Source organism: Croceibacterium aestuarii, from assembly GCF_030657335.1.
GTDB classification, from domain to species: domain Bacteria; phylum Pseudomonadota; class Alphaproteobacteria; order Sphingomonadales; family Sphingomonadaceae; genus Croceibacterium_B; species Croceibacterium_B aestuarii.
The window spans coordinates 2001091-2057261 of record NZ_CP131039.1; the positions used below are offsets into that span (position 1 = coordinate 2001091).

The following is a 56171-nucleotide window of genomic DNA, read 5'->3' on the forward strand; positions in this document are numbered from 1 at the left end:
AGCTGCGGATGATCCGCGCCTGCCCGGTCAGGTTCTCGGTCAGGATCGGGTTGCGCTTGTGCGGCATCGCGCTCGAGCCCTTCTGACCCGGGCTGAAGTACTCCTCGGCCTCGAGCACTTCGGTGCGTTGCAGGTGACGCACTTCGACCGCGAGGCGCTCCATCGAGCTGGCGATGACCGCCAGCGTCGCGAAGAACATCGCGTGGCGGTCGCGGGGGATGACCTGGGTCGAGACCGGTTCGACCGCGAGGCCGAGGCGCTCGGCGACGTGCTCTTCCACCGCCGGATCGATGTTGGCGAAGGTGCCGACCGCGCCGCTGATCGCGCAGGTGGCGATTTCCGCGCGGACGTTGACGAGGCGGGCGCGGGCGCGGCTGAACTCGGCATAGGCCTCGGCCATCTTGAGCCCGAAGGTGACCGGCTCGGCGTGGATGCCGTGGCTGCGGCCGATGGTCGGGGTGTACTTGTGCTCCATCGCCCGGCGCTTGAGCGCGGCAAGGAGGGCGTCGAGGTCCTCGAGCAGGATGTCGGCCGAGCGGGCGAGCTGCACCGCGAGCGTCGTGTCGAGCACGTCCGAGCTGGTCATCCCCTGGTGCATGAAGCGCGCCTCGGGCCCGACCTGTTGCGCGACCCAGTCGAGGAAGGCGATGACGTCGTGCTTGGTCACCGCCTCGATCGCGTCGATCGCTTCGACGTCGATCTTCGGATCGGTCTTCCACCAGTCCCACAGCGCCTTGGCGGCGCTCTTCGGGACGACGCCGAGATCGCCGAGCTTGTCGGTCGCATGGGCCTCGATCTCGAACCAGATGCGATAGCGCGCTTCCGGCTCCCAGATCGCGGTCATGGCAGGGCGAGAATAGCGGGGGACCATCGAGAACTCCGGTGCGGACGGGATGCCGCAGCCGCTAGAAGCCGCGCGCCGCGATGGCAAGCGCAGGCGCCGCCACAAATGCGTTTGCATTGCCGTAAGCAGCATGTTTTTGTACCGCCGGAAGTGCGGGTGGGACCGCAGCAGGGGGCGCATCGAATATGTTCAAATATCTGTTTTTGCTGTCAGCCGCGGCTCTGGCTGCGCCGGCGATTGCGGGGGAGGAGCCGCTCTATCGGCCCGCCCCGGAATGGGTCTCGGTGAAGCCGTTGCCGGCCGTGGCCGAAAGCCCGACGATCATCCTCTATGACGATCAGCGACGGCTCGCCGACGGAACCGTCACCAGCTACATCGACCGGGCGCTGCGGGTCGACAACCCGCAGATGCTCAATGCGCTGGGGACCATCCAGGCTCCGTGGCTGCCCGATAAGGGCGACCTGATCATCCATGGCGTTTCGATCGTCCGCGGCGATCAGACCATCGACGTGCTGGCGCAGGGCGCCAAGTTCGACGTGCTGCGCCGCGAACAGCAACTCGAGCAGCGCACCCTTACCGGTGCGATGACCGCGACGCTGACAGTACCCGGGCTGCGCGTCGGCGATGTCTTGCGCGTCGCCTACAGCACGACGATTTCCGACCAGACGCTGGGCAAGGAAATGCAGTCGGTCGCCCCGTTGCCCGCGGTTCCGTTCGAGGCCAAGGCGGCCAGCGTGCAGCTGTCGTGGCCTGCCGGATCCGACGTCCACTGGTCCGCCACGCGCAGCATCGAGCTGCCCGAGCCGGTCGCCGACGGCGGGTTCGAATCGATCACCGTCACCCTGCCGCTCGCCAAGCCGGAGGACATGCCGGAAGACGCGCCGACCCGCTACAAGCTGCCGGTCCTGCTCCAAGCCAGCAGCTTTGCCGACTGGGGCGAAGTCTCGCGCGTCATGGCGCCGCTCTATTCGACTGCAGGCACCATAGCGCCCGAAGGGCCCTTGGCCGCCGAAGTCGCGAAAATCGTGGCGGCGAACGCGGAAACCTTGCCGCGAATGGCCGCCGCGTTGCGGCTGGTGCAGGACGAAGTGGCCTATCTCGCTGTCGGCATGGAGGGCGGCAACTACATCCCGCAGAGCCCGGCGGACACCTGGCAAAAGCGCTATGGCGACTGCAAGGCCAAGACCCTCCTGCTGCTCGCGCTGTTGCACGAGATGGGCATCGAGGCCGAGCCCGCGCTGGTCAGTTCGGTCGCGGGAGACGCAGTGCCGGACATGCAGCCGATGCCCGGGGCGTTCGATCACATCATCGTCCACGCGAATGCCGGCGGCGAGGAATACTGGCTCGACGGAACCGATTCGGGCGCAACGCTGGCGACGCTGAAGGCGGTACCGCCATTCAGGAACGCCTTGCCCGTCCGCCCGAAGGGCGCCGAACTCGTCGCGATGACGCCGCGCGCGGCCGCTCAATTCGACCGCATCGCCAGGATCGAATACGATAGCCGCGCCGGGCTCGATCTGCCGATGCTGTTCAATGCAGAGTGGACCATCGCCGGCTCGCTTGCCGGCAACGTGCGCGCGCTGATCGATCAGGCGGGCAAGGACCAGATGGACGATCTCGTCTCCGGGTTCGTGATCTCGGTTCTCGGCCCGGCGCAAGTCGTCGAGGGCTCTATGACCTTCGATGCAGCGGGCAACCGCGCGATCGTCCGGGCGAACGGACTCATGACATCGCCGTGGCGGTGGGATCGCGGCCAGGGCAAGCGGCCGCTGAACCTCGTCACCACCGGTTTCGAGTTCAAGCCCGACCGCTCGCGCAAGGCCTGGAGCGAGCTTCCGGTCCAGCTCGATGGACCCATGGCGGAAAAGGACGAGGTCACGATTCTGCTGCCCGAAACCGACGGCAAGTTCGAACTCGAGGGGAAGGCGGCACTGGACGAGGACATTGCCGGGACACACCTCGAACGCAGCGCGAAGATCGAGGGCGATCGCGTTGTCGTGACCGATTTCGCCACCTCGCAGGGCGGCGAGCTGTCGGCCGACCAGGCGATGGCCGAGCGCTCGCGCGCCAGCCGTCTCGGCTCGCTTGCCCTGACGCTCGAAGCACCGCGCGCGACGGCGCGGCGCTTCGCTTTTGCCGGGGCCGAGGACCGTTCGCGGCTTGCAGCGATCGAAGCGGCTTATTCGCGGCTCATCGAAAAGGATCCGGACGACGCCGACAACTATCGCAACCGCGCCCGCTTCCGCAGCGGCACCTACGACCGCAGCGGCGCGCTGGCCGACCTCGACAAGGTGATTGAACTCGAGCCGGACAGTCAGGCCTACTGGGCGCGCGCGGGGCTGCTGGCCGATCTGGGCCGTCTCGACGATGCCTTGGCGGACGCCCGCGCGGCCTCCGATCTCGACCCGTCGGTCGGGACGGGCATCTACGAGGCACAGATCCTCGCCGAGCTCGACCGGGTCGACGAGGCCGTTGCCATCGTCGAGAATCTCGACGGCGATGCGAACGAGCGGCAAGCCATCGTGATGGAACTGAGCAATCTCTACGCCCAGGCCGGCCGCAAGGATGAAGGCTACGCCCGGATCGAAGAGCTTCTGGCCGAACGTCCCGGCGATCCAGCCATGCTCAACGCGCGGTGCTGGTACAAGGCGAGCTGGAACTACCAGACGGACGACCTGGCCCAGATCTGCACCCGCGCGGTGGAGCAGTCGAGCTGGTCGCCGCCGGTGCTCGACAGCCGGGCGATGGCCTATTTCCGGCTCGCCCGCTTCCAGGAAGCCCTTGACGACATCGACGCAGCCCTGCTGTCGAGCCCCGAACTGAGCCCGTCGCTGTTCATGCGGGGCGTGGTGCGGCGGGCCATGGGCGACGCGAAGGGAGCGGAGGACGTCGCGGCAGCCCTGGCGCGAGAACCCTCTCTGGAGCGCAAGTATGCCCGCTACGGTATCAGCGCCCGCTAGACCTCGTCGGAAACGCCAGTCGGGCGGGGTTGTCACGGAAGTGCTCGAAATCGGGGCTATCGGCGAAAAGATAGCAATCGGAAGGTCGGAAACTTGAAATCCCTACGCACACTTGGCGCCGCAGTGCTCGCGTCTCTGGGGCTGATCGCTGCTGCTCCGGCCCTTGCCGAAGAGGAAGGAGCGCCGAAGCTGATCGTCGCCGTCGTCGTCGACCAGTTTTCCGCCGACCAGTTTGCGCAATACCGCCAGCACTACACCGGAGGGCTGCGCCGACTGAGCGAGGGCGTGGTCTTTCCATCGGGCTATCATGGCCAGGCTGCGACCGAAACGTGCCCCGGGCACGGCGCCATCATGACCGGCGCGAATCCGGCGCGCAGCGGGATCATCGCCAATAGCTGGATCGACCAGCGGATCGGCCGCGCGGACAAGGTCGTCTATTGCGCGGAAGACGAGACCGCTGCGGGCAGCGATCATCAGCACTATGTCGAATCCGCCCGGCACCTGCTCGTGCCGACGCTGGGCGAGCGCATCCGGGCGGTGGAGCCGGCGTCGCGCAACGTCGCCGTCTCGGGGAAGGACCGTGCAGCGCTGATGTTGGGCGGCAAGACGGCCGACGCGGTGTACTTCTGGAAGCGGGGCCGGTTTACCACGACACCGGAGCGGACATCCGCCCAGGCCGTGGCGGAGGTCAATTCCCGGCTGGCGCCCGAATTTGCCGCGCCTGCCCAAGCTATGGCGGTACCGGAGTGGTGCCGGCATCTCGAGCGCGAAATCCCGGTGACCGGGACCTTGTCGGTCGGTACCGGCCATTTCGCGCGGGCGGGCGGCGCCGATGGCGCATTCCGGACCAGTCCGGCGCTCGACCGATGGACGATCGAGGTTGCCGAGAAGCTCGTCGAGGCGATGCGGCTGGGCCAGGACGAGGCGACCGACGTGCTGAACGTCAGCCTTTCGGCCAACGACTACGTCGGCCATGCTTTCGGCAACCAGGGAGTCGAAATGTGCATCCAGCAGGCTGCGCTCGACCGGTCGCTGGGCGGGCTGTTCGATTTCCTCGACGCCAAGGGCATCGATTATGCCGTCGTGCTTACCGCCGACCATGGCGGGCACGACATTCCCGAGCGCATCGACATGCAGGGCGACCCGGCGGCGGGCCGGATCGATCCGCAGCTCAATGCCCGCGATGTCGGCGCCGCGATCGCCGCCGAGCTCGGTCTCGATCCGGCACTGCCGGCGCCGCTCCTCGGCGGGCCCGCCGGCGACTACCACGTCAATCGCGGGCTGCCTGCCGAGGTGCAGGCCAGGGTCAAGGCGGCGGCGATCAAACGGCTCGGCGCATTTCCGCAGGTTGCCGCGGTGTTCGACGCCGACGAGCTGGCCGCCCATCCGGTGCCGTCCGGGCCGGTCGACGAATGGTCGCTCGAGGACCGCGCCCGCGCTTCGTTCTATGCCCCTCGCTCGGGCGACATCGTCGTTCTGCTGAAGCAGGCGGTGACCCCGATCGCGCGGCCGGTGCCGGGCGCGGTCGCGACGCACGGTTCGCCGTGGGACTACGACCGGCGGGTGCCGATCCTGTTCTGGCGCAAGGGCCTGGCCGGGTTCGAGCAGCCGCTTCCGGTCCGCGTGGTCGACATCGCGCCCACGCTCGCGGCGCTGGCCGGCGTGGCGATACCCGAAGGGGAAGTCGACGGCCGCTGCCTCGACCTGGACGCCGGGCCCGCTTCAACCTGCTCGCCCTAGATCAGGCCCTTCGCCTTCAGGCTGACGTGGCCTTCGCTGCCGATGATCACATGGTCGTGGACGGTGATGCCGAGCAACTGGCCTACCTCGGCGATACGGCGGGTGATCTGGATGTCGGCGCGGCTCGGTTCGGGGTTGCCGCTCGGGTGGTTGTGCACCAGGATCATGGCGCTGGCGCCGACCTCGAGCCCCTTCTTGACGACTTCGCGCGGGTGTATCGCCGCTTCGTCGATCGTGCCTTCCTGCGCCATGTGGTCGAGGATCAGGCGGTTGCGCGCGTCGAGGTAGAGGACGCGGACGCGCTCCAGCGTGAGGTGCGCCATGTCGATGGTCAGGTAGTCGAGCAGCGCCTGCCAGCTGCCGAGCACGGTCTTCTCGCGGACCTTCGAACGCGCCATTCGCCGCGCGGCGAGCGCCACGGCCTTGAGCGCGGCGGCGCTTGCCGCGCCGACACCGTCGACGTCTTCAAGCTGGCGGTGGTCGGCTTCGAGGACGCCGGCGAGCGAACCGAACCGTGCCAGCAGGGCCTTGGCCGCGGGCTTGGTGTCGCCGCGCGGGATGGCGGCATAGAGCAGGTATTCGAGCACTTCGTAATCGGCCAGCGCCTCGGACCCGCCGTCGAGCAGCCGCTGGCGCAGGCGGGCGCGGTGCCCCGTTCCCGCCTGCTCGGCCTTAGTGCCTGATTCGGGCTGATTTCGCGACACACCCACCCTTTCCCCGGTGCGAATGTTGCATTGCCTTTGCCACGCGCCTCGCGCAAGTGTGCGGCAATGGCCGAGGACGCTGCGACGACCCCCGAACCGGGAGAGCCGGGACCGCGACGTTCGTTCTGGCGGCGCTGGATCATTTTCCCGTTCTTACTCGTGTTCGCGCTGGCCGCGGCAGCCTTCTGGATCCAGCGCAAGGACATTGCCGACAACCTGATCGGCGCGACGCTTGCGGATAAGGGCGTCGAGGCGCGCTACGAGATCGAGAGCATTGGCGGCCGCCGGCAGGTTTTGAAGAATATCGTCATCGGCGACCCGGACCGCCCCGACCTGACGATCGAGCGCGCCGAAGTCACCATGCGCTATCGCCTCGGCCTGCCCGATGTGGCCAGCGTAACTCTCGTCAAGCCGCGTCTCTACGGCACCTATTACGGCAGAAAGCTGAGCTTCGGAGCGCTCGATCCGCTTGTATTCACCGGTTCGACCGCGCCGTTCGAATTTCCCAACATGACGCTCGAACTCGTCGACGCCCGGGCCCTGCTGGAGAGCGAATACGGCCCTGTCGGCATCAAGGCCGAAGGACGGGGGCATTTGCGCGGCGGCTTTGCCGGAAAGCTGGCGCTGACCGCACCCGAACTGGCGGTGGGGGGGTGCGAGGCGAGCGGGACGACGCTGTTCGGGCGGATCGGGATCGACGCCGAACGGCCGCAGTTCGAGGGACCTGTGCGCTTGGCCGGGCTCGCCTGCGCGGACGGCGGCATCGACCTCGCCGGCACGGTCATCGACGCCAAGCTGCAACTGGACCGGGACATGGCCGGCGTCGAAGCCGATCTGCGCGCAAAGACGCGCGGCGCCAAGCTGGCTGCGGCAACGCTCGGTGCGCTGTCCCTCGATGGCAAGGCCACCTTCCGGGATTCCGAGCTCACCGCCAGTTACGACCTCGGCGGAGAAGATGCCCGCCATCCGCAGGTCGATATCGGCTCGCTCAGCGCCAGCGGGACCGTGCGGGCCGGGGACGGGTTCGACTGGCTGCGCCTCGACGGCGACTTCACCGGGCGGGGCGTCAACCCCGGTCCGGCGCTGGACGAAACGCTCGGCAGCCTGGCGGACAGCACCGAGGGCACTTTCGCCGCGGCGTTGCTGCGCAAGGTGCGCGGGGCGATCCTGCGCGAGGCCCAGGGCAGCACTCTGGCAGGACATGCCGAGCTGCGGCGCACCGGCGATGTGCTGGCGGTGGTAGTCCCGCAGGCGCAAGTCGTCGGTGGCAGCGGCCAGAAGCTGCTGGCCGTCTCGCGCTTGAAATACGGCGAATCGGGCAAGGGCGCCCCGCGCGTTGCCGGCAATTTCGCGAGCGGGGGACGCGACCTGCCGCGGATCGAAGGGCGCATCGAACAGCGCGGCGGTACCGGTTTTGCCGCTCGCATGACGATGGCCGAATATTCCTCCGCGGGCGGGAAGCTGGCGATCCCCGGCCTCTCGCTGGTGTCGAACGGGGGCCGATTGGGCTTTTCGGGCCGCGCGGTGGTGAGCGGCGAACTGCCCGGCGGCATCGCCCGCGATCTCGAGCTGCCGCTGAACGGCAATTGGTCGCCGGCGGGGGGTCTGGCCTTGTGGCGCAATTGTACCGACTTGCGCTTCGCGGCGCTGCGGTTCGCCAACCTCGAGCTGGACCGGCGGGCCTTGACGCTCTGCCCGGCGCGCGGTCAGCCGATCGTTCGCTATGACCGCGGCGGGCTCAAGATCGCAGCCGGCGCACCGTCGCTCGATGTTACGGGGCGACTCGGACAGACGCCTATCGCGATCGCCAGCGGTCCGGTCGGCATCGCCTATCCCGGCACGATTGCCGCCCGAACCTTGCGGGTCACGCTCGGCCCGCGGGACACCGCCTCGACGTTCGCGATCAGCGACCTGTCGGCGGTCGTCGGCAAGGGAATTTCAGGCACCTTCGACGGCGCCGACGTCAGGCTCTATGCCGTCCCTCTCGATCTGCTCGGGTCCAGCGGCAACTGGTCCTATTCGGAGGGCGTGCTATCCATCGCCGACGGGGAATTCCGACTTGTCGACCGCCAGCCGCAAGCGCGTTTCGAGCCGCTCGAGGCCCGAGGCGCGACGCTGTCTCTTGAGGACAACGTGATCCTCGCCGATGCCGCGCTGCGCGAACCGGCCTCCGATCGCCTCGTCACCGCTGTCGCCATCCACCACGACCTCGGCACCGGGCGCGGTTTTGCCGATTTGTCCGTACCCGGAATCGCCTTCGACAGCAGGCTTCAGCCCGAGGCGCTGAGCAAGCTTGCGCTGGGCGTGGTCGCCAACGTCGATGGAACCGTCACCGGTTCGGGCCGGATCGACTGGAACGAGCAAGGCGTGACCAGTACCGGCAGTTTCTCGAGCGATTCGCTCGATTTCGCCGCCGCGTTCGGTCAGGTGACGGGGGCATCGGGCACGCTGAACTTCACCGACCTTCTCGGGCTGACGACGGCACCCGACCAGCGCTTCAGCATCAAGACGATCAACCCCGGCATCGAGGTCTACGACGGCGAGATCGGCATCGAGATCAGGAACGGCGAGGTCCTCTCGGTCACCGGCGGAACCTGGCCGTTCATGGGCGGCACGCTGACGCTGCGCCCGATCAAGCTCAACATCGGCGCGTCCGAAGAGCGGACCTACGTCCTCGACATCAAGGGACTCGAAGCCTCGCAATTCGTCCAGCGCATGGCGCTGAGCAACATCAGCGCCACGGGTACATTCGACGGCAGCCTGCCGCTGGTGTTCGACACCGAAGGCAACGGGCGCATCGTCGGCGGCGAACTGGCGTCGCGCGGACCGGGCAACGTCTCCTACGTCGGAGCGCTGACGTACGAAGACATGGGGGCGATCGCCAATTTTGCCTTCGACGCGCTCAAGTCGCTCGATTACGATCATATGACGATAGGAATGAACGGGCCGCTGACTGGCGAGATCGTCACCCAGGTGCGCTTCGACGGCGTCCACCAGGGCGAGGGTGCGAAGAAGAATTTCCTTACCCGCAAGATCGCCAAACTGCCGATCCGCTTCGTGGTCAACGTCCGAGCCTCGTTCTACCAGCTGATCTCGAACCTGCGATCGCTCTACGATCCCTCGGCCGTTAAGGATCCGCGCGATGCCAGCGTCGGCCTGCTCGACAAGGACGGCAATGTCATCAAGCGCGGTTCCGCGCCGCCGCCTACACCGCCGGCCCCCTCCGGCGAAAAGCTCACCAATGAACCGCCCATTCAGCGCCGCGAAAGCGAGGAAATGCCATGACAGCTGCGAAATTGACCAACGGTGCCGGCCCGGCGCATAAGCCCGCGATGCAGTGGGGCTTGCGGGCCAATGCGGCAGCGATCGGCGTGCTGGGTTCGGTCCTGACGAGCGGCTGTGTTACGGTCAATGCACCGAGCGAGCCGATCGTCATCGAACTGAACATCAACATCAAGCAGGAAGTAATTTACCGCCTGGCGGAAGATGCCGGGAACACGATCGACGAAAACGCGGACATCTTTTGATGGAGAATGGCATGAACACCGGTTTCAAACGCGCTACGCTGGCCTTTTCGGCTGTCGCCCTGGCCCTGACTGGTCTGGCTACGCCCGCCTTCGCCCAGCGCGACCCGGCGTACGAAGCCGCGCGCGCGGCGGGCAAGGTGGGCGAAAAAATGGACGGCTACCTGGCGATTGTCGGAAGCGGCGATGCAGCGCTGCGCAAGCTGGTCGACGACATCAATATCAAGCGCCGCGCGGTCTATGCCGACAAGGCCAAGGCCGCTTCGGCAACGCTCGAGGAATATGCCTTTACCGCCGGCTGTCTCGCGATCGCGCGCACGTCGCCCGGGGAAAAGTACCAGGCGCCCGACGGGTCCTGGCAAACCCGCGGCAACGGCCCGCCGGTGCGCGACCCCCGCTGTCCGTAGGACGCCGCCCTAAAGTCCCTGCACGCGCCGTCTGCTGGCAACGCGCCGGCAGGCGGCGCTGTCGTTTTGCACTGCGGCACGTGCGGTTGACTCGGCCTGCCAGCCCCCCTAATGGCGGCGCGTCGTCGGCCGGGGACCTCTCTGGCCGCGAATTTCATTGCAACCCCTGCGCGAGGCACCAGCTTCATCGTGGCCAACGATCCCGACAACGCACCCATCGGCGAAGATCCGCAGATCGATTCGCTTGAAGATCGCATTGCCGCCGCGCGCACCGCGGAAGACGCACGCGTGGCGAAGGAGCATGGCACCGCCGGCACCGGCCAGAACATCGGCATGCAGGTGATCTCGACCATGGTGGGGTATCCGCTCGGCGGAATCCTCATCGGCTTGGTGCTCGACAATGTTCTCGGCACCCTGCCGTGGCTTACCATCGTGCTCATGTTCCTCGCATTCGCCGGCGCGTGCATTCACGTCGTGCGGATGAACAAGAATAGCCAATAGGCGCAGACGGACAGGGAAGACGAAGCAGTGGCAGGCCCCGCCAAGATCGATCCGATGCACCAGTTCCAGATCCAGTCGCTCGGCGGCGGGAACCTGGAAGCGTCGCCATTCGTGTTCACCAATTCCGCGCTGTGGATGCTCATCGTCCTCGGCGTGATCGTGGTCTTCATGTGGGGCGGAACCAAGCGCCAGCTGGTCCCCGGCCGCTGGCAGGCGGCGGTCGAGATGCTGACGGGCTTTCTCGACAACGTGACCCGGCAGTCGATCGGGTCCGAAGGGCGCAAGTACTTGCCGTGGGTGTTCACCGCCTTCGTCTTCATCCTCGCCGCGAATTGGATCGGCGCCATGCCCTTCGGCATTGTCCCCGGCGCGCATCCCTTCACCGTGACCAGCCAGTTCACCGTGACCGGCACGATGTCGATCATCAGCTTCGCCATCGTCCTGGGCGTCGGTTTCTGGAAGCATGGGCTGCACTTCTTCAGCCTGTTCGTGCCCAAGGGCACGCCGTTCATCCTGACCCTGCTGATCGCGCCGATCGAGTTCGTCTCGTTCATGGTGCGTCCGTTCAGCCTCGGGCTGCGGCCGTTCATCGCCATGTTCGCCGGCCACATCCTGCTCGAGGTGTTCGGCAACTTCGTGGTGCAGGGGCTCAACGCCGGCGGGCCGATGGGCTATGGCATTTCGGTCCTCGCCTTCCTGTTCGTCGCCTTCGTTAGCGCTCTCGAGCTGCTGGTGGGCGCGATCCAGGCCTTCGTGTTCGCCCTTCTGACCGCGCTCTACATTAACGATGCGGTCAATCTTCACTAGTCATTCAACGATTTATCCAACGGAGTTAGTAAAATGGAACTCGCTTCTGCTCAGGTTATCGGTGCCGGCATCGCGGCGATCGGCGTCGGTGCCGCCGCCGCCGGTGTGGGCTTCGTGTTCGGTTCGTTCCTTCAGGGCGCGCTGCGCAACCCGGCCGCGGCCGGCAGCCAGACGGGCACCCTGTACATCGGCTTCGCCGCCGCCGAACTGCTCGGCCTGATGGCGTTCGCCGTCGCGATGATCATCCTCTACGCGCGCTGATCCAGCCAGCCCGGCGGTAAGCGCCGCCGGGTCCTGACCGCGGATTTTCGTGTAAAGGCCATCCGATGCCCCAACTAGCGCAACTTGCCCTCGTCTATCAGTCGCAGTGGTTCTGGCTGCTGCTCGTGCTTGGCGTGATCTACTTCTTCGTCGGCCGCGGGATCGTCCCCAAGGTCGAGGAGACGGTAGATCAGCGCGACGCGCGGATCCAAGCCGATCTTGCCGAGGCCGAGCGTCTGCGCGAGGAAGCCGACCGGGCCGAAGAGGCCTGGCGCGCGACGATCAACGAGGCGCATGCCGAAGCTCAGGCGGTGACCGCCAGGGCGAAGGAAGACGCAGGCAAGGATGCCGCCAAGCGCGTCGCGGCCGCGGACAAGCGCCTCGCCAAGAAGCTCGACGAAGCTGCCGGGGATCTCGACGAGGCGCGCCGCGCGGCGCTCACCGAAATCGAGGCCATGGCGGCCGAGGCGACCCGCGAGATCGTCGCAAAACTGACCGGTTCGAAGGTGGACGAAACCACCGCCCGATCCGCCGTTGCGGAGGCCCTGAGCCGTGCTTGAGTTGTTTGCTGCCGCCGCGGGACACGGTGTCGAGGAGCATGCCGAGGCGACCGCCTTCGGCGTCTCCTGGCTGACCCCCGGCGCCTTCGTGGCGCTGGCCATGTTGTTCGTCTTCGCCATAGCTCTCTGGAAGGGCGTGCCGGGACTGATCGCCGGCATTCTCGACAGCCGCATCGCCGGCATTCGCACGCAGCTCGACGAAGCCAAGGCGCTGCGCGACGAGGCGGAAAAGCTGCGCGACAGCTACGCGAAGAAGACGGCCGAGGCCGAGAAGGACATCGCCGTGCTGCGCGCCGGTGCCGAAAAACAGGCCGAGGAAATCGTCGAGAAGGCGAAGGCCGATGCCACCGCGCTGATCGAGCGCCACAAGGCGCTGGCCGAGGAAAAGATCGCTTCTGCAGAACGCAGCGCAGTCGAGGAACTGCGCGCCAAGGTCGCCGCTGCCGCTGCCGAAGCGGCCCGCGACCTGATCGCGGCCCGGCACGGGGAGGCGGAGGACCGCACCCTGGCCGACGAGATCATCGCCAACATCTGACTTTTTCGGAACGCAGACGCGGGGCCGCGCGCTTCCCCGGTGTAAACCGAGGAGAAGCACGTGGCCCTTTCCGCAATAGCTATCAATTGCACGCTCAAGTCGAGCGGCGACAACGCCAGTTCCACCGACGCGATGATCGGCGTCCTGCAGACCGAGTTCGCCCGCCACGAGGTTGAGATCGCCGAAGTGCTGCGCATGGCCGACTACACCATCAAACCCGGCGTGACCTCGGACGAAGGCGAGGGCGACGACTGGCCCGCCCTGCGCGAGAAGATCCTGGCGCACGACATTCTGATCTTCGGCACACCCGTGTGGCTCGGCCAGATCAGTTCCATCGCCAAGCGCGTGCTCGAGCGAATGGATGCTTTCCTCGGTGAAACCGACGACAAGGGCCGCATGCCGCCGTTCGGCAAGGTCGCGGTCGCCGCGGTGGTCGGCAACGAGGATGGCGCGCACAACTGCTCGGCGCAGCTTTACCAGGCTTTGAACGACCTCGGTTGGACAATCCCGGCCAACGCGATCAGCTACTGGGTGGGCGAGGCGATGCACTCGACCGACTTCAAGGAGCTCGATCAGACTCCGAAGAAGGTCAGTCAGACCGCCAAGATGCTGGCGAGCAACGCCGTTCACCTGGCAGGGCTGCTCAAGGACAAGCCTTACCCCGGATGAAGCTTGCCCCTGCCCCTTGGTCGGGCGGGGTCTCCGGTCTATGCAGCGCTCGAAGCCCGTGAGGCACGGGCGGGAAAAAGGAGAGCAGCGATGAAGGTGGCGGTACTCGGAGCGAGCGGCAAGGGCGGTTCGGAAATCACCAAGGAACTCGTTTCGCGTGGGCACGAGGTGATTGCGATCGGGCGCAACGCGGAGACGCTTCCGAGCGGCGACCATATCGAACAGCGACCGGGCGATGCCTCCGATGCCGCCGCGCTGCCCGGCCTGATCGACGGGGCGGATGCGGTGATCAGCGCGCTGCATTTCGACGTCCCGGCCGCGACCCTGCTGAGTGCGGTCAAGAAGGCAGGTATCGACCGCCTGCTGGTGATGGGCGGGGCGGCGAGCCTGACCAACCCCGATGGCGTGCGGGTGTTCGATTCCGAGGGTTTCCCCGAATTCCTCAAGCCCATCGTCAAGCCGGGGATCGATTTCCTCGACGATCTCAAGAAAGAGGACGAGGTCGAGTGGACCTTCTTCTCCCCGGCGATGACCATCTTCGTCGGCGACCGCAAGGGCCCGGGCAGCTTCCGGCTCGGCAAGGACGACTTGGTGGTCGACGAGGCCGGCGAGAGCAAGATCAGCTATGCCGACTATGCCATCGCCATGGTCGACGAGCTGGAACAGGGCAATTCCATCCGCAGCCGCTTTACCGTCGGCTACAAGTAGGCCGGATCAGAACGAATCCTTCGCCGCCCTGATTGCGGCGAAGGTTTCGGGCGGCGAGGAGCCTCCCCAACGCGCCCGCATTTCGGGCGTATCGGCGCGCAGGAAGGGATTGGTCGCCAGCTCGCGCGCGAGCTGCATCGGCACCGTCGGCTCACCCGCGGCGCGCTTGCGGTCGATTTCGGCAGCATAGTCCTGCAAGGCGGTGTTGTCCGGGTCCGCGTGGAGCGCGAATCTGGCGTTGGCCTGGGTGTATTCGTGGGCGCAGTAGAGCGTCGTCTGCGGCGGCAGAGCCTTGAGGCGCGAGAGGCTGTCCCAGAATTGCGGCGCGGTGCCTTCGAACATGCGGCCGCAGCCAAGCGCGAACAACGCATCGCCGACGAAGGCGATCTGCGCTTCGGGCAGGTGAAAGGCGATGTGGCCCATCGTGTGCCCGCCGACGTCGACGACTTGCGCCGTCCACTCCCCGATCCGCACCGTGTCGCCGCCCTTCACCTGCCGGTCGACAGCGGCGATCTTCGGCGCGTCGACCGCCGGGGCGACGATCTCGCATCCCGTCGCGGCCTTGATCGCTGCGTTGCCGCCGGCGTGATCGGGATGCCAGTGGGTGTTCCAGATCGCCGTGATCCGCCAGCCCCTGGTTTCGGCCTCGCGCAAGTACGCCTCGGCATCGGGGGTATCGATGCACACCGTCTCGCCGCTCGCCGGATCGTGCAGGAGGTAGCCGTAGTTGTCGCTCAGGCAGGGGAACTGGTGGACTTGCAGCATCGAGTCGGGATGTAGGCCCGCCAGGCCCTGTAGGAAAGGCCCGCCTGCTCTGCCGAGCGGGCGGGCCTTCCTTCATTTCGTCATCCCAGCGGAAGCTGGGATCGCTGTGGGTAGGCGCCGAGCGAGCGGCAAGCGGCCCCAGCTTTCGCTGGGGCGACGCGCGATTACTCGCTCTTGCCCTTCAGCGCTTCGCCGAGAATGTCGCCGAGGCTGGCGCCCGAGTCCGAAGACCCGAACTGCGCAACGGCTTCCTTCTCCTCGGAAATCTGGCGCGCCTTGATCGAGAAGTTCGGCTTCTTCGAGCGGTCGAACCCGGTGACCATGGCGTCGACCTTGGCGCCGGGCTGGAACCGGTCGGGACGCTGCTCGTCGCGGTCGCGGCCGAGGTCGCTGCGCTTGATGAAGCCCGTCGCACCGTCGTCGCCGGCCTGGACTTCGAGGCCGCCGTCGCGCACTTCGAGCACGGTGACGGTGACCACGTCGCCCTTCTTGAGGCCGCCTGCCGAGGCGGCGGCGCCGGCGGCCGGCGCGCCCTTCTCGAGCTGCTTCATGCCGAGGCTGATGCGCTCCTTGTCGACATCGACGTCGAGAACGACCGCTTCGACCTGCTCGCCCTTGCGGTGCAGCGCCAGCGCGTCCTCGCCGGAGATGCCCCAGGCGATGTCGGACATGTGGACCATGCCGTCGACGTCGCCGGGCAGGCCGATGAACAGGCCGAACTCGGTGGCGTTCTTGACTTCGCCTTCGACCTTGCTGCCGACCGGGTGCGCGTCCGCGAACTCTTCCCACGGGTTGCGCTGGGCCTGCTTGAGGCCGAGCGAGATGCGGCGCTTCTCGGCATCCACTTCGAGCACCATCACTTCGACTTCCTGCGAAGTCGAGACGATCTTGCCCGGGTGGACGTTCTTCTTGGTCCAGCTCATCTCGGAGACGTGGACCAAGCCTTCGATGCCCGGTTCGAGCTCCACGAAGGCGCCGTATTCGGTGATGTTGGTGACCGTGCCGGTGACCTTGGCGCCGACCGGGTACTTCGCACCCACGCCGTCCCACGGATCGCTCTCCAGCTGCTTCATACCGAGGCTGATGCGCTGGGTGTCCTGGTTGATGCGGATGATCTGCACGGTGACGGTGTCGCCGATGTTGATCACCTCGCTCGGGTGGTTGACCCGCTTGTAGCTCATGTCGGTGACGTGCAGCAGGCCATCGATGCCGCCGAGGTCGACGAAGGCGCCGTAGTCGGTGATGTTCTTGACCACGCCGTCGATCACCTGGCCCTCGGCCAGCTTGTCGATCAGTTCGCTGCGCTGCTCGGCGCGGGTCTCTTCGAGGACGGCGCGGCGCGACACGACGATATTGCCGCGGCGGCGGTCCATCTTGAGGATCTGGAACGGCTGCGGCATGTCCATCAGCGGGCCGACGTCGCGCACCGGGCGGATGTCGACCTGGCTGCCGGGGAGGAAGGCCACGGCGCCATCGAGGTCGACGGTGAAGCCGCCCTTGACGCGGCCGAAGATGCGGCCTTCGACACGCTTGCCTTCGCCGAATTCGCTTTCCAGCTTGTCCCAGGCGGCTTCGCGGCGGGCACGGTCACGGCTGAGCATCGCTTCGCCGTCGGCATTCTCGACGCGGTCGACGAAGACTTCGACGTCGTCACCGACCTTGAGCGGCTCGTCGCCTTCGCCGCGGGCGAATTCGCGCAAGGAGACGCGGCCTTCGCTCTTCAGGCCGACGTCGATCAGCGCCATGCCGTTCTCGATGGCGGTGACGGTGCCGTGGACGACGCGGCCTTCGAAGCCCTCTTCGCCGGCGCCGCCGAGTTGTTCGTTGAGCATCGCCTCGAAATCGGCGCGTGTGGGGTTGGCAGTGGTTGCCATGTGTTGGATGTTCCTACTTCGCGTTTTTTCCGGCCAGGCGGTTGTGTCCGCCGGTCTTGGTGGCCGAACTGCCCGTGCGGCCGAATGCCGGCACAGGCGTCTTCGGGACAGGGCCTTCTAATGCGGAGCGGCGCGCGGGGTCGCGCGTTCTCGCCGGCACATCGTCGGGAATTGTCCGTCGGACGGGCGCGCGCCTAAGCGAAAGCGGGCCGAAATGCAAGCGAAACCCGCCTTGCAGATGGACCGCGAAAGCGGGCGATAAAACCTGTGACTTTCGCCCCTGCCATCCGTAAATCGACGCAATGGCCGCAATCGATGTGACTTTCCGGCTGCCCGCGCCCTGATCGGAAATTTCGCGTCCATTCCGTCTGGAATGCCACGCTGCCGCACCTGTAGGAAACCTCTTTCTAGCGAACCACGACTTCGGCGCGCCAGACCAGCTTTTCGTGATCGGTCAGCTCGACCTTCGCCCTGCCGGCCTTGACCGCGACGAGCCGCAACTTGTTGCCCGTTGTAAGGATGGCGGCAACGGCTTCGCTGTCGACCTTCGCCCAGTCGGCTTCGCGATCGAGATCGATGTCGAGCGTGTCGCCGCGGACCATCTCGTAATGCTGCTCGTCGACGAGAGCCGGGCCATAGCCCTGCGCGGTGGCGACATTCGGAGTGAGCGCGAGCGCTGCCAAGGGCAGCGCAACGCGTAGACGATAGGCCACGGAAAATTCGATCCCTGTTGCTCAAGTCCTTGCCGACCGGGTCTCGCCCGTCCGGCCCGGATTGGCAATGCCAGCGGCGCGATTAAGCGCGGATGTATGACGCACTGGAACCGGGGCCCCGCAGGGCCCCGGCCGCGCACCCGGAACCAAGGGGGGGCTCCGTCCGGGCATCGCTATTTTGCCTGGTTAGCTGGTCGTCGACGACTCCATCGACGACGACATCGCACCGGTATCGCTCGATCCGGCAATCTCGTCGGTCCGCCAGATCTTCATGGCGTTGACGCTCGCGTCGGCCATCAGGCCCGCCGAATTGAAGACGTAAAGCGTCGGCTTGTCGCTCTGCGCCTGCGCCGTTGCGCCGGCCTGCGCGATGGTCAGGTCCGAGCCCGCGCCGACGGTCCACTCGCCATCGTTCTGGTACTGCTGCAGCTGATCGGCGTTGTGCATCTGGAAGACGTAGGACGCCGCGTCGACGCCGGCCTGCAGGCCGACGCTGCCTTCGCCCATTCGATAGTAGTTCACGATCTGGCCATTCCTGACCAGCGCTCCGTCGCCGCCGCCGCCACCGACGCCAAGCGCAACCGAGGTCACGTCCGGAAATACGAAGTATCCGGCCGGAGAGCCTTCACCACAGGTCGGCTCGACCTGCTTGCAGGTTTCGAGTGCAGCCATGATCTTGCTGTCGAGTTCGGGATTGGCGGACGCGGTGGCCGTCGAGTTGGCCTCTGTATCGGCGGTGTTCGTGTCCTGTGCGGGCTCCTGGCCGCAGGCCGCAAGCGTGCCGGCGAGGAGAAATACTGCAAAGCGCTTCATGACAATGACCCTGTTTCTGCAATTAAAGTAACGGGCGGATGCCTGTGCTAACGAGGCATGCGGGCCATAGTTCCGCCACAAATGGTCAAAGTTTTCAGTTTGCCGAGGAGGCGGTCCGCTCTTTGACGAGGGCGATGGCGCGAGCGATCGCCTCCTGGGCAGTCAGGGTGCTGGTATCGAGGACCACGGCGTCGGGGGCGGCGCGCAGCGGGGCTTCGGCGCGGGCGCTGTCGCGCTCGTCGCGGCGACGCAGGTGTTCGGTGATGTCTTCCAGGGTGTGCGGCTGCCCGCGCGCCTGCATTTCGGCGAAACGACGCGCGGCGCGCGCCTCTACGCTGGCGGTGACGAACAGCTTCACCTCGGCTTCCGGCGCGATGACGCTTCCGATGTCGCGCCCGTCGAGCACTGCGCCGTCCGGTTGCATGGCGAACTGCCGTTGGCGTTCGTAGAGCATCTGCCTCACCGCCGGATGGACCGAGACGCGGCTGGCGTAGCCGCCGACGTCCTCGCTGCGAAGCTCCGGATCATCGAGCACGCTTTCCGGGAAGGCAGTGGCAGCAAGCGCGTCGCCGAGGTCGTCGGGATTGCCGCCCGATTTCTGCACCTGCCGCCCGACCGCGCGGTAGAGGAGCCCGGTGTCGAGGTGCGGTAGGCCGAAGTGTTCGGCCAGCGCCCTGGCGATGGTGCCCTTGCCCGAGGCGGTGGGTCCGTCGACGGCGATGATCACGCCTTGCTCCGTCCTGAGAATGCCTTGCCAAGGCCCCATAGCGCGACGCAGGCCCAGATGCCTTCGAGCAGCAGCGAGGGGAGGTTAGTGTGGACCAGCAGGGAGATAACCAGCAGGCCGGCGCCGACGAGGTTGAGCCCGTGCAGGACGAACGGATCGGCGCGCTCGGCCTTCGCGGTGACGTAGACGTAAGCCGATACGATCAGGACCGTGCCTACGAGGCCGACGAGGGTGGCGAGGTCGAGTTGGCCGGTCATTGCGACTTTCCTCCTTCGTCATGCCGAATTCGTTGCAGTATCCATTTCGCCGTCCCGAGTTGCCGTGCGAGTGGAGAAATGGACCCTGAAACAAGTTCAGGGTGACGGCAGAGGTTGGGCGCCGGGATCACCCCGTGCACTCGCCAAGGAGCGTCTCGAACGCGGGAAAGCTCGTTGCGATCGGCCTCGTGTCGTCCACGTCCACCCCGTCGCGGCTGGCGAGGCCGGCGACGGCCATGGCCATGGCGATGCGGTGGTCGAGGTGGGTTTTGGCTCGGCTGTTGGCGCTGCCGCGCAGCGGCTCGCCGCCAGTGCCTTCAATCACCAATCCGTCCTCGCGCTCGATGACGCGCGCACCGGCGCCGCTCAGCGCTTCCGCCATGGCGGAGAGGCGGTCGGATTCCTTGACCCGCAGTTCCTCGAGCCCGGTGGTCACGGTCTGGCCCTTCGCCAGCGCGGCGGCGACGAAGAACACCGGGAATTCGTCGATCATGCTCGGGACCACGTCGGGACTTACCTCGACGCCCGATAGCTCGGAATGGCGCACGACGAGATCGGCGACCGGCTCGCCGCCGACTTCGCGCGTGTTCAGCACCTCGATCTGCCCGCCCATTTCCTGCAGCACGTCGACGAGGCCGGCGCGGGTCGGGTTCATGCCGACGTTTTCGATCGTCAGTTCGCTGCCCGGCACGAGCAGCGCGGCGACGATGAAGAAGGCAGCGGAGGAGGGGTCGCCGGGCACGACGATGTCCTGCGGCATGAGGTCCGCCTCGCCGCGGATTGTAATGACCCGCTCGCCGAAATCGTTTGCCACCTCGAGCTCGGCGCCGAAGCCCCGGAGCATGCGCTCGGTGTGGTCGCGGGTCGGAACGGGCTCGATGACCCGCGTGATCCCGGCGGTGTTGAGCCCGGCGAGCAGCACCGCGCTCTTGACTTGCGCCGAGGCGACCGGGAGGCGGTATTCGATCGGCATGGCGGGGGAGATGCCGCGCACGGTCAGCGGGAGGCGGCCGCCTTCGCTCGCCTCGAAATTGGCGCCGGTCAGCGAGAGGGGGTCGATGACCCGGCCCATCGGCCGTTTCGACAGGCTGGCATCGCCGATGAAGGTCGCGGCGATCAGGTGGCTGGCGACGAGGCCCATGAGCAGCCTTGTCGAGGTGCCCGAATTGCCCATGTCGAGCGGTGCGGGCGGCTGCAGCAGGCCGCCGACGCCGACACCGTGGATCGACCACGTCTCGCCCTGCTTCTCGATCGCGGCGCCCATGGCCCGCAGCGCCGCGGCGGTGGCCATGACGTCCTCGCCCTCGAGCAGTCCCGTGACACGCGTTTCGCCCACGGCCAGCGCGCCGAACATCAGCGAGCGGTGGCTGATCGACTTGTCGCCAGGTACCCGGGTGCGCCCCTTGAGCGGACCCGAGGGAACGAAGCGGCGCGGGCGCGCGGCGGTGGGGCTGGTGGTGGACACGGCGCGGCTCTTTGACAGGGCCATTGCCCTGTGGCAAGGCGCGCCCGCTCTTGATCCCGGGCCTTGATTTGCCCAAGTCCGGCACCCATCAAGCATCGAGATTATTCAGTCCCGTGTATGTCACGGGAAGCATCGAGGATATACAATGGTCAAGCCAGAATGGGGCACCAAACGCACCTGCCCCAAGTGCGCCGAGCGCTTCTACGACCTGGGTAAGGACGATCCCGTCACCTGCATCGAATGCGGCAACGAGTGGTATCCCGAACCGGTCCTGAAATCGAAGCAGCCGATCCCGTTCGAGGAAGCCGAGAAGAAGAAGGAAGAGGAGAAATCCGATTCCGACCTGGCCGACGATGAGCTGGAGGATATCGACGAGGACGACGATTCGCCCGACAACGATGTTGATCTCGGCGGCGACGACGATCTTGGCGTGACCAAGGCGAACGACGACGACGAGGATGATAGCTGAGGTTTGAATTGAGGCTTGCGAAATCGCGAGGCAGCCCATAAAGGGCTGCCTCCGCAAGGACGGCGCACCTCCCAGGGTGGGCCGGTTTATGAATGGCACGGGGCCTTAGCTCAGCTGGGAGAGCGCTACAATGGCATTGTAGAGGTCAGCGGTTCGATCCCGCTAGGCTCCACCATTCATCGAGTTTTCAGGGACTTGTGCCCCGCTGGCTGACGAGGTTTCGTCCGCCGGCGTTTTTGCCGTTTGGAGTGACCTGAGCCTATGTTCGACACGCTGTCCGATCGCCTGACCGGGGTCTTCGACCGCCTGCGCGGGCGCGGAAGCCTGAACGAACAGGACGTGCGCGACGCGATGCGCGAGGTGCGTGTGGCGCTGCTCGAGGCCGACGTGGCCCTGCCGGTGGCGCGCGACTTCATCGCCGCGGTAACCGAGAAGGCGGTCGGCCAGAACGTCCTCAAGTCGGTCACCCCCGGCCAGCAGGTCGTCAAGATCGTCAACGACGAGCTCGTCGCGATGCTCGGCGGCGAGGGCACCGCGCCGCTCAACCTCGACGTGCGCCCGCCGGCGGTAATCATGATGGTCGGCCTGCAGGGCTCGGGCAAGACCACCACGACCGCCAAGCTCGGCAAGCTGATCAAGGAAAAGCACGGCAAGAAGGCGCTGATGGCGTCGCTCGACGTCAACCGTCCGGCCGCGCAGGAGCAGCTCGCGGTGCTCGGCGAGCAGGTCTCTGTCGCCACGTTGCCCATCGTCCAGGGCCAGCAGCCGGTCGACATCGCCCGCCGCGCGCTCGAATCCGCGAAGCTGCAGGCGGTCGACGTGCTGCTGCTCGACACCGCGGGCCGGCTCCACGTCGACGAAGCGCTGATGGCCGAGATGAAGGCCGTCGCCGCGGTCGCCAGCCCGGCCGAAGTGCTGCTGGTGGTCGATTCGCTGACCGGCCAGGACGCGGTCAACGTCGCGCAGTCGTTCTCCGACGAGGTGCCGCTGACCGGCGTCGTGCTGACCCGCATGGACGGCGACGCCCGCGGCGGTGCGGCGCTGTCGATGCGCGCGGTCACCGGCAAGCCGATCAAGTTCGCCGGCACCGGCGAGAAGCTCGACGCGATCGAGGCGTTCAGCCCCGACCGGGTCGCCGGCCGCATCCTCGGCATGGGCGATGTCGTCAGCCTCGTCGAAAAGGCCGCCGAATCGATCAAGGAGGAGGAGGCCGAAGCGCTCGCCAAGCGCATGATGCAGGGCAAGTTCGACATGAACGACCTGCGCATGCAGCTCAAGCAGATGCAGAACATGGGCGGGCTGGGCATGCTCGCCGGGATGCTGCCGGGCATGAAGAAGGCCAAGGCGGCGATGGCGCAGAGCGGCATGGACGACAAGGTGCTGGTCCACATGGACGCGATCATCGGCTCGATGACGCCCAAGGAACGCGCCCGACCCGAACTGATGAACGCCAAGCGCAAGAAGCGCGTCGCGGCCGGGGCCGGTAGGGACGTTCAGGACGTCAACAAGCTGCTCAAGATGCACCAGGAAATGGGCCGGGCGATGAAGCAGATCCGCAAGATGGGCGGGCTCAAGGGCCTCGGCCAGCTCTTCGCGGGCGGCGGCATGGGTGGCGCTTTGGGGGGCGGCGGCGGAGCCGGGGGCGGAATGCCCGGCGGCCAGGTTCCGCCCGACATGGCAGACTTTCTCAAGAAAAAATGATTTTACAGGTATTTGATTCAGAAAGGTGAAGTGAAATGGCAATTGCATTGAGGCTCTCGCGCGGTGGCGCAAAGAAGCGTCCGTATTACCGCATCGTGGCCGCCGACAGCCGCTCCCCGCGCGACGGCAAGTATCTCGAGCAGATCGGCGTCTACAATCCGCTGCTGGCCAAGGACGACCCGGCCCGGGTGAAGATCGACGAGGACCGCGCGCGGCATTGGCTCAGCGTCGGCGCGCAGGCGTCGGACCGCGTCGCCCGTTTCCTCGATGCCGCCGGCATCAAGGAGCGCGCCCCCCGCAACAATCCCAAGAAGGGTGAGCCGGGCCAGGCCGCGAAGGACCGCGCCGAAGAGAAGGCCGCCAAGCTCGCCGAGGCCGAAGAGGCCGCCAAGGCCGCCGCAGCTGCGCCCGCCGAGGAAGAGGCCGTAGCCGAGGAAGCCGCTGCCGAGCAGGCCCCCGCCGAGGACGTTGCCGCTCAGGATGAGGCTCCGGCCGAGGAAGCTGCCGCGGAAGAGGCCCCGGCCGAGGAAGCTGCCGCCGAGGAAGCTCCGGCCGAAGAGGCCGGCGAAGAGAAGGCCGAGGGCTAACCCGCCTTGGTACAGGACAAGCCCGTCACGCTTGCTGCCGTCACCGGCGCGCACGGCGTGACGGGCGAAGTCCGTCTGAAGCTGTTCGGCGAAGGTCTCGAGACCCTCAAGCTCCACAAGAGCTTCAACGACGGCGCGCTGACGCTCAAGAAGGTGCGCGACGACATGAAGGGCGGGGCGGTCGCCCGGTTTGCCGAAGTGGCCGACCGAACCGCCGCCGAACAGCTGCGCGGCACCGTCCTCACCGTGCCCCGCAGCGCGCTCCCGCCGCTCGCCGAGGGCGAATACTACTATGCCGACCTGCTGGGCCTGCCTGCCTTGTCCGAGGCGGGCGAGACCCTCGGCACGATCGTGACAGTCGAGAACTACGGCGCCGGCGACGTCCTCGAAATCGAACGGCCCGACGGCAAGCGCTTCATGGTGCCGATGATCGAGGCCGCGGTGCCCGCGTGGGACGACGAGAAGGTGATCGTCGCCGCCGACTTCGCCGACTAGCAGCCCGGAACTTCACCGTCGCCAACGCACTGGTCGGGTATGACCAGTTACAAAGCAAGCATCGCCGTATTCGCGTCGCTGGCGCTCGTTTCCTGCGGATCGAACGAGACCGTTGCAGGTTCTGCGCCCGACGCTGACCGCCCCTCGGCCGCGGAGGGCGCAAGCCCCTCCCTCGCCACCCGGCCGTCGGGCGAGCCGAACCTCGTCACCAAGGAAGGCCGTATCGAGAGCGGCGTCGAATGTCCGGTGCTGCACACCCCGGATGGCGAAATCTGGGCCCTGTCGCTGGGCGAGGCCGATTTCGGGCCCGGCGACTATGTCAGCGTTACCGGCGAGGTGGCCGATGCGAGCATCTGTATGCAGGGCGAGGGCACGATCCTGCCGCAATCGATAGACGCGAAGGACCCGCCGGCGCGCGACCGCGATCCGGCCCGGGCTGGCGGCATCGCGGTCACTAGCGAATACGTGGTGGGCAGCTGGGTGGCCAAGGGCGCGGGCGCCGATTGTTCGCAGCCCGACTTCCGCGTCACCACAAATGCCAATGGGCTCGCCCTGTTCAAGGGCATGGTCAACGGCAAGCAGCAGACTGCCGCGCTGAGCGTGGGCGGCGATCCCGCGATCCACTACGACGCGCCGCTGAAAAGCACACCGGTCGAGACCCGCGGCCCCGACGGCCTGGCTATCCTGCCACCGGCCTCGGGCGCGATCAGCATCGCTGGTCACCCGATCGAGGGAGACGGCGTGGTTTTCGTCAAATGCGACTGACTTAGCCGCCGATCGAGTCCAGCTCGGCCACAGCGTCGGCGGGCAGTTCCAGCTCGGCGGCCGCGACGTTCTCGCGCAGGTGGGCGCGCGACGACGTGCCAGGGATCAGCAGGATGTTGGGCGAACGCTGCAGCAGCCAGGCGAGCGCGACCTGCATCGGTGTCGCGCCGAGGCCCGCCGCCACGCGGTCCAGCGTCGCCGACTGCAGCGGGCTGAAGCCGCCGAGGGGGAAGAACGGGACGTAGGGGATATCGGCTTCGGCGAGTTCGTCGATCATCGCATCGTCGCCGCGGTGGGCGAGATTGTAGGCGTTCTGCACGCAGGCGATTTCGGTCATCGCCCGGGCCTCGGCGACTTGCGCCGGGGTAGCGTTGCTGATGCCGATGTGCTTGAGGATGCCCTTCTCCTTGCAGGCGATCAGCCCTTCGAGGAGCGGGCGGATATCGCCTTCTGCGGGTCCGACATGGCCGAACATCAGCCGCAGGTTGGCGACCTCGACCGCCTCGATGCCGAGGTGCTCCATATTGTCGCGGATGCCCTGCTCGAGTTCGTCGGGAGCGCTCCACGGAAGCCAGTCGCCGTCTTCGCTGCGCCGGGCGCCGAGCTTGGTTACCAGCACCAGGCCGGCCGGATAGGGCTCGAGCGCCTCGCGGATCAGCCGGTTGACCGAGTGGGGGCCATAATAGTCGCTGGTGTCGATATGATCGATGCCGAGCTCTATCGTCTCGCGCAGAACGGCGAGCGCCTCGTCGCGATTACGCGGTGGGCCGAAGACCCCTGGTCCGGCCAGCTGCATCGCCCCGTAGCCCATCCGGTGGACGGTGCGGTCGCCAAGGGTGAATGTCCCGCCGAGCTTTTCCATGGCCCAGAGCTACCACAACTGGCAGGCGGCGCGCCATGGCAGTGCTCGAAATTTACGATCCCCCTGAAATTCCGTTGATTTTGTCCGATGGTTGAAACCCGGGAGGCGACCTGTTCTAATGTACGCCATCCACAAGCCCCCGCGATCCGGGCCGCGCAACGCGGCTGCGGTTTGCGCGAGCTGCGCCAGGGAAGGGAGAAGTCCGATCGTTTCAGGATCGAGAACGAGATTCGCCCCCAAATCCAAACAGGAATACGGCCCCGACCCGAACGCGGTCAGGGAGACCGACAAGTACCAGGAGGAGTATGTCCGCGGCTTCGTGCAGAAGTGGGACGACCTGATCGACTGGGACGCGCGCGCTCGTAGCGAGGGGCGCTTCTTCATCGATGTGCTCAAGGCGCGCGGCAAGACCTCGGTGCTCGACGTGGCCACCGGCACCGGGTTTCATTCGATTCAGCTGCTCAAGGCCGGCTTCGACGTGACCTCTGCAGACGGCTCGGCCGAAATGCTGGCGATGGCGTTCAGGAACGCGTCCGATCGCGACCTCGTGCTCAAGACCGTCCACGCAGACTGGCGCTGGCTCAACAAGGACGTGCACGGCAAGTTCGACGCCATCATCTGTCTCGGCAACAGTTTCACGCACCTGCACGAAGAAGCCGACCGGCGGCGTGCCCTGGCCGAATTCTACGCCGCGCTGAAGCACGACGGGATCCTGATCCTCGACCAGCGAAACTACGATACCATTCTCGATGACGGGTTCAGCACGAAGCACAAGTTCTACTATTGCGGCGACCAAGTGACCGCCGAGCCGGAATACGTCGACGAGAGCCTGGCACGCTTCAAGTACAGCTTTCCCGACGGCAGCGAGTACCACCTTAACATGTGCCCGATCCGCAAGGACTACATCCGCGGCTTGCTGCGCGACGTCGGGTTCCAGCAGATCCACACCTACGGCGATTTCCAGGAAGAGGGCGAGGAGACCGATCCGGACTTCTTCATCCACATCGCGGAGAAGAGCTATGCCGACTGAGGCCGACACCGCGACAGCGCGGGACTATTACGACAGCGCCGAAGCCGACGAGTTCTATTCCAAGATCTGGGGCGGCGAGGACATCCACATCGGCATCTACGAAGAGACGGGGGACATCCGCGAGGCGAGCAAAGAGACGGTCGACCGCATGGCCGACTTGGTTGGCGACCTGGCGGGCAAGCGCGTGCTCGACATCGGAGCCGGATATGGCGGCGGCGCGCGGCGCCTGGTCAGCCGGCACGGCGCCGGGCACGTGACATGTCTCAACATTTCCTCGGTCGAGAACGCGCGCAACCGCCAGCTTACCGCGGAAGCCGGGCTGTCCGCTCGGATCGAGGTGATCGATGGATCGTTCGACGATCTGCCATTCGGCGACGGCGCTTTCGAAGTGGTCTGGAGCCAGGATGCGATCCTCCACGCGCCGGACCGCACAGCGGTGCTCGACGAGGTCGCTCGGGTCATCGAGCCGGGCGGGCTTTTCGTGTTCACCGATCCGATGCAGGCGGACGATCTCGACGACACCAGCCAGCTGCAGCCGATTTACGACCGGATCCACCTGCCGGACCTCGCCTCGTTCGGCTTCTACCGCGAGAAACTGGTCGCGCGCGGATTCGAGCCAGTCGCTGTCGAGGATCTGAGCCGGCAGCTGCGCAACCACTACTTCAGGGTCCAGCAGGAACTCGACGCCCGTCGCGGCGAACTGGCGGCGAGCGATGCCTTCGTGGACCGCATGATTGCCGGCCTCGAACATTGGGTTGCCGGCGCCGACGAGGGGCGGCTGGCCTGGGGGATCATGCTCTATCGCAAGCTGGGCTAGCGGCGAAGCGGACGTTCGGCCGCGAGGTGGTTGCGAATCGTCGTGGCGGCAACGCCGGCCTGGCCCATGGCGTGGCTGATCTGATCGAGGCCGATGACGACGTCCCCCGCGGCAAACAGGCCCGCAACGGTCGTTTCGAGATGGTCGTCGACCACCACGCAGCCGTCGTCGGTCGTTTCGGCTCCGGCGAGCGCCGCCAGGCCTGAGCGAACCGTGGAGCCGAGCGCGGGATAGACGCTGTCGAAAGCCAGGCGGCCGCTCGCGGTGTCGAAGGCGAGGCGTTTGCCCTCGATTTTCCAGCCGCCGCAAGGACCGGCAACCTGGGCGATCCCGGCTTCGTCGAGTTCGGCTCGGCACGCTGGGTCGAGCTCGTGCGCGTCCTCGGGCGAAACCAGCGTGATATCGGCGGTGAAGCCGCGCAGGAACAGGGCCTCCGCCGTACCGTGCTGGCCGGTGCCGATGACCGCCACGCGCTTGTCGGTCACTTCGTAGCCGTCGCAGACCGGACAATACCGCAGCATTCCGGCGCCGAGCGCCGCGTCGTGGACTGCATCGGGAAGGCTCCCGGGCCGCTTGTTGACCACTCCGGTGGCGAGCAGGACGGTGCGCGCGGTATAAGTGCCGCTGTCGGTGCCGACGGTGAAACGATCGCCGGTCCGAAAGAGGTGTTCGACCTTCTTTTCTTCGCGGATCGCCCCGTACTTGCGCGCCTGCGCATACATCCGGCCGAGCAATTCCTTGCCGGAAATACCGTCGGGATAGCCGGCATGGTTGTGGGTGCAGGGAATCAGGCTGGCCCGGCTCGTTCCGCAATCGAACAGCCGGATCGAGAGGTGGTAGCGCGCGAGGTAGATCGCCGCGGTCAGCCCGGCGGGTCCGGCGCCGATGATTATGCAATCGTCCATTGACTTGCGTTCGCCGCCTTTCCCGTCGCATGGGCGGCGCATGACCTTCGCCGCCACCGTCTTAACGCTCTATCCCGAGATGTTTCCCGGGCCGCTGGGTATTTCCCTGGCCGGACGTGCGCTGGCCGAAGGCGTCTGGAGCTGTCAGCCGGTGCAGATCCGCGACTTCGCCACCGACAAGCACCGCACGGTCGACGATACGCCGGCCGGGGGCGGGGCGGGGATGGTGCTCAAGGTCGACGTGCTGGCCGCGGCGATCGACCATGCGCGCAGCATGCAGCCGCTCTCGCCGGTCCTGGCGATGACCCCGCGCGGCACACCGCTATCGCAGGCCCGCGTGCGTGAGCTGGCGGCGGGGCCGGGGGTGACGATCCTGTGCGGCCGCTTCGAGGGATTCGACGAAAGGATCTTCGCCGCGCGCGATGTCGAGGAGGTCTCGCTGGGCGACATCGTGCTGTCGGGCGGAGAACCCGCCGCGATCGCCCTTCTGGACGCTTGCATTCGCCTGCTTCCCGGCGTAATGGGCGCGCCTTCAAGCGGGGCCGAGGAATCCTTCGAGGAAGGGTTGCTCGAGTATCCGCACTATACCCGACCTGTCGAATGGGAAGGGCGCACGATCCCTGAAGTGCTGCGATCGGGGGATCATGCGAAGATCGCGGCATGGCGTAAAGCCAGCGCCGAGAACGATACACGGTTACGCAGGCCGGACCTTTGGGAGCGCCATATCGGCGTTCGGGACCGACCTGCCTCTGGCGCGCGGCGTGAAACGAAGGACCAGGGCAAATGAACCTGATTCAGCAGCTCGAGGCGGAAGCCATCGAATCGCTCGGGAAGGATATTCCCGAATTCCGCGCCGGCGACACGCTGCGCGTTGGCGTGCGCGTCGTCGAAGGCGAACGCACCCGTGTCCAGAACTTCGAAGGCGTGTGCATCGCCCGTTCGAACCGGGGCATCAACAGCAATTTCACCGTCCGCAAGATGAGTTTCGGCGAGGGCGTCGAGCGCGTTTTCCCGCTCTACTCGCCGAACGTCGAGAGCATCACCGTGGTCCGCCGCGGCGTGGTGCGCCGGGCGAAGCTCTATTACCTGCGCGGCCGCACCGGCAAGCGCGCCCGCATCGCCGAGCGCCGCGAGGTGCAGAAGGAAAGCTGAGGCTTTTCTTCAGGCGGTTTCAGTCGTAACGAAAAGGGGCGCTCCGATCGGGGCGCCCTTTTTTGTTTTGGAGTCGCTTTCCACCCTATGATCCCTTTTCGCCGCCGCCTTCTTGCGGCTTCGCTTGCGTTGACAATCCTTCCGGCTAACGCCTTCGGACAGGAGAACCAGCAGACCATGACAACCGCTCAGCCGGGCGGGCTGACGCTCGAACGCGTCTTCGCCAGTCCCTCGCTCAACGGGCAGACGCCGCGCCTTGCCCGACTGTCGCCCGACGGGCGCTACCTGACCGTGCTGCGCAACCGCGCCGACGACAAGGAGCGTTACGACTTGTGGGCTTTCGACCGCGAGAGCGGCGATTGGAGCATGCTGGTCGATTCAGCGAAGCTGGGCAGCGGCCGCGAGTTGTCCGAAGCCGAGAAGATGCAGCGCGAGCGCGCCCGGATCGGCTCGCTCAAGGGCATCGTCAGCTATTCGTGGAATGCCGACGGGCAGAGCCTGCTGGTCCCGCTCGACGGCGACCTCTACCTCGTGAACGTCGACGGGACGGTCACACGCCTGGCGGGCGGCATGCCGGGCGCGCTCAATCCGGCGCTGAGCCCGAAAGGCAGCTACCTTTCGTTCGTCCACGACAATCGGCTCTACGTCGGCAAGCTTGCCGGCGAAGCGCAGGCGATCACTCCCGACGAGGGCGAACTGGTGCACTGGGGCGAGGCGGAATTCGTCGCGCAGGAGGAAATGGACCGCAAGACGGGCTACTGGTGGTCGCCCGACGAGGCGCGCATCGCGGTCGAGCGGTTCGACGAGTCTCCCGTCGGCGTCGTCACCCGCGCGGCGATCGGCGCGAGCGGCACGCGCACGTTCGACCAGCGCTATCCGGCGGCGGGAACGCCCAACGTCGATGTCGCGCTTTATGTGATCAGCCCCGGCAGCGGCGAGCGCGTGAAGGTCGACCTCGGCGACAACCCCGACATCTATCTTGCGCGGGTCGACTGGGCGCCTGACGGCCGGACGCTCTACGTCCAGCGCATCGATCGCAAGCAGGAGCGGCTCGACATGCTCGAAGTCGATCCGGCTACCGGGCATAGCAGGGTGATGTTCACCGAACATGCCGCCAAGGGCCACTGGATCAACCTGACCGATGCGTACAAATTCCTCGCCGACGGCAGCCTGATCTGGCGCTCGGAGCGCAGCGGCTTCGGCCACCTGTACCGCTTCGCCGACGGCAAGTGGACTCAGCTGACCCACGGCGATTGGGTGGTCAGCGACCTCGACGGCGTGGACGAGAAGGCGGGAACGCTATTCTTCACCGCCACCAAGGACGATGTCCTCGCCAAGCAGATCTATTCGCTCGATTACCTGCACGGCGGCGAGCCGAAGCGGCTCACCGACATCGACTTCGCCAATTCGGCGACGATGGACAAGAACGGCCGGTCGCTGCTGGTGACGCGGTCGAACGGCCGTCAGCCGCCGCAGACCTACCTGGCCGATTCCGCGGGGAAGCGGGTCGCCTGGGTCGAACAGAACGCGCTCGATGCCAATCATCCCTATACCCCCTTTCTAGCCAGCCACCGCGCCGCCGAATTCGGCACGATCACCGGGCCCAGCGGCGAAACGCTGCACTGGAAGATGATCAGGCTCGCGATGCAGCCGGGCAAGCGCTATCCGGTATTCTTTTCGCACTACGGCGGGCCACATTCGCAGCAGGTCACGCGCGCCTGGGGCGGGGCGCTCGAACAATCGATCGTCGACGCAGGCTATATCTGGTTCGAGATCGACAACCGGGGTTCCTCGAACCGCGGAGTGGATTTCGAGAAGGCGATCTACCACGCAATGGGCTCGGTCGAGGTCGAGGACCAGAAGGCCGGGGCTGAGTTTCTCAAGACGCTGCCGTTCGTCGATCCGAAGAAGATCGCCATCTTCGGCTGGTCCTACGGCGGCTACATGACGCTGAAGCAGCTGGAGGCCGATCCGGGGCTCTACGCCGCCGGCGTTGCGGTCGCGCCGGTTACGAAGTGGGAACTCTACGATACGTTCTACACCGAGCGGTACATGGGCGACCCGCGAACCGATCCGGACGCCTATCGCCGCTCGAACACGCTCGACGAAGCCGCCAAGATCGCCGATCCGCTGCTGCTGATCCACGGCATGAGCGACGACAACGTGGTGTTCGAAAACAGCTCCGAAATGATTGCTAAGCTGCAAGGCGAAGGCGTGCCGTTCGAGATGATGCTCTATCCCGGATACACCCACTCGATCGGCGGGCCGGTCATCAGTCCGCACCTTTACGGAACGATACTGCGTTTCCTCGCCAGCCACGGAGTGACACCGCCCGAATGATACCCGCCCATGCCTGCTGAGCTGCGGCGCGACCAGAACGCGACGCCGCATCGTGCCCTAGGGCCCGGCGGCGCGTGGGCGATGGCCGTAGGGGGGATGATCGGCGGCGGGATCTTCTCGACGCTCGGGGTGGTGATCTCGGTTGCCGGGCACTGGGCCTGGGCCAGCTTCCTGCTCGGGGGCATCGTCGCGCTGGCTTCCGGGCACTCCTATTCGGCGTTGACCCGGCAGATAAACCAGTCGGGCGGCTCATACGCCTATTTGCGCGAGATGGGTTGGACCACCGCCGCGCGGTTGGCGGTGTGGGTCCTGGTCGCGGGCTACACGCTGACGGTGTCCGTCTATGCGGTGACCTTCGGGGCCTATGCCGCATTCGTGTTCGGCGCTCCGCACTGGGTCGCGCTGCTTGCGGGGATCGCCGCCATCGTCGGGCTCGCGGGCATTAACCTGCTCGGCGCGGCCGAGGCTACTGTGCTCGAGAAAATCGCGGTCTGGGGCAAGCTCGTCATTCTCCTCTGCCTGGCGGGCTTCGGCCTGTGGCACTGGGCGCCCGAGCGGCTGGCGCTCGACGCCGGGATGCCGATCGGGTTCCACGATGCGTTGATTGGCATGGGCGTGGTGTTCATGGCCTACGAAGGCTTCCAACTGCTCAGCTACGACTACGAGGAAATGCGCGACGCCCCGCGCACCATCGCCGTTGCCATGCCGACTGCGATCATTGTCACCACGGTGACCTACATCCTTGTGGCACTCGGGGCGGGTATGCTCGCCGGAGCGAGTGCCATCGTCGAGAACAAGGAAGTCGCACTGGCCATTGCCGGACGCGACGCGCTCGGGGCCGTCGGCTTCATCGCCGTATCGATTGCCGCGACCTTCTCGGCCGGCTCGGCGATCAACGCCACCGTCTTTGCCACCGCCCGCTTGGCCGAGCAGGCGGCGCAGGACGGCGAAATGCCGGCGCTCTTTGCCCGCCGCGACAAGCGCAACGTGCCGTGGTTCGGGACGATCGTCATATCGGCGGCGGCGATCGTTCTCGTGCTTGTCGGCGGAATCGAGCAGCTCGTCGAGGGCGGCAGCTTGGTGTTCCTGCTGGTGTTTTCGCTGGTCAACGTGCTGGCGATCCTGCGTAAAGCCGGCAAGCGGTGGATCGCGCTGGTCGGCCTGGTCGGCTCTGGCAGCGCAGCGATCCTGCTGGTGCTGCACCTCGCCGGGGTCGCCTGAGGCGAAGCCTCACTTGCACGATGCCATGCAATTGTGCATTGCAGCGCGCCCGTCCGGGGGTAGGCCGGGCGGTCGATTGGATTGAGCGGAGTGCGTGATGGGTTACCGGGTAGCTGTTGTCGGTGCGACGGGGAATGTCGGGCGTGAAATGCTCGCCGTTCTTGCCGAGCGGGAATTCCCCCTCGACGAGGTGACCGCGGTCGCCAGTTCGCGTTCGACCGGCTCGGAGATCGAGTTCGGCGACACCGGCAAGATGCTCAAGTGCAAGAACATCGAGCACTTCGATTTCGCCGGCTACGACATCGCGCTGTTCGCGGCCGGCTCCGGCCCGGCAAAGGAATACGCCCCCAAGGCGGCTGCTGCCGGCTGCGTGGTCATCGACAATTCGTCGCTGTACCGCATGGAGCCCGACGTGCCGCTGATCGTGCCCGAAGTGAATCCGGACGCCATCGACGGCTACAAGAAGCGCATGATCATCGCCAATCCCAACTGCTCGACCGCGCAGATGGTGGTGGCGCTCAAGCCGCTGCACGACCTGGCGACGATCAAGCGGGTGATCGTTTCGACCTACCAGTCGGTCTCGGGCGCGGGCAAGCAGGGCATGGACGAGCTGTTCGAACAGAGCCGGGCGATCTTCGTCGGCGACCGGGTCGAACCGCGCAAGTTCACCAAGCAGATCGCCTTCAACGTCATCCCGCACATCGACGTGTTCATGGACGACGGCTCGACCAAGGAAGAGTGGAAGATGGTGGTCGAGACCAAGAAGATCCTCGACCCCAAGATCAAGGTCAACGCCACCTGCGTGCGCGTGCCGGTGTTCGTCGGCCACTCGGAATCGATCAACATCGAGTTCGAAAAGGATATCTCCGCGTCCGAAGCTATGGACGTCCTGCGCGAGGCGCCGGGCCTTATGCTCGTCGATAAGCGAGAAGACGGCGGATATATCACTCCAATCGAGTGCGTCGGCGACGGCGCCACCTACATCAGCCGCGTGCGCGAGGATCCGACGGTCGACAACGGGCTCACCCTATGGTGCGTCTCGGACAACCTGCGCAAGGGCGCGGCGCTCAACGCGGTGCAGATCGCGGAGTTGCTCGGCCGCCGGCACCTGCAGAAGGGCTGAGCGCGCCCCGTCTATCTTCGGAAGTGCCGCCGGTGCTCTAATCCAGGACCACCGGCGCCGCCTCTCCGCCGGGCGATTTGCGCCGCCGGGCGGGCTTGTTCATGAACAGGACCAGCGGGATCGAGGCGACGCAAATCCACATCATGAACCAGAAGTCGTTCAGATAGCCGATCATGGCCGCCTGCCGATTGATCTCGGCATCAAGCATGGCGAAAGCCGCGTCGCCGACCGTCTGATACTGGTCCATCTTGGAGATGTCGAACGCCGAGCTCGTGCCGGTGGTGATGTGGCTGGCGAGGTCGGCATGGCTCGTCTGCAGGCTCCGGGTCAGCATGACGGTGGTCAGCGAAATGCCGATCGAAGAGCCGATCGAGCGCGTCAGGTTGAGCAGGCTCGACCCGTCGGTGCGAAAGCGAGGCTGCAGCGTGGCAAAGGCGACTGTCTGCAGCGGAATGAAGATGAAGCCGATGCCGAGGCCCTGGATTACGCCCGTCCACCAGATGTGGTTGTAGTCCACGCCGAGGGACCAATGGATCATCTGCCATAGCGATACGGCGACGATCGCGAAGCCCGAGGCGACGAGAATGCGCGCATCGAGGCCGCGCCTGACCAGTAGTCCCGCCAGTTGCATCGATATCAGGACGCCCACGCCGCGCGGCATCAGGGCGAGGCCTGTATCGATGACTCCGTAGCCGAGCAGGCGCTGCATGAGCGGAGGCAGAAGGGCCATGACCGCGAACATCACCAGGCCGACGATCAGCATGAAGATGACCGAGACCACGAAATTGCGGTCCTGGAACAGCTCGCGTTCGAACAGCGGCTCCTTCGCGGTCGTGAAGTGAACCGCCGTCAGCCAGAGGCCCGAGACGGACATTACAAGATAGGCCCAGATTTCCTTGGACGCGAACCAGTCCTGTTGCTGGCCCCGGTCGAGCATGAGCTGAAGGGAGGCGAGTCCCAGCGCGATGTAGCCGAAGCCCGCCAGGTCGAACCTTCGCTTGCGCAGGGGACGATGAGGCAGGGTGGCGAGCAGGATCACCAGCGCCAGAACGCCGACCGGCAGGTTGACGTAGAAGACGAAACGCCAGTTGAAGTTTTCGGTCAGCCAGCCGCCCAGGACGGGGCCCGCGATCGGCCCGATCATGACCCCGAGGCCCCAGAGCGCCATCATTTGCGGGTGTTTGCTCGGCTTGGTGGCATCGAGCATGAAGCTCTGGCTCAAGGGCGCGATGAACGCGCCGGCGACGCCCTGGATGGCCCGGAAGATCACCATCTCGGTAAGGTTCACTGCGGTGCCGCAGGCCATCGAGGCCAGGATGAATCCCGCGGTCGACATGATGAACAAGCGGCGAGCGCCTATCCGGTCGGCCAGCCAGCCGGTGATCGGCGTCGCCACGGCTGCGGCAATGATGTAGCTCGTCAGGACCCAGGTCACGCTGTCGGCCGTGGCGCCGAGGGCGGATTGCATGTGCGGTATCGCGACGTTGGCAATCGTCGTGTCGAGCACCTGCAGCAAACTGGCGCCCATCACGCCGACGATCATCAGGTTGGGGTTGATCGAGGGGAGGGACGCCACGTCCTCCAGCGGGGTACCGGGGGCAGCAGGCGAGCCTTCACCGCGCGCTGGAGCCGCGGTCGCCACGGCTTACTTTTCTCCGCTGGTGTAAACGGTCACGTGAGTGGACAGGCCGGCGAGAAGTGGCCGCGGGCTTTTCTCGTCGACGGCAATACGCACTGGGACGCGCTGGGTGACCTTGACCCAGTTGCCGCTCGCATTCTGTGCCGGGAGGACGGAGAATTCGGACCCCGTGCCGGCCCCGATCGAGGCGACGTGACCCTTTAGCTCGAGGCCCGGATAAGCGTCGAACTTGAGCTTGGCGGGTTGGCCCACACGCATTTCGTCGAGATCGGTTTCCTTGAAGTTGGCCTCGACATAAGTGCTGCCATCCTGAACAATGGTCAGCACAGGCAAGTTGGGCAGCAACTGGTTGCCGACCTGCAGGCGATCGGCCTCGGCCACGCGGCCGGAAGCAGGCGCGCGAACCTCGGTCCGCTGCAGCGCCAACTCGGCGGACGCCTTCTGGGCCTTGGCGGCGGCAATCTGCGGGTTTTCGCCGGGAACCGCGGATCCTTCTGCCAGCTGGGCTTTGGCGGCAGCCTGCCGGGCTTGCGCCTGCCGGAGCTCCTCGCGCGCCTGCTCGACCGCGTGCTGGGCTGCATCGTAGTCGGCTTTCGTCGTGAAGCCTTTTTCCATCAGTTGCTTCTGCCGCGCGAAGCGCGATTGGGCGAAGGCGATGTCTTCGCGCGCGGCCGCGATGTCGGCGCCGGAGAGGTCGGCAGAGTTGGACAGTGCGGTGACGTTGGCCTGCGCATTGGCAATCGCCGCATTGGCTTGCTGAACCTGCAGCTCGTAGGTCGAGGGATCGATGCGGAACAGAAGGTCACCCGCGTTCACGTGGTGGTTTTCCGCCGTGTTCACCTCGACGATCTTGCCACCGACTTCGGCACTGACCGAGACCATGTTCTGCTGGATGTAGGCATTGTCTGTAGAGACCTTCCCCTGCATGCCCTGCCAGTAGATGACCGCGCCGATGACCAGCAGCAGCGGAACGGAAATCATCAGCGCAAGGCGCCCCCAACGGCGCTTCTCGGCCGGAGGTGCTTCGGTTTCGGTTTCGACGATGCTGGGATCGGCTTCAGCCATGGGTTTCCAAGTGCAACTCTTATCGGGCAGATAGGGCGCGGAGGCGAATTAGACAATCGTTCGGCCCACTTGTCCTCCGTTCGGGCCCCGTGGCATACCGCTTCTGTCAGGTGGAGCAAGGCGATGATGACTGAAACAGGCAGAAAGTCGGGCGGTTGCCAGTGCGGCACGGTCCGTTACTCGGTCGATCTCGCCGATGCCGAAGCCTACCTGTGCCATTGCCGGATGTGTCAGCGCGCGACCGGCGGCTTCGCCGCCAGCTTCGTGCAGATTCCCGGCGGTGAGATTGAGTGGCACGCCGAGCCGACATGGTACGCGAGTTCGCCGATTGCCAAGCGGGCCTTTTGCCCTGCCTGCGGGACGCCGCTTGGCTTCAAGTTCAACAATCGGACCGGTCTCGACATAACCCTGGGCAGCCTTGACGAGCCGTACGGTCTCGACCCGGTGGCGCACGCCGGGGCCGAGAGTCTCCACGAAAGCTGGATCGACACCTCGGCGCTCCCGCGCCACCGGAGCGACGAGACTCCCAGCGTCGTCCAGGCATGGCAGGAAGCCGGTCTCGAGGTGCCCGGGTGAGTTCTGCCGACTACGAGACGTTCGCGAGTTTCGACGGCACCGAACTGGCCATCCACCGCATGGGCAGCGGCCGCCCGGTTCTCTTGCTGCACGGCTTGTTTTCCAATGCCCGGACCAACTGGATCCGTTTCGGTCACGCCCAGCGACTGGCCGACGCGGGATTCGAAGCCATCATGCCCGACCTGCGCGCGCACGGACATAGCGCCCGGCCCCACGATCCGGCGGCCTATCCGCCCGATGTGCTGGTGCGCGATGCGAAGGCGCTGGTGGCGCATCTCGAGCTCGACGATTTCGACCTCGGCGGCTTCTCGCTCGGCGCCCGGACGGCGGTGCGCTGCGTGCTGACCGGGATGGCGCCGCGCAAGCTGGTGCTGGCGGGGATGGGGCTTGAAGGTCTCGCCGGATGGAACCGACGCTCGGCTTTCTTCATCGATGCAATCGACCGCTTCGACGAAGTGAAGAATGGCGATCCCGCGTTCATGGCCGTCGCCTTCATGAAGACGCAGAAAATCGATCGGGTGGCGGCTCGGCTGCTGCTGCAGGCGGTGGACGACACAGTCGCAAGCGAACTGGCGGACGTGAAGGTCCCCACACTGGTGGTGTGCGGAGACAAGGATCGCGACAACGGATCTCCGATGAAGCTGGTCGAAGCTCTGCCCGATGCAGCGTTCGCCGAAATTCCAGGCACGCACATGAGTTCGGTTACCGAAGAGGCGCTGTCGGAGGAGATGGTGCGCTTCCTCGCGGCTTGAATTGTGCCCCGAACTTGGGCAAACCGGTTCCAACAGAAACCGGAAATTTGGCTGAGGCTCGCACTCATGACATTCAAGACTCTCGCCGCGCCGCTGGCGCTGGCCGCTTCGCTTTGTGCCTATACCTCGGCCCAGGCCCAACAGGCGCCCGAGGCTTCATCGAACGTCGATGAGGCCAATTATCCGCTGACGCCGCAAGGTGCCGCCGCTTTCGTCGCCGCGGCGGAGAAGGACCTGTTCGATTGGTCCGTCGAAGCGAACCAGGTCAACTGGGTCAACTACACCTACATTACCCAGGACACCGACGCGATGGCGGCGCGGATCAACGCGGTGGGGACCGAAAAGCAGGTGCATTATGCCAATGAGGCGGCGAAGTTTGCCGACGTCCAGGGCCTGGATCCCGACGTCAGGCGCAAGCTCGACAAGCTTCGCCTGTCGATCCTCCAGCCCGCGCCGAGCGTTCCCGGAGCAGCCGACGAACTAAGCAAGCTCGGCACGAAGATGAGCAGCGAATACGGCAAGGGTCAGGCCATGCTCGATGGCAAGCCGATCTCCGGCGTCGACGCCGAGGCGGAAATGGGCAAGCCGCACACCCCCGAAGAATACAAGGAAATGTGGTCGAGCTGGCACGACAGCGTCGGCGCACCGATGAAGGACGACTATACGCAGTTCGCGAAGATCATGAACGAAGGCGCGCAGGAACTCGGCTATGCCGATACCGGAGCGCTGTGGCGGTCGGGATACGACATGAGCCCGGACGAGTTCGCCGCCATGACCGAGAAGATATGGCAGGACGTGAAGCCGCTTTACCTGGCGCTGCACACCTACGTCCGCAGCAAGCTCAACGAGAAATACGGCGACGAGGTGCAGCCGGCCAAGGGACCGATCCGCGCCGACTTGCTCGGCAACATGTGGGCACAGGAATGGGGCAACATCTACCCGATCGTGGCCCCGAAGGGAGCCGGCGACATCGGTTACGAGGTCGGCGACCTGCTGAAGGAGAACGGCAAGGGGCCGCTCGACATGGTCCACTACGGCGAGAACTTCTACAAGTCCCTAGGCCTCGCTCCGCTGCCGGAGACGTTCTGGGACCGCTCGATGTTCGTCAAGCCGGCCGACCGCGAGGTCATCTGCCACGCCAGCGCCTGGGACGTGGACAACATCGACGATGTGCGCATCAAGATGTGCATCAAGGTCAACTCGGACGACTTCACCACGATTCACCACGAGCTGGGCCACAACTTCTACCAGCGGGCCTACAACAAGCAGCCCTACCTCTACATGGAGGGGGCGAACGACGGCTTCCACGAGGCGATCGGCGACTTCATCGCGCTGTCGATAACCCCGCAGTACCTCGTCGACATCGGCCTGCTCGACAAGTCGCAGGTGCCCGGGCCCGAAAAGGACATCGGCCTCCTGCTTCGCCAGGCGCTCGACAAGGTGGCCTTCCTGCCGTTCGGCCTGCTGGTCGACAAGTGGCGCTGGGGCGTGTTCGACGGGTCGATCACGCCCGATCACTACAACGACGCCTGGGTCGGCCTGAAGCGGGAATACCAGGGCATCACCCCGCCGGTCGAGCGACCGGCCGACGCCTTCGATCCCGGCGCCAAGTATCACATCCCGGGCAATACGCCTTACATGCGCTATTTCCTCGCCCGCGTGCTGCAGTTCCAGTTCTACAAGGCGGCGTGCGACCAGGCCGGCTGGAAGGGCCCGCTTCACCGCTGCAGCTTTTACGGCAACAAGCAGGTCGGCGAAAACCTGAACAAGATGATGGCGATGGGCGCGAGCAAGCCCTGGCCGGACGCGCTCGAGGCTTTCACCGGAACGCGCGAGATCAGCGGCAAGGCGATGGTCGAGTACTTCGCTCCGCTGAAGAAGTGGCTCGACGAACAGAACAGGGGCAAACCGCAGGGCTGGTGAGCTTCTCCGGCGCCTTGCCGCGATTGGCTGGCGCCGGAGGTTATCCGGTCGTGCCCGGTGGGCGCGCTTTCAGGAAGGCTCGCCGTCCTCATTCCGCGCCGCGATGCGGAAACGGTTGCGCCGCGTTCCCAGCGGAATGTTGTGCAAGGCGGCCGGCGGCTCGCTCCGGCGCGTCTCCTCGACCGCTTCGCTCACCGCGCCGACGGGGATCGGCTTGTCGAAGGCGACGCCGCAGGCATCGTGTTTCGACCAGATGACCCGGCAGAAGACTTCCCGGTCGTCCCATTCCAGAAGGCAGGAGACCATCGGCCCCGGCACCTTCTCCGCCTCGAAACGCGCGCCGCCGGTCGAGATGTCGAAAATCTCACCGGGGATAACCGCATAGGACGTGCGCATGGTCGCGGGGCGCCTGACCTCTTCCCGCTCGACCGTCCTTCGATCGGCTCGAGGGACAGCGGGAGAGGGATGGGTGGCCATGCGGCTACAGTCCGCCGGTGGCGGTTACTTTCCGGTAAACACAGGCCCTTGCGGCAGCCTCTTCAGCGAAACGGAGGCTCGTTGAAGGCCCGCAGCTTGCGGCTGTGCAACCGGGGACCTTCGGCGCGCAGCCGCTCGCAGGCGCGGATGCCGATCTGCAGGTGTGCAGCAATCGCCTCCTCGTAGAACTTGTTGGCCTGCCCCGGCAGCTTGATCTCGCCGTGTAGCGGCTTGTCCGACACGCACAGCAGGGTGCCGTAAGGCACGCGAAAGCGAAAACCTTGCGCGGCGACGGTTGCGCTTTCCATCTCGATGGCGACCGCCCGGCTTTGCGACAGGCGGCGCGCGGTCAGGGTGTAGCGCAGTTCCCAGTTTCGGTCGTCAGTGGTGACGACGGTGCCGGTGCGGACGCGCTGTTTGATGTCGGCACCGTGCGTGCCGCTGACTTCCTCCGCCGCTCCGTAGAGCGCCTGCTGGACCTCGGCGATGGCGGGCAGCGGAATTTCCGGCGGCAGCATGTCGTCGAGCACGTGATCGTCGCGAAGATAGGCATGCGCGAGCACGAAATCGCCGATCTTCTGGCTGGGCCGCAGGCCCCCGCAGTGGCCGATCATTAGCCAGGCTTCGGGGCGGAGCACCGCGAGGTGATCGGTGATGGTCTTGGCATTCGACGGACCGACGCCGATATTGACCAGAGTGATCCCGAGGCCATCGGCGGCCTTGAGGTGGTAGGCCGGCATCTGGTGGCTCCGCCACGTCGTCTCGTTGAGCTGCGCGCGGGCGTTGGCGGTCTTTCCGGTCAGCGAAAGACCGCCGGCTCCGGTCAGCGCGGTATAGGTCCCGTCGCCGATCTGTTCACCCGCCCAGTCGACGAATTCGTCGATATAGCGGTGGTAATTGGTAAGCAGGACGAAGCGTTGGAAATCGCGCGGCGCGGAGCCTGTGTAATGGGCCAGGCGAGCGAGGCTGAAGTCGGTGCGCAGGGCATCGAACAGGCTCAGCGGCAGCGGTTCGCCTGGGCGGCGCTCCAGGATCGAATCCGCCAGCTCGTCGCCGATGAGAGCGAGCTCGGTGGTCGGAAAATGCCGGGCCAGTTCGTTCGGACTGATCCCCACCATTTCGGCGCCGTGCTGCCCGTCGAGGACGTAGGGGAAGGGAATCTCCTGGCCCGACCGCCCGATCTCGATCTCGACATCGAAATCCTCGATGAGCAGGTCGAGCTGTTCGGTCAGGTAGCCTTCGAACTGGTCGGGGCGAGTGATCGTGGTGACGTATGTGCCCGGTTCATGCAGACGGCCGAACGAGCGCGTCCGCTCGCCGACCGGGGAGCCGCCGAAATAGCGCAATCTGAGCTCGGGATAGCAATAGCTCCCGTCGCTGCGGCGGGATTCGGGCGGCGCGGTGCCGTCCCTGACATAGGCGGCGATGTCGGAGCGCAGCCGCTCGACGGCGGCATCGTAGATGGCCGCAAGTTCGGTGATGACAGTCCTGGAATCCATGACCGCCGTTAGCGCCCGTTCTGTGACAATTCAACGTGCGGGGGCGCCGCGGACCGCTGTGCCGGCGACGAAAAGGGCGCGATCCTTGCGGACCGCGCCCTTGCTTGTTTGCTGTACCGACGCGCTCAGGCTTCGGTATCGTCTTCGGTCGAGCCCTCGAGCATGTCGGCGGGGATTTCGCCGGGCTCGAGCGTCGGGTCCACCGCTTCGGTGAAGCCCTCGGCCCTGGCGGCCTCGTGTTCTTCCTCGAAGGCCTGGGCGAGGATGTCGACACCCTGGCTCTGCAGCTCGGCTTCGTCGTCCGAACGGGCGACGTTGGCCTTGACGGTCACGCGCACTTCAGGGTGAAGCTGGATGGTCACGTCGAACATGCCGATCGTCTTGATCGGCGCACCCATGATGACCTGGCGCTTGTCGATGTCGTGGCCCTTTTCGGAGAGCGCAGTGGCGACGTCGCGGACGTTGACCGAACCGTAGAGCTGACCCGAGTTCGATGCAGCGCGGATCAGGACGATCTCTTCGCCGTCGACCTTGCTGCCGGCCTTTTCGGCCTCGGTACGCCGTTCGGCGTTTTCGGCTTCGAGACGGTCGCGATTGGCTTCGAAGACCTTCTTGTTGGACTCGTTGGCACGCAGCGCCTTCTTCTGCGGAAGCAGGTAGTTGCGGGCGTAGCCGTCCTTGACCGAAACGACGTCGCCGATCGTGCCGAGGTTCTCGATGCGTTCGAGGAGGATGATATCCATGTGCCTGTCCTCCTTACTTCACGATGTAGGGCAGCAGGCCCAAGTGACGGGCGCGCTTGATCGCCTTGGCCAGCTCGCGCTGCTTCTTGGCGGAAACGGCGGTGATGCGGCTCGGCACGATCTTGCCGCGCTCGGACATGAAGCCCTGGAGCAGGCGCACGTCCTTGTAGTCGATCTGCGGAGCATCCTTGGCCGAAAACGGGCAGGACTTGCGGCGGCGGAAGAAAGGACGGGCCATCAGTCGTCTCCCCGCTCGCTGCGACGCTTACGGTCGCGTTCGTTCTTGCGCATCATGACCGAGGGGCCGCTTTCGTGTTCGTCGACGCTGATCGTGATCCAGCGGATGATGTCTTCGTTGATTCGGTTCTGCCGCTCGAGTTCCTCGACCAGCGTGCCCGGGCCTTCGATGTTCAGCAGAACGAAGTGGGCCTTGCGGTTGCGGTCGATCTTGTAGGCGAGATTCTTGAGGCCCCAGGTCTCCGTCTTGGTGACCTTGCCGTCATTCTTCTCGATGATTTCGGTGGCGGCGGCGGCCAGGGTGTCCACCTGAGCCTGGCTCAGGTCCTGACGCGCGAGAAAGACGTGCTCGTATAGAGCCATCTTGGCGTTCCTTTCACTCCATGCCGATCGCTGGCTGATCCCGCACCGTGCAGGGGCCCCTCCGGCTTTCTTCGTCCCGGCCCGCCCTTCGACACATGCTCAGGGTGAGCGGGAAGCGGCGCACATACAGGTTTTCGGGGGCAATGCAAGGCGGCTGCGCGGATTGACGGATGGTCTCGCGCCGATAGACCGGTAACCGATATCAGAAGGGAAGGGGGATTCGAATGAAGTGGATTGCAGCGCTGTTCATGGCGCTTTGTTTTGTGGTGCCGGCCGCGGCCCAGGAAACAGCACCGCGGTCGCCCGCGCCGGTCGACGTCCCGGGGCTCGAATTGCTTTATCGCTCGGTGGTCAAGCTCAGCCCCGCGGTCGAAGTGGGCAAGACCGCCCGGGGCGAGCGGCGCTTCATTCCGATCATCGGGGGGACCTTCGAAGGGCCGCAGATGAAGGGCGAAATCCTGCCCCGAGGCTGGGATTGGCAGCTCGACCGCGCCGACGGCTGCACAGAGCTGGAAGCCGACTATTTTCTCAAGACCGACGACGGCGTGGTCATCAACGTGGTCAATACGGGAGCGCTGTGCCCCCCGAAGAAAGGCGAAGCACCGACGCCCGTGCGGACCTCGCCCGTGTTCGAGGCGCCGCTCGGCAAGTACGGGTGGCTGAGCAAGGGGGCCTATGTCGGCACGCTGGGCTTCGATCCGGCGGTGAAAGAGCCGCACGTCGTCATCACCGTCTACAAGGCCAACTGAATGCCGGGCGGTCTTGTCGCCCTGCTCGATGACGTCGCGGTCATCGCCAGGGCCGCTGCAGCATCGGTCGACGACGTCGGCGTGGCGGCGAGCCGCGCGGGTGCGAAGGCGGCCGGCGTGGTCATCGACGATGCCGCCGTGACTCCCAACTACGTCACCGGCTTCACCCCTGATCGCGAACTGCCGATCATTGCCAAGATCACCAAGGGCAGCCTGAAGAACAAGCTCGTCATCTTGCTCCCGGCAGCTTTGCTGCTGAGCGCTTTCCTGCCGTGGGCGATCACGCCGATCCTGATGATGGGCGGGCTCTACCTGTCGTATGAAGGGGCCGAGAAGATTATTGAGAAGCTTGGCGGCGAAAAGCACGGCGAGACCCTTGGCGATCCCATCGACGACCCAGCCGATTTCGAGAACCACCGGGTCGCCGGGGCAATCCGCACCGATTTAATCCTGTCGGCCGAGATCATGGCCATCACCCTCGCCAGCGTGGCCGAGCAGTCGCTGTTCAACCGCGCCCTGATCCTGGCCATTGTCGGCACTGGAATTACCTTTGCCGTCTACGGCGCGGTCGGACTGATCGTGAAGATGGACGACATCGGGCTTCATCTCGCCAAACGTCAGGCCGCCTCGGCACAGGCGCTGGGCAGAGGGCTGGTTCATGCCATGCCGCGGGTTCTCACCGCGCTTTCGGCCATCGGCACCGTCGCCATGCTCTGGGTTGGCGGCGGGATCGTCCTGCACGGGCTGGAAGAGCTCGGCCTGGGCGCACCTGCCGAGATCATAGAAGGCGCGCGGCACGGGGTCGAAACGGCGGCCGGGATGCTGGCAGGCGTCCTCGGCTGGGCCGCCCAGGCTATCCTATCGGCCTTGTTCGGATTGGTGCTCGGCGCGGTTGCGGTATTCGTGCTGCACAAAGTCCTGCGGATCGGCGCGCATGGCGAGGGCGAAGCGCATTAGGCGAGGCGGGCGAGAAGGTCCTTCGCGAACACGGTCAGCGTATCGTCACGCGCGCCCATCACGACCACGCGGTCGCCCGGCTGGGCGATCTGGACGATGCGCTCGGCGACGGCCGCGCGCTCGGCCACGTATTCGGCCCGGCCGCCGGCTTGGCCAATCAGATCGACGATCCGCTCGCTGCCCTCGCTGCGGTCGACCGTGCCGCCGAAATAGACCGGGTCGCAGAGGATCGTGATGTCGTCCCCGGAAAGCTCGCCGGCGAAAGTCTCGGCGAGCTCGTGGCCCATCTGCCGCAGCGGGCCGTAGCCGTGCGGCTGGAAGAAGGCGATGACTCGCCCGGGCTGCGCCTTGAGGGTGCGCAGCGTCGCGCGACACTTTTCCGGGTTGTGGCCGAAATCGTCGATCACCGTCACGCCGCCGCTACTGGTCCCGATGACGTCGAAGCGCCGCGCCAGCCCTTTGAAGTCCGCCAGCGCCGCGCAGGCATCGTGCACGGGCACGCCGGCGGCGACCGCCCCGGCGACGGCGGCGAGCGCGTTCGAGAGGTTGTGCATCCCCGGCATCGCGAGCCGGAGCGTATGCATAGCGGCCCCGTTCTGCCGATCGACGATCGAGGCTGCGATGCCCTCGGCGTCCGGCGCAATGCTCCCCTCGACCACCGCGAGGCGTGCACCGGGATGCTCGATCGCGAACGAGACGACGTTGTCGAGGCCTTCGGCCAGAGCCAGCGCGTCCTCGTCGTCGAAGTTGACCGCCCGGGCCCTGCCGGCGCGCAGGAAATTGCGGAACAGCATGCGCAGTTCCTCCATCGACTTATGGTCGAGGCTGACGTTGAGCAGGACCGAAACCGCCGGCTCGTAGAGTGCGATCGAGCCGTCGCTCTCGTCGACTTCGGCCACGAAGACATCGCCGCCACCGACCACGGCGCTGGCGAACGGTTCGGTCTCGGTGACGAAATTCTTCATCACCGCGCCGTTCATAATCGTTGGCGCGTAGCCGCAGGCGTGGAGGATCCAGCCGAGCATCGCGGTGACGGTCGACTTGCCGCTGGTCCCGCCGACCGCGATCCCGGCCGGCGCGGCGTTGAACAGGCCCGAAAGCAGCTCGGCGCGGGTCATGCGGCGGCAACCGAGTTCCCGGGCCCGGACCACTTCGGGCACGCTGTCCTCGATCGCCGCCGAGGCGACCAGGACCTGCTCGGCCGAAACGATGCCGCTGCCGTCCTGCGGGAACAGGGTGATGCCCTTGCTTTCCAGCCAGGCGAATTTTTCCGGCGTGCGACCCTGATCGCGGCTGCGGTCCGACCCGGCGACCTCGGCGCCGAGGCCGCGGGCGATCATCGCCAGCGGCAACATCCCCGATCCGCCGATCCCGCAAAAGAACAGGGGCTGGGCGGTGGGGTCGACAGGCGCTTCGCTCATGCCGCACCGGTATGCGGTTGTCGGGCGCGGCACAAGCCAGCTAGAAGCGCGCCATGCCCCGCATAGCCATCTGTGCGCCCGCAACGCCGATCACCCGCGAGCAGGCGGACCGCGTCCTGGCGCTGGCGGCGGCGGAGTTTCCCCAGCTCACGCTCGAGTTCGATCCGCAGTGCTTCGCCGCGGACGGCCATTTCGCCGGTCCCGACGAGATGCGCCTCGCCGCGCTGCTCGATTGCGCCGCCAGCGGCGCCGACGCGGTGTGGTTCGCCAAGGGAGGCTACGGCTCGAACCGGATCGTCGCCGACGCGGTCGAGCGCCTTGCGGGGCGCGAAGTGAACCAGCAATGGTTCGGCTATTCGGATTGCGGCTACCTGCTCGCGGCGGCCGAACGGTACGGCATCGCCCGCGCTGTGCATGGCCCGATGCCGGTCGATATCCGCCGCGAGGGCGGCGAACAGGCGGTGCGGCGGGCGCTGGCCTGGTTCGCGGGTGACCGCTCCGGTCTCGAAGGCGGGCTCGATGGCCAGCCCGCGGCGCCCTTCAACCTGACGACGCTGGCGATGCTGTGCGGCACGCGGTTCCTGCCCGACCTCACGAACCGGGTGGTCATCGTCGAGGAAGTCGCCGAGCACCTCTATGCGATCGACCGGCTGTTCTTCCACGTGACCGAGCACTTGCGCGGCATTGCCGGGCTGCGATTGGGCCGGATCAGCGACGTGCCCGAGAACGATCGCCCGTTCGGATCCGACGCCGAGCATATCGCCCGCGACTGGTGTGCGCGCAGCGGCATTCCCTACCTCGGGCGCGCCGATATCGGGCATGATGCGGCGAACAGGATCGTGCCCTTCGGTCTTGCCTGAAACGGGACCGGCTCCTAACCGCGCGGCCAAAGGAGTTTGACATGAGAGCTTTCATCTTCCCCGGCCAGGGCAGTCAGAAGGTCGGCATGGGTGCCGAACTGGCCGCGGCAAGCCCCGCGGCGCGCGAGGTGTTTGAGGAAGTGGACGAGGCGCTTGGCCAGAAGCTGTTCGCGGTCATGCGCGAGGGTCCCGAAGACCAGCTCATGCTGACCGAAAATGCCCAGCCGGCGATCATGGCCAATGCCATCGCCACGCTGAAGGTGCTGGCGCGCGATTTCAGCGTGCAGCTGCTCGATAAGGCGGACTGCGTCGCGGGGCACAGCCTGGGCGAATATACCGCGCTGGCGGCAATAGGGGCCTTTTCGCTGAGCGACACTGCGCGGCTGCTCAAGTTGCGCGGGCAGGCGATGCAGGCGGCGGTCCCGGTCGGCAAGGGTGCGATGTGCGCGTTGCTCGGCGCCGACATCGACAAGGCCAGCGATCTGGCCGCCGCTGCCGCGGAGGGCGAGGTCTGCGAGGTCGCAAACGACAACGATCCCGGCCAGGTCGTGCTTTCGGGCAGCAAGGACGCGATCGAACGCGCCGTGGCGATGGCCAAGGATTTCGGCATCAAGCGCGGCGTGCTGCTGCCGGTTTCGGCGCCGTTCCACTGTTCGCTGATGCAGCCCGCCGCCGAAGCGATGGACGAGGCGCTGACCAAGACCCCGCCGAGCGCATTCCACCTGCCGCTCTACGCCAACGTCACCGCCGCGGAAGTTTCCGACCCGGCGGCCGAGCGCAAGCTGCTGGTCGAACAGGTCACCGGCAGGGTCCGCTGGCGCGAGAGCGTCATCGCAATGAAGGCCGCAGGGGTGGAGCATTTCGTCGAGCTGGGCGGCAAGGTCCTCGGCCCGATGGTCGGGCGCACGGTGGACGATGTCACGGTCACCAGCGTAGTGACGATGGCCGACCTCGAAGCCCTGGCGAAGGAAATCTAAGCATGTTCGACCTGACTGGAATGACCGCCCTCGTCACCGGCGCCAGCGGCGGGATCGGTTCGGCGATCGCCAAGGCGCTGGCGGGCCAGGGCGCCCGCCTGGCGATTTCGGGCTCGAACAGCTCCAAGCTGCGCTCTTTCCGCGAGGAGCTCAACGACAGCTACAAGCACGACGCCGGGGCGCACGTCGAAATCACCTGCGACCTATCGGACACCAACCAGGTCGAGGAACTGATCCCGGCTGCCGTCGACACGCTCGGCCAGATCGATATCCTGGTGAACAACGCCGGGGTAACGCGCGATAACCTCGCCATGCGGATGAAGGACGAGGAGTGGGACGCGGTCATCAAGATCAACCTCGAGGCCGCCTTCCGCCTGATGCGGGCCAGCGCCAGGCCAATGATGAAAGCGCGCTTCGGGCGCATCGTGACGATTACCAGCGTCGTCGGGGCGACCGGCAACCCGGGGCAGATGAACTACGCCGCGGCCAAGGCCGGCCTCGTCGGCATGACCAAGAGCTTCGCGCAGGAAGTCGCCAGCCGCGGGATCACAGCCAACTGCGTCGCGCCCGGCTTCATCCGGACCGCGATGACCGAAGTGCTGCCCGATGCGCAGAAGGAGGCGCTCAACGCGCGCATCCCGATGGGCCGCATGGGCGAGGGCCCGGACATCGGTGCGGCGGTTGCCTACCTCGCCAGCAGGGAAGCGGGCTACGTCACCGGGCAGGTGCTGCACGTCAACGGCGGCATGGCGATGTTCTCCTGATCGCCTCGCTTAGGCATGTTATCCCCAGTTTAGCCCCTGAGAGGGCCTGTCAGCCTTGCCGCCTAAGTCCCTTTCGCTAAGGGTAAGGAACAGTTTTCCGGCGCTCATGGGCGATTCCGGCCAGGCTCGGTCACTTGGTGAATCACTTTGGGGGGCGCGCAGATGGGGTTAAAGACGGACCGATGAAGGCCACAATCGAACGCGCCAAGCTGCTACGCTGCCTGTCCCACGTGCAGTCGGTGGTGGAACGGCGCAACACGATCCCGATCCTCTCCAACGTTCTGATCGAGGCCTCGAAGGACGGGCTGGTCAAGATCATGGCGACCGACCTCGATTTGCAGGTCATCGAGAGCCTCGACGCGGTTTCGGTCGAGAGCGAGGGGGCGATCACCGTATCGGCCCACCTGCTGTTCGACATCGCCCGCAAGCTGCCCGACGGCAGCCAGGTCAGTTTCGAAACTGCCGACAACCGCATGACGGTCAAGGCCGGGCGCAGCCGCTTCCAGCTGCCGACGCTGCCGCGTGACGATTTCCCGACCATTGTCGAAGGCGACCTGCCGACCAGCTTCGAGATACCGGCCAAGACCCTGGCCGAGCTCATCGATCGTACGCGCTTCGCCATTTCGACCGAGGAAACCCGCTACTACCTCAACGGCATCTTTCTGCACGTCTCCGACGAAGCCGGCAGCGCGGGTCCCGTGCTCAAGGCCGCGGCGACCGACGGCCACCGGCTCGCCCGTTTTACCTTGCCGCGCCCCGAGGGCGCTGAAGGCATGCCGGACGTGATCGTGCCGCGAAAGGCCGTGGCCGAACTGCGCAAGCTGCTCGACGAATCGCTCGACGGGAACGTCGAAATCGACCTCTCGGCGAGCAAGATTCGCTTCACCCTCGGCGGCGAGGGTGGGGTGGTCCTTACCAGCAAACTGATCGACGGTACCTTTCCCGATTATTCCCGCGTTATTCCAACGGGTAACGACAAGCTTCTCAAGCTCGATCCGAAGTCTTTCTACGCGGGCGTCGACCGCGTCGCGACCATCGCCACCGAGCGCACCCGCGCCGTGAAGATGGGGCTCGAACCGGACAAGGTCACGCTCTCGGTGACCAGCCCGGACAACGGCACGGCGGCCGAGGAAATCGCCGCCGACTACAAGTCCGAAGGTTTCGAGATCGGCTTCAACGCCAATTATCTCAAGGACATCCTCGGCCAGTTCGACAGCGACACGGTCGAACTGCACCTCGCCGATGCCGGCGCCCCGACGTTGATCCGCGAGAACGAGAAAAGCCAGGCGCTTTACGTGCTCATGCCGATGCGGGTCTAACCCCGCGCTCTGATCATTGCCTCGATATCGACGAACTTCTCGCGCGGCGCGCCTTCGCGGGCGGCGCGTTCCTCGGCCTCTTCGATCTTCTTCCATTCGCGGAAGGTGACCACTTCCAGCCCGCGCTCCGCCGCCAGCGCGTCGAAGCCTTCGCGGCCGGGCTTGTCGGCGCGGCCCAGCACGCCCGCGGCAATGTCCTCGCCGATCTTCTCGACCACCGAGGCCCCGTCGGGCCGGTTGGTGCCGATCGTCCCGCTCGGTCCGCGCCGGGCCCAGCCGACACAGTAGAGGCCGGGCATGATGCGGCCCTCGTCGTTGGCGAAGCGTCCGGCGCGCTCGTCGAACGGGACGTCGGGAATCGGCGCGGTGCGGTAACCAATGCAGCTAACCACGATGCTGGCGGGAACGCGGTAGGTCTCGCCAGTGCCCGCGGCGCGCCCGGCCACGACCTCGGTGCGCTCGACCTCGATCGCTTCGACGCTGCCCTCGCCGAACAGCGCCACGGGTTGCGCGAAAAAATCGAACTCGATGGCGATGCGCTTTTCGGCCCGGATGTGTTCGGGCACCGCGGCAAAGCTGCGCAACAGTGTGACCGACTTGCGCTGGCCCGGTTCGAGGATCGCGTCCGCGTCGAGCTCCGGCAGGTCGCGGGGGTCGACATGCGGCGCTGCCCGGTCGAGATCGCCCAGTTCGCCCAATTCCTTGGGCGTCATCATGATCTGGTGCGGTCCGCGCCGGCCGAGAATGACGATGCGCTCGAGCTTGGCGGCACAGAGCGCTTCGAGCGCGTGGCCGACGATGTCGCTGCCATCGAACTCGCAATCAGTCTTGGCGAGGATCCGCGCCACGTCGAGCGCGACGTTGCCCATGCCAATGACCACCGCGGTCTTGCCCGAGAGATCGGGATCGAGATCTGCGAACTGGGGGTGCCCGTTATACCAGCCGACGAAGGCCGCGCTGCCGAAAACGTTGCGCAGATCGGCGCCCGGTATGTCGAGATCGCGGTCGTGCGGGGCGCCGGTGGCGAGCACGATCGCATCGTACAGGCGGGCCAACTCGGGTATCGTCACATCGCGCCCGACGGCGACATTGCCGACGAAGCGGACATTCTCGGTCAAGGCTGTCTTCTCGTAGCGGCGGGAAACGCCCTTGATCGACTGGTGGTCTGGCGCGACGCCGGTCCGGATCAGGCCGTAGGGAACGGGGAGGCGGTCGAACACGTCGACCCGGATGTCGTCGCCGAAGGTCTTCTGAGCCGCTTCGGCGGTGTAGTACCCGGCCGGACCGGATCCGATAATGGCGATGTGGCGCATGATGCTCCTCCCCGCCGTGAGCTTATCCGCGCTGTACCGCACTGCAAGGCCGGGCTGCACAATTCTCCGCTTTGACGAAGTGATCGCTTAACCGTTTTTCAAAGCGAAGCGCGCATGAGAGCGGCATGGATCGGTCCCAGCAACTTGCACGTCGCGAGGCAGCACCTGCTGCGTCAGACGAGGCGGCGCTTGAGCGTACCGAATCCGCCCCCCGCACCGGCCGCTCGAAACGCCCGAAGAAGCCTGATGAAGAGCGTCGGAACAAAGCCCGCAGGACGCCCGATGGATCGCGGCTCGGCACGGCGAGAGCGGCCGCACCGAGCGGCGGCACCTGGCTACCCAGCAACTGGCCGTGGCTCCCGGCGGCTATGGCCTTCGCGATAACGCTTGGCCTATTCCTCGGCGACGGTCGGCTGCCGGCGCCAAGCCTTCTGCTCGGCGGCGCGGCGATCGTCGCGACCCTGCTGCGCGGCAAGGCGCGGGCAACCGAGTGCGCGCTCGAAGGCGTTCGAGGCGCGGCGGTCGCAATTGCGGCGGTGGTCGTCCCGCTCATGCTGTTCGCCCTCGCGGTCCACGGCTGGGTTGCCGCTGGCGGCCTGTCGCAGAATGCCGCGACTGCCTTGCTCGTGCTCGTCGCGGTCGTAGCCGCAGTCTATTCCCGCCGGCATCCGGCGCTGCTGGTGCTGTCGCAAGCCGCTCTGTGGCTTCCGCCCGCGATCATAGACGTGTCCCGGGAAAGTCTTGCCGGTCTCGCGGCGGGCCTGGTGCTCTCGCTCCTCGCCGGCCGCGAACAGGTTGCGATCGATCACGAGGAAGAGCTGAAACGGCAGGCGCGCGAGCGCGCCCAGTCGCGCGCGCGGGACATTCTCGCCGAATACGAGGAAACCGGGCAGGGGTGGTTCTGGGAAACTGACCGCCGCTCGCAATTGACCTATATTTCAGAGCCGGTGGCCGCCCAGCTCGGGTGTACCCCCGAGCAGCTGATCGGACGCCCGCTCAAGGCCCTGTTCGATCTGAAGAGGGGACAGGAGGGCGAGCGAACGCTCACGTTCCACCTCCTGGCTCGCTCGGCGTTTCAGGAGATTCCCGTTCGCGCCGCACTCTCCGGTGAGGAGGAGCGGTGGTGGTCCGTCAGCGGACGGCCGATTTACGACCATTTCGACAACTTCGTCGGCTTTCGCGGCTCAGGCACCGACTTGACCGAGAAGCGGCGCAGCCAGGAGGACGCGACGCGGCTCGCCAGGTTCGATTCGCTGACCGGGCTGGCGAATCGGTTCCAGATGGCTCAGTCGCTCGAGAAGATTCTGGCTTCGCCGCAGGAGATGCATCGCTGCTGCGCGGTTTTCCTGCTCGATCTCGATCGCTTCAAGCAGATCAACGACACGCTCGGTCACCCGGCCGGCGACGCGCTGCTCAAGCAGGTTGCGCAGCGGCTCGAGCGCACCATCGGGCAGATGGGCAAGGTGGGGCGGCTCGGCGGCGACGAGTTCAAGGTGATCATTCCCAACAGGGTCGAGCGGCGCCGCCTGGGCGAGGTTGCGGAGAGGATCATTCATTCGCTGTCCATGCCCTACGCGCTCGACGGGCATACCGCGGTCATCGGCGCGTCGGTGGGAATCGCCATCGCTCCGACCGACGGCACGACCAGCGAAGAACTGATCCGCAACGCCGACCTTGCGCTCTATGCCGCCAAGGATGGCGGACGCGGGCGGTTCCACTTCTACGCGCAGGAACTTCATGCCGAGGCCGAATCCAGGGCTGAACTGGAAAAAGATCTGCGCCTTGCCATCGTCAACGGCCAGCTCGCCATGCACTATCAGCCCGTCGTCGCGACGGCGAGCGAGACGATTGCCGGATTCGAGGCCCTGATGCGCTGGGAGCATCCCGAAAAGGGCTGGATCTCGCCCGAAAAATTCATCGCCATCGCCGAGGATAGCGGATTGATCCAGCAGATGGGCGAATGGGCGCTGAGGACGGCGTGCAAGGACCTCTCGCGCTGGCCCGAAGAAGTGCGCTGCGCGGTCAACGTGTCGCCGCTCCAGTTCGCGAACCGCAACCTGCCGGCCATCGTCACCAACGCGATCGCTCAAGCAGGGATCGATCCCTCGCGCCTCGAGCTGGAGATTACAGAGAGCGTCTTCCTCAACGACGACGAGAGCACCGAGGCGATGTTCGCTGCGCTCAAGGGCATTGGCGTACGCCTGGCGCTCGACGATTTCGGCACGGGCTACTCGTCGCTCGGCTATTTGAAGAAGGCGCCGTTCGACAAGATCAAGATCGACCAGAGCTTCGTGCGCGGTGCGACCGAGCCGGGGAGCCGCAACGGAGCGATCATCGCTTCGATCTCGAGCCTCGCCCAGGTTCTTGGCATGGATACCACGGCCGAAGGCGTCGAGACGCTCGATGAGCTCGATCTGGTGCGCATGCATGGGTGCAGTCACGTTCAGGGGTACATCTACGAACGGCCGCTAGATGGCGAAGCAGCGACTCGCCGACTGGCTGTCGGTCTCACCGCGGTGGCTCAGGGGCCACGCTCGGCGCGCGCGCCGCGTCAGACGACGTTGCGCAAGGTCGTGCTCGACCATCAGGGGCAGATCTACAACGGAACCGTTCGCAACATCTCGGTCGGCGGGGCGTTGATCGAAGGACTCTGGAACGTGCCGCCCGGGACGGTCTTCCAGATCCAGCTCTCCAAGGAAGTCAGCGTGACCGCCACCACGCGCTGGTCGGTAAACGATCGCATGGGTGTGGAGTTCGCGTCCCCGATCGCGCGCGAGAAAGATGGCCGCTTCGCCGGGTTCGGCGAGCGCCGGGCCGGCATGCAGCCGGCGCTCCTGCGCAAGACCGGCTGACGTGCATGCTCCGGCAGCAGTCCACTTAGCACTTATTTAAGCCAAAGCGGCTACCCGTGGGTGTCAACCAGCAGTCGCGCCAAGACGACTTGTTCGGAGGTGTTTCGAATATCATGGCAGTGCGCGGATTCCTCAGAGGCATCGGCGGCAAGAACGCTATGCCGCAGGGCGCGTCTGCCGACGGTTCCGAACGCCCATTGAAGCCGATTGCAATGGGCGACGGGGCAACGCGCCTGCAGCTTCTCGACGAGTTCGAGGCCGGCGGAATCGGCTGGTTCTGGGCGACCGACGACCAGAATCGCCTGATCTATCTCTCTCCGGCCGCGGCCGCGAACTTTCAGGTCAGTCACGAAGAACTGATCGGGCGGCCGCTGACGTCCTTGTTCACGCTCGAGAACGGCGAAGACGAAGAGGCCGCGGAGCGGCCGCTACCTTTCCTCATCAGCGCCCGCACCAAGTTTGCCAACATGACGGTTAAGGTCGATGCCGGCGGCGATCCTCGCTGGTGGACGATCAGCGGCAAGCCTTATCAGGATGCAAACGGCGTCTTCCTCGGCTATCGCGGCGGCGCCAAGGACATTACCGCGGATTTCGAACGCCAGCGCGACAACACCCGTGCCGCGCACTTCGACTCGCTCACCGGGCTGGCCAACCGCAATCGCATGACACGCAGGCTGACCGCCATTCTGACCGCGTACAAGGCGGCCAAGCGTTCGTGTGCGCTGCTGATGCTCGACCTCGACCGATTCAAGGCCGTAAACGACACGCTTGGCCATCCTGCCGGAGACGAACTGCTCAAGCAGGTTGCCCAGCGGCTCGAACGGATCGTCGGGCCCAAGGGGGAGATCGGCCGCCTCGGCGGTGACGAGTTTCAGGTCATCCTCCCCGATATCGACGATCGCGGCGACCTCGGCGAGCTTGCCCACCGCATCATTCAGATGATCTCGCAACCCTACTCGCTCGACGGGAGCAGGGCGATCATCGGCACTTCGGTCGGCATCGCTGTCGCCCCCTACGACGGGATCGAACCGTCGGATCTGGTGAAGAGCGCCGACCTGGCGCTCTATGCCGCGAAGGGTGGTGGGCGCGGCCAATATCGCTTCTATTCGAACGACCTCAAGGACAGCGCCCAGCAGCGCCGCGAGATCGAAGAAGACCTGCGCGACGCGCTGTCGCGCGGCGAACTGCGGATGTATTATCAGCCGGTCGTCTGCTCGCAGACTCACAAGGTGAAAGGCTTCGAGGCGCTGATGCGCTGGGAGCACCCCGAACGCGGGCCGATCAGCCCGGCAGTCTTCATCCCGATCGCCGAAGACTCCAACCTGATCATCGCACTGGGTGAATGGGCGATGCGTCAGGCGTGCGAGGACGCTGCGAAGTGGCC

55 protein-coding genes and 1 tRNA gene (2 of these 56 only partly in view) are annotated in these 56171 nt (G+C 66.0%); 36 read left to right on the forward strand and 20 right to left on the reverse strand.

What is annotated here, in order from left to right:
• Positions 1–871: the 5' portion of an adenylosuccinate lyase gene (gene purB / locus Q7I88_RS09880; protein ID WP_305095751.1), read on the reverse strand. 440 nt of this gene lie to the left of the window's left edge; the window shows 871 of its 1311 coding nt (coding positions 1–871); its start codon is at positions 869–871; its stop codon lies off the left edge, out of view.
• A 158-nt stretch (positions 872–1029) separates the two neighbouring features.
• Between purB and Q7I88_RS09885 the strand changes: the two genes are divergently transcribed.
• A complete protein-coding gene (locus Q7I88_RS09885; RefSeq protein WP_305095752.1) occupies positions 1030–3804 on the forward strand; it encodes a DUF3857 domain-containing protein in 2775 nt (924 codons plus the stop codon).
• 93 nt (positions 3805–3897) lie between these two features.
• Positions 3898–5544: an alkaline phosphatase family protein gene (locus Q7I88_RS09890; protein ID WP_305095753.1), complete on the forward strand. Its 1647-nt coding sequence runs from the start codon at positions 3898–3900 to the stop codon at positions 5542–5544.
• Here the strand turns inward: Q7I88_RS09890 and radC are convergent.
• Entirely contained in the window at positions 5541–6248 is a 708-nt protein-coding gene (radC, locus tag Q7I88_RS09895) for a RadC family protein (protein WP_305095754.1), read from the reverse strand. The genes Q7I88_RS09890 and radC overlap by 4 nt on opposite strands.
• Positions 6249–6314: 66 nt before the next feature.
• Between radC and Q7I88_RS09900 the strand changes: the two genes are divergently transcribed.
• The 10 genes from Q7I88_RS09900 (at position 6315) to Q7I88_RS09945 (ending at position 14220) form a co-directional block, all read left to right on the forward strand.
• Positions 6315–9533, forward strand: coding sequence for an intermembrane phospholipid transport protein YdbH family protein (locus Q7I88_RS09900; RefSeq protein ID WP_305095755.1), 3219 nt, complete (start codon positions 6315–6317; stop codon positions 9531–9533).
• A complete protein-coding gene (locus Q7I88_RS09905; RefSeq protein WP_305095756.1) occupies positions 9530–9775 on the forward strand; it encodes a YnbE family lipoprotein in 246 nt (81 codons plus the stop codon). The genes Q7I88_RS09900 and Q7I88_RS09905 overlap by 4 nt, the downstream gene beginning before the upstream one ends.
• 11 nt (positions 9776–9786) lie before the next feature.
• Positions 9787–10179, forward strand: a complete 393-nt coding sequence (locus Q7I88_RS09910) for a YdbL family probable chaperone protein (protein ID WP_305095757.1) — start codon at positions 9787–9789, stop codon at positions 10177–10179.
• A gap of 189 nt (positions 10180–10368) precedes the next feature.
• Positions 10369–10680 (forward strand): AtpZ/AtpI family protein, encoded by a 312-nt coding sequence (locus tag Q7I88_RS09915; protein ID WP_305095758.1) that lies wholly within the window; start codon positions 10369–10371, stop codon positions 10678–10680.
• Positions 10681–10734: 54 nt separating this feature from the next.
• Entirely contained in the window at positions 10735–11487 is a 753-nt protein-coding gene (locus tag Q7I88_RS09920) for a F0F1 ATP synthase subunit A (RefSeq protein WP_305098596.1), read from the forward strand.
• 33 nt (positions 11488–11520) lie between these two features.
• Complete coding sequence (locus Q7I88_RS09925; RefSeq protein ID WP_159793335.1) at positions 11521–11748, forward strand: ATP synthase subunit C-like protein; 228 nt, start codon at positions 11521–11523, stop codon at positions 11746–11748.
• 65 nt (positions 11749–11813) lie between these two features.
• Positions 11814–12308: a F0F1 ATP synthase subunit B family protein gene (locus Q7I88_RS09930; protein WP_305095759.1), complete on the forward strand. Its 495-nt coding sequence runs from the start codon at positions 11814–11816 to the stop codon at positions 12306–12308.
• Positions 12301–12843: a F0F1 ATP synthase subunit B family protein gene (locus Q7I88_RS09935; RefSeq protein ID WP_305095760.1), complete on the forward strand. Its 543-nt coding sequence runs from the start codon at positions 12301–12303 to the stop codon at positions 12841–12843. Before Q7I88_RS09930 ends, Q7I88_RS09935 begins: the two co-directional genes overlap by 8 nt.
• 60 nt (positions 12844–12903) lie before the next feature.
• Positions 12904–13512 carry a flavodoxin family protein gene (locus Q7I88_RS09940; RefSeq protein WP_305095761.1) on the forward strand — a complete coding sequence of 203 codons (609 nt, stop codon included), beginning with the start codon at positions 12904–12906 and terminating at the stop codon, positions 13510–13512.
• 90 nt (positions 13513–13602) lie between these two features.
• Positions 13603–14220, forward strand: coding sequence for an NAD(P)-dependent oxidoreductase (locus Q7I88_RS09945; protein WP_305095762.1), 618 nt, complete (start codon positions 13603–13605; stop codon positions 14218–14220).
• 6 nt (positions 14221–14226) lie between these two features.
• On the opposite strand, the gene gloB is transcribed toward Q7I88_RS09945, so the two are convergent.
• The 7 genes from gloB to aroA all read right to left on the reverse strand — a co-directional run bounded on the left by gloB (position 14227) and on the right by aroA (position 20858).
• Complete coding sequence (gene gloB, locus Q7I88_RS09950; protein ID WP_305095763.1) at positions 14227–14985, reverse strand: hydroxyacylglutathione hydrolase; 759 nt, start codon at positions 14983–14985, stop codon at positions 14227–14229.
• Between the two features lie 164 nt (positions 14986–15149).
• Positions 15150–16970 (reverse strand): 30S ribosomal protein S1, encoded by a 1821-nt coding sequence (gene rpsA / locus Q7I88_RS09955; RefSeq protein ID WP_439648386.1) that lies wholly within the window; start codon positions 16968–16970, stop codon positions 15150–15152.
• A gap of 296 nt (positions 16971–17266) precedes the next feature.
• The gene (locus tag Q7I88_RS09960; RefSeq protein WP_305095765.1) at positions 17267–17572 is read right to left on the reverse strand and encodes a hypothetical protein; all 306 of its coding nucleotides are present in this window, start codon (positions 17570–17572) and stop codon (positions 17267–17269) included.
• Between the two features lie 186 nt (positions 17573–17758).
• Positions 17759–18385: a YSC84-related protein gene (locus tag Q7I88_RS09965; protein WP_305095766.1), complete on the reverse strand. Its 627-nt coding sequence runs from the start codon at positions 18383–18385 to the stop codon at positions 17759–17761.
• 94 nt (positions 18386–18479) lie between these two features.
• Positions 18480–19112 (reverse strand): (d)CMP kinase, encoded by a 633-nt coding sequence (locus tag Q7I88_RS09970; protein WP_305095767.1) that lies wholly within the window; start codon positions 19110–19112, stop codon positions 18480–18482.
• Complete coding sequence (locus Q7I88_RS09975; protein WP_305095768.1) at positions 19109–19369, reverse strand: CBU_0592 family membrane protein; 261 nt, start codon at positions 19367–19369, stop codon at positions 19109–19111. Before Q7I88_RS09975 ends, Q7I88_RS09970 begins: the two co-directional genes overlap by 4 nt.
• A 127-nt stretch (positions 19370–19496) precedes the next feature.
• Entirely contained in the window at positions 19497–20858 is a 1362-nt protein-coding gene (gene aroA, locus Q7I88_RS09980) for a 3-phosphoshikimate 1-carboxyvinyltransferase (RefSeq protein WP_305095769.1), read from the reverse strand.
• A gap of 121 nt (positions 20859–20979) precedes the next feature.
• Between aroA and Q7I88_RS09985 the strand changes: the two genes are divergently transcribed.
• The 6 genes from Q7I88_RS09985 (at position 20980) to Q7I88_RS10010 (ending at position 24851) form a co-directional block, all read left to right on the forward strand.
• On the forward strand, positions 20980–21303 hold the full coding sequence (locus Q7I88_RS09985; protein ID WP_305095770.1) for a TIGR02300 family protein: 324 nt from the start codon (positions 20980–20982) through the stop codon (positions 21301–21303).
• 99 nt (positions 21304–21402) lie between these two features.
• Positions 21403–21478, forward strand: a tRNA-Ala gene (locus tag Q7I88_RS09990).
• Positions 21479–21564: 86 nt separating this feature from the next.
• On the forward strand, positions 21565–23004 hold the full coding sequence (gene ffh / locus Q7I88_RS09995) for a signal recognition particle protein (protein ID WP_305095771.1): 1440 nt from the start codon (positions 21565–21567) through the stop codon (positions 23002–23004).
• 35 nt (positions 23005–23039) lie between these two features.
• On the forward strand, positions 23040–23591 hold the full coding sequence (gene rpsP, locus Q7I88_RS10000) for a 30S ribosomal protein S16 (RefSeq protein WP_305095772.1): 552 nt from the start codon (positions 23040–23042) through the stop codon (positions 23589–23591).
• Positions 23592–23597: 6 nt separating this feature from the next.
• Positions 23598–24086, forward strand: coding sequence for a ribosome maturation factor RimM (gene rimM / locus Q7I88_RS10005; protein WP_305095773.1), 489 nt, complete (start codon positions 23598–23600; stop codon positions 24084–24086).
• Between the two features lie 39 nt (positions 24087–24125).
• Positions 24126–24851, forward strand: coding sequence for a DUF5818 domain-containing protein (locus tag Q7I88_RS10010; protein ID WP_305095774.1), 726 nt, complete (start codon positions 24126–24128; stop codon positions 24849–24851).
• Position 24852: 1 nt separating this feature from the next.
• Here Q7I88_RS10010 and Q7I88_RS10015 read toward each other — a convergent pair whose 3' ends face one another.
• Positions 24853–25713: an oxidoreductase gene (locus tag Q7I88_RS10015; RefSeq protein WP_305095775.1), complete on the reverse strand. Its 861-nt coding sequence runs from the start codon at positions 25711–25713 to the stop codon at positions 24853–24855.
• A 205-nt stretch (positions 25714–25918) separates the two neighbouring features.
• On the opposite strand from Q7I88_RS10015, the gene Q7I88_RS10020 reads away from it, so the two are divergent.
• Together Q7I88_RS10020 and Q7I88_RS10025 are read left to right on the forward strand one after the other, a co-directional pair.
• Positions 25919–26743 (forward strand): glycine/sarcosine N-methyltransferase, encoded by an 825-nt coding sequence (locus Q7I88_RS10020; protein WP_439648387.1) that lies wholly within the window; start codon positions 25919–25921, stop codon positions 26741–26743.
• Complete coding sequence (locus Q7I88_RS10025; protein ID WP_305095777.1) at positions 26733–27560, forward strand: SAM-dependent methyltransferase; 828 nt, start codon at positions 26733–26735, stop codon at positions 27558–27560. The genes Q7I88_RS10020 and Q7I88_RS10025 overlap by 11 nt, the downstream gene beginning before the upstream one ends.
• On the opposite strand, the gene Q7I88_RS10030 is transcribed toward Q7I88_RS10025, so the two are convergent.
• Positions 27557–28465 (reverse strand): NAD(P)/FAD-dependent oxidoreductase, encoded by a 909-nt coding sequence (locus Q7I88_RS10030; RefSeq protein WP_305095778.1) that lies wholly within the window; start codon positions 28463–28465, stop codon positions 27557–27559. The two genes, Q7I88_RS10025 and Q7I88_RS10030, sit on opposite strands and share 4 nt — an antisense overlap.
• A 40-nt stretch (positions 28466–28505) precedes the next feature.
• On the opposite strand from Q7I88_RS10030, the gene trmD reads away from it, so the two are divergent.
• The 5 genes from trmD to Q7I88_RS10055 all read left to right on the forward strand — a co-directional run bounded on the left by trmD (position 28506) and on the right by Q7I88_RS10055 (position 34301).
• Positions 28506–29252, forward strand: a complete 747-nt coding sequence (trmD, locus tag Q7I88_RS10035) for a tRNA (guanosine(37)-N1)-methyltransferase TrmD (protein ID WP_305095779.1) — start codon at positions 28506–28508, stop codon at positions 29250–29252.
• On the forward strand, positions 29249–29617 hold the full coding sequence (gene rplS, locus Q7I88_RS10040) for a 50S ribosomal protein L19 (RefSeq protein ID WP_305095780.1): 369 nt from the start codon (positions 29249–29251) through the stop codon (positions 29615–29617). The genes trmD and rplS overlap by 4 nt, the downstream gene beginning before the upstream one ends.
• An 87-nt stretch (positions 29618–29704) precedes the next feature.
• A complete protein-coding gene (locus Q7I88_RS10045; RefSeq protein WP_439648335.1) occupies positions 29705–31957 on the forward strand; it encodes a S9 family peptidase in 2253 nt (750 codons plus the stop codon).
• Positions 31958–31966: 9 nt separating this feature from the next.
• On the forward strand, positions 31967–33178 hold the full coding sequence (locus tag Q7I88_RS10050; protein WP_305095782.1) for an APC family permease: 1212 nt from the start codon (positions 31967–31969) through the stop codon (positions 33176–33178).
• Between the two features lie 97 nt (positions 33179–33275).
• A complete protein-coding gene (locus tag Q7I88_RS10055) occupies positions 33276–34301 on the forward strand; it encodes an aspartate-semialdehyde dehydrogenase (RefSeq protein ID WP_305095783.1) in 1026 nt (341 codons plus the stop codon).
• A 37-nt stretch (positions 34302–34338) separates the two neighbouring features.
• On the opposite strand, the gene Q7I88_RS10060 is transcribed toward Q7I88_RS10055, so the two are convergent.
• Both Q7I88_RS10060 and Q7I88_RS10065 read right to left on the reverse strand, forming a co-directional pair.
• Entirely contained in the window at positions 34339–35943 is a 1605-nt protein-coding gene (locus Q7I88_RS10060; RefSeq protein ID WP_305095784.1) for a DHA2 family efflux MFS transporter permease subunit, read from the reverse strand.
• Between the two features lie 3 nt (positions 35944–35946).
• Complete coding sequence (locus Q7I88_RS10065) at positions 35947–37005, reverse strand: HlyD family secretion protein (RefSeq protein ID WP_305095785.1); 1059 nt, start codon at positions 37003–37005, stop codon at positions 35947–35949.
• A 123-nt stretch (positions 37006–37128) separates the two neighbouring features.
• Here Q7I88_RS10065 and Q7I88_RS10070 point away from each other — a divergent pair, with 123 nt between their 5' ends.
• The 3 genes from Q7I88_RS10070 to Q7I88_RS10080 all read left to right on the forward strand — a co-directional run bounded on the left by Q7I88_RS10070 (position 37129) and on the right by Q7I88_RS10080 (position 40256).
• Positions 37129–37581: a GFA family protein gene (locus Q7I88_RS10070; protein WP_305095786.1), complete on the forward strand. Its 453-nt coding sequence runs from the start codon at positions 37129–37131 to the stop codon at positions 37579–37581.
• Positions 37578–38333, forward strand: a complete 756-nt coding sequence (locus tag Q7I88_RS10075; protein WP_439648336.1) for an alpha/beta fold hydrolase — start codon at positions 37578–37580, stop codon at positions 38331–38333. The genes Q7I88_RS10070 and Q7I88_RS10075 overlap by 4 nt, the downstream gene beginning before the upstream one ends.
• A 66-nt stretch (positions 38334–38399) precedes the next feature.
• Positions 38400–40256 (forward strand): M2 family metallopeptidase, encoded by a 1857-nt coding sequence (locus tag Q7I88_RS10080; RefSeq protein WP_305095787.1) that lies wholly within the window; start codon positions 38400–38402, stop codon positions 40254–40256.
• A 69-nt stretch (positions 40257–40325) separates the two neighbouring features.
• Here the strand turns inward: Q7I88_RS10080 and Q7I88_RS10085 are convergent, their stop codons facing one another.
• From Q7I88_RS10085 to rpsF, 5 genes are all read right to left on the reverse strand, one after another.
• Complete coding sequence (locus Q7I88_RS10085) at positions 40326–40733, reverse strand: PilZ domain-containing protein (protein WP_439648337.1); 408 nt, start codon at positions 40731–40733, stop codon at positions 40326–40328.
• A 62-nt stretch (positions 40734–40795) separates the two neighbouring features.
• Positions 40796–42232: an AMP nucleosidase gene (locus tag Q7I88_RS10090; protein ID WP_305095789.1), complete on the reverse strand. Its 1437-nt coding sequence runs from the start codon at positions 42230–42232 to the stop codon at positions 40796–40798.
• A 125-nt stretch (positions 42233–42357) separates the two neighbouring features.
• Complete coding sequence (rplI, locus tag Q7I88_RS10095) at positions 42358–42975, reverse strand: 50S ribosomal protein L9 (RefSeq protein WP_305095790.1); 618 nt, start codon at positions 42973–42975, stop codon at positions 42358–42360.
• A gap of 13 nt (positions 42976–42988) precedes the next feature.
• Positions 42989–43213: a 30S ribosomal protein S18 gene (gene rpsR / locus Q7I88_RS10100; protein WP_305095791.1), complete on the reverse strand. Its 225-nt coding sequence runs from the start codon at positions 43211–43213 to the stop codon at positions 42989–42991.
• Positions 43213–43575 carry a 30S ribosomal protein S6 gene (gene rpsF / locus Q7I88_RS10105; protein WP_305095792.1) on the reverse strand — a complete coding sequence of 121 codons (363 nt, stop codon included), beginning with the start codon at positions 43573–43575 and terminating at the stop codon, positions 43213–43215. The genes rpsR and rpsF overlap by 1 nt, the downstream gene beginning before the upstream one ends.
• A 224-nt stretch (positions 43576–43799) precedes the next feature.
• Here rpsF and Q7I88_RS10110 point away from each other — a divergent pair, with 224 nt between their 5' ends.
• Both Q7I88_RS10110 and Q7I88_RS10115 read left to right on the forward strand, forming a co-directional pair.
• The gene (locus Q7I88_RS10110; protein WP_305095793.1) at positions 43800–44324 is read left to right on the forward strand and encodes a DUF3237 domain-containing protein; all 525 of its coding nucleotides are present in this window, start codon (positions 43800–43802) and stop codon (positions 44322–44324) included.
• Entirely contained in the window at positions 44325–45281 is a 957-nt protein-coding gene (locus tag Q7I88_RS10115; protein WP_305095794.1) for a DUF808 domain-containing protein, read from the forward strand. It abuts the gene before it with no gap.
• Here the strand turns inward: Q7I88_RS10115 and Q7I88_RS10120 are convergent.
• Complete coding sequence (locus tag Q7I88_RS10120; RefSeq protein WP_305095795.1) at positions 45278–46702, reverse strand: glutamate ligase domain-containing protein; 1425 nt, start codon at positions 46700–46702, stop codon at positions 45278–45280. The two genes, Q7I88_RS10115 and Q7I88_RS10120, sit on opposite strands and share 4 nt — an antisense overlap.
• Before the next feature lie 53 nt (positions 46703–46755).
• Between Q7I88_RS10120 and Q7I88_RS10125 the strand changes: the two genes are divergently transcribed.
• From Q7I88_RS10125 to dnaN, 4 genes are all read left to right on the forward strand, one after another.
• Complete coding sequence (locus Q7I88_RS10125) at positions 46756–47562, forward strand: LD-carboxypeptidase (protein ID WP_305095796.1); 807 nt, start codon at positions 46756–46758, stop codon at positions 47560–47562.
• A 41-nt stretch (positions 47563–47603) separates the two neighbouring features.
• A complete protein-coding gene (gene fabD / locus Q7I88_RS10130; protein ID WP_305095797.1) occupies positions 47604–48539 on the forward strand; it encodes an ACP S-malonyltransferase in 936 nt (311 codons plus the stop codon).
• A gap of 2 nt (positions 48540–48541) precedes the next feature.
• Positions 48542–49303: a 3-oxoacyl-[acyl-carrier-protein] reductase gene (gene fabG / locus Q7I88_RS10135; RefSeq protein WP_305095798.1), complete on the forward strand. Its 762-nt coding sequence runs from the start codon at positions 48542–48544 to the stop codon at positions 49301–49303.
• A gap of 182 nt (positions 49304–49485) precedes the next feature.
• Positions 49486–50622 carry a DNA polymerase III subunit beta gene (dnaN, locus tag Q7I88_RS10140; RefSeq protein ID WP_305095799.1) on the forward strand — a complete coding sequence of 379 codons (1137 nt, stop codon included), beginning with the start codon at positions 49486–49488 and terminating at the stop codon, positions 50620–50622.
• Here the strand turns inward: dnaN and Q7I88_RS10145 are convergent.
• Positions 50619–51935 carry an FAD-dependent oxidoreductase gene (locus Q7I88_RS10145; RefSeq protein ID WP_305095800.1) on the reverse strand — a complete coding sequence of 439 codons (1317 nt, stop codon included), beginning with the start codon at positions 51933–51935 and terminating at the stop codon, positions 50619–50621. The two genes, dnaN and Q7I88_RS10145, sit on opposite strands and share 4 nt — an antisense overlap.
• A gap of 368 nt (positions 51936–52303) precedes the next feature.
• Between Q7I88_RS10145 and Q7I88_RS10150 the strand changes: the two genes are divergently transcribed.
• Together Q7I88_RS10150 and Q7I88_RS10155 are read left to right on the forward strand one after the other, a co-directional pair.
• Complete coding sequence (locus Q7I88_RS10150; RefSeq protein ID WP_305095801.1) at positions 52304–54787, forward strand: EAL domain-containing protein; 2484 nt, start codon at positions 52304–52306, stop codon at positions 54785–54787.
• Between the two features lie 113 nt (positions 54788–54900).
• On the forward strand, positions 54901–56171 hold the 5' portion of the coding sequence (locus Q7I88_RS10155; protein WP_305095802.1) for an EAL domain-containing protein. 961 nt of this gene lie beyond the right edge of the window; the window shows 1271 of its 2232 coding nt (coding positions 1–1271); its start codon is at positions 54901–54903; its stop codon lies beyond the right edge, outside the window.

Bases quoted from the DNA above. Each gene is read 5' to 3' on its own strand.
- Q7I88_RS10050 (WP_305095782.1), top strand. From the start codon at position 31,967: ATGCCTGCTGAGCTGCGGCGCGACCAGAACGCGACGCCGCATCGTGCC.
- Q7I88_RS10070 (WP_305095786.1), top strand. From the start codon at position 37,129: ATGATGACTGAAACAGGCAGAAAGTCGGGCGGTTGCCAGTGCGGCACG.
- Q7I88_RS09925 (WP_159793335.1), top strand. From the start codon at position 11,521: ATGGAACTCGCTTCTGCTCAGGTTATCGGTGCCGGCATCGCGGCGATC.
- Q7I88_RS10010 (WP_305095774.1), top strand. From the start codon at position 24,126: ATGACCAGTTACAAAGCAAGCATCGCCGTATTCGCGTCGCTGGCGCTC.
- gloB (WP_305095763.1), bottom strand. From the start codon at position 14,985: ATGCTGCAAGTCCACCAGTTCCCCTGCCTGAGCGACAACTACGGCTAC.
- Q7I88_RS09920 (WP_305098596.1), top strand. From the start codon at position 10,735: ATGCACCAGTTCCAGATCCAGTCGCTCGGCGGCGGGAACCTGGAAGCG.
- fabD (WP_305095797.1), top strand. From the start codon at position 47,604: ATGAGAGCTTTCATCTTCCCCGGCCAGGGCAGTCAGAAGGTCGGCATG.
- dnaN (WP_305095799.1), top strand. From the start codon at position 49,486: ATGAAGGCCACAATCGAACGCGCCAAGCTGCTACGCTGCCTGTCCCAC.
- Q7I88_RS10055 (WP_305095783.1), top strand. From the start codon at position 33,276: ATGGGTTACCGGGTAGCTGTTGTCGGTGCGACGGGGAATGTCGGGCGT.
- trmD (WP_305095779.1), top strand. From the start codon at position 28,506: ATGACCTTCGCCGCCACCGTCTTAACGCTCTATCCCGAGATGTTTCCC.
- Q7I88_RS10110 (WP_305095793.1), top strand. From the start codon at position 43,800: ATGAAGTGGATTGCAGCGCTGTTCATGGCGCTTTGTTTTGTGGTGCCG.
- Q7I88_RS10015 (WP_305095775.1), bottom strand. From the start codon at position 25,713: ATGGAAAAGCTCGGCGGGACATTCACCCTTGGCGACCGCACCGTCCAC.
- Q7I88_RS09975 (WP_305095768.1), bottom strand. From the start codon at position 19,369: ATGACCGGCCAACTCGACCTCGCCACCCTCGTCGGCCTCGTAGGCACG.
- Q7I88_RS10115 (WP_305095794.1), top strand. From the start codon at position 44,325: ATGCCGGGCGGTCTTGTCGCCCTGCTCGATGACGTCGCGGTCATCGCC.
- Q7I88_RS09905 (WP_305095756.1), top strand. From the start codon at position 9,530: ATGACAGCTGCGAAATTGACCAACGGTGCCGGCCCGGCGCATAAGCCC.
- Q7I88_RS10090 (WP_305095789.1), bottom strand. From the start codon at position 42,232: ATGGATTCCAGGACTGTCATCACCGAACTTGCGGCCATCTACGATGCC.
- Q7I88_RS10080 (WP_305095787.1), top strand. From the start codon at position 38,400: ATGACATTCAAGACTCTCGCCGCGCCGCTGGCGCTGGCCGCTTCGCTT.
- Q7I88_RS10065 (WP_305095785.1), bottom strand. From the start codon at position 37,005: ATGGCTGAAGCCGATCCCAGCATCGTCGAAACCGAAACCGAAGCACCT.
- Q7I88_RS10145 (WP_305095800.1), bottom strand. From the start codon at position 51,935: ATGCGCCACATCGCCATTATCGGATCCGGTCCGGCCGGGTACTACACC.
- Q7I88_RS10120 (WP_305095795.1), bottom strand. From the start codon at position 46,702: ATGAGCGAAGCGCCTGTCGACCCCACCGCCCAGCCCCTGTTCTTTTGC.
- Q7I88_RS10030 (WP_305095778.1), bottom strand. From the start codon at position 28,465: ATGGACGATTGCATAATCATCGGCGCCGGACCCGCCGGGCTGACCGCG.
- ffh (WP_305095771.1), top strand. From the start codon at position 21,565: ATGTTCGACACGCTGTCCGATCGCCTGACCGGGGTCTTCGACCGCCTG.
- Q7I88_RS10085 (WP_439648337.1), bottom strand. From the start codon at position 40,733: ATGGCCACCCATCCCTCTCCCGCTGTCCCTCGAGCCGATCGAAGGACG.
- aroA (WP_305095769.1), bottom strand. From the start codon at position 20,858: ATGGCCCTGTCAAAGAGCCGCGCCGTGTCCACCACCAGCCCCACCGCC.
- Q7I88_RS09985 (WP_305095770.1), top strand. From the start codon at position 20,980: ATGGTCAAGCCAGAATGGGGCACCAAACGCACCTGCCCCAAGTGCGCC.
- rpsP (WP_305095772.1), top strand. From the start codon at position 23,040: ATGGCAATTGCATTGAGGCTCTCGCGCGGTGGCGCAAAGAAGCGTCCG.
- rplS (WP_305095780.1), top strand. From the start codon at position 29,249: ATGAACCTGATTCAGCAGCTCGAGGCGGAAGCCATCGAATCGCTCGGG.
- rpsR (WP_305095791.1), bottom strand. From the start codon at position 43,213: ATGGCCCGTCCTTTCTTCCGCCGCCGCAAGTCCTGCCCGTTTTCGGCC.
- rpsF (WP_305095792.1), bottom strand. From the start codon at position 43,575: ATGGCTCTATACGAGCACGTCTTTCTCGCGCGTCAGGACCTGAGCCAG.
- Q7I88_RS10045 (WP_439648335.1), top strand. From the start codon at position 29,705: ATGATCCCTTTTCGCCGCCGCCTTCTTGCGGCTTCGCTTGCGTTGACA.
- Q7I88_RS09885 (WP_305095752.1), top strand. From the start codon at position 1,030: ATGTTCAAATATCTGTTTTTGCTGTCAGCCGCGGCTCTGGCTGCGCCG.
- fabG (WP_305095798.1), top strand. From the start codon at position 48,542: ATGTTCGACCTGACTGGAATGACCGCCCTCGTCACCGGCGCCAGCGGC.
- Q7I88_RS09930 (WP_305095759.1), top strand. From the start codon at position 11,814: ATGCCCCAACTAGCGCAACTTGCCCTCGTCTATCAGTCGCAGTGGTTC.
- rplI (WP_305095790.1), bottom strand. From the start codon at position 42,975: ATGGATATCATCCTCCTCGAACGCATCGAGAACCTCGGCACGATCGGC.
- Q7I88_RS09965 (WP_305095766.1), bottom strand. From the start codon at position 18,385: ATGAAGCGCTTTGCAGTATTTCTCCTCGCCGGCACGCTTGCGGCCTGC.
- Q7I88_RS09910 (WP_305095757.1), top strand. From the start codon at position 9,787: ATGAACACCGGTTTCAAACGCGCTACGCTGGCCTTTTCGGCTGTCGCC.
- Q7I88_RS10125 (WP_305095796.1), top strand. From the start codon at position 46,756: ATGCCCCGCATAGCCATCTGTGCGCCCGCAACGCCGATCACCCGCGAG.
- Q7I88_RS09945 (WP_305095762.1), top strand. From the start codon at position 13,603: ATGAAGGTGGCGGTACTCGGAGCGAGCGGCAAGGGCGGTTCGGAAATC.
- Q7I88_RS10025 (WP_305095777.1), top strand. From the start codon at position 26,733: ATGCCGACTGAGGCCGACACCGCGACAGCGCGGGACTATTACGACAGC.
- Q7I88_RS09900 (WP_305095755.1), top strand. From the start codon at position 6,315: ATGGCCGAGGACGCTGCGACGACCCCCGAACCGGGAGAGCCGGGACCG.
- Q7I88_RS10150 (WP_305095801.1), top strand. From the start codon at position 52,304: ATGGCCTTCGCGATAACGCTTGGCCTATTCCTCGGCGACGGTCGGCTG.